Genomic DNA, 46,591 nt, shown 5'->3' with positions numbered 1-46,591 from the left:
ACTTGTATGGTTGCTGCTTTCGTTAGTATTGTATAATTTTTGTCTTGTACTGTTTCATTATCACTATCCAATATAATATAATCTTGTGTTTCCTCTCCTTCGTTATTGTTTGGTGTAATTCCTTCGTCTCCTGATCCTTCATAAGCATCATCTAAACCATCCATATCTGAATCGTTTCCGCTTGGTGCTATGTAACCATCGGTTGTTTGACCTTCTACGTTATCTGGAATACCATCGTTATCTGCATCGATATCTAAATGATTTGGTATACCGTCTCCGTCTGTATCAAGCGGATCTGTTAACGGATCATTATCGCCATCTAAGTTTGGATCCTCTACTGCATCTAAAATACCATCATTATCATCATCTAAATCTACAGCATCTGGAACACCATCGCCATCTGTATCTTTTCTATCATCTGTAGGATCTAAATAATCTGGTGTACCATCACCATCTGTATCATCGTTAGTTGGGTCACCATTACCATCTGCATCTTCATCTGGTGTATTTATGCCGTCTCCGTCGTCATCTAAATCTCTGTAGTTTACATCTTCTGTACCGTCTGTATCTGGTAAATCGTTTGCTGGGTCGTTAATTTCATCATTAACATCAAAACCATCGTTTACATCTGTTCCTTCATAACCATCATCTAAACCATCTCCATCTGTATCTACTCCTGTAAATGTTTGGTCTGGTTCTCCGTCAAAATTAAAGTCGTTACCCTCATTGTTATCTGGTACTGTGTCATTATCACTATCCAAATCAATATAATCTGGTGTATCCTCACCATCGTGATTGTTTGGTGTAATTCCTTCGTCTCCTGATCCTTCATAAGCATCATCTAAACCATCCATATCTGAATCGTTTCCGCTTGGTGCTATGTAACCATCAGTTGTTTGACCTTCTACGTTGTCTGGAATACCATCGTTATCTGCATCGATATCTAAATGATTTGGTATACCGTCTCCGTCTGTATCAAGTGGATCTGTTAACGGATCATTATCGCCATCTAAGTTTGGATCCTCTACTGCATCTAAAATACCATCATTATCATCATCTAAATCTACAGCATCTGGAACACCATCGCCATCTGTGTCTTTTCTATCATCTGTAGGATCTAAATAATCTGGTGTACCATCACCATCTGTATCATCGTTAGTTGGGTCACCATTACCATCTGCATCTTCATCTGGTGTATTTATGCCGTCTCCGTCGTCATCTAAATCTCTGTAGTTTACATCTTCTGTACCGTCTGTATCTGGTAAATCGTTTGCTGGATCGTTAATTTCATCATTAACATCAAAACCATCGTTTACATCTGTTCCTTCATAACCATCATCTAAACCATCTCCATCTGTATCTACTCCTGTAAATGTTTGGTCTGGTTCTCCGTCAAAATTAAAGTCGTTACCCTCATTGTTATCTGGTACTGTGTCATTATCACTATCCAAATCAATATAATCTGGCGTATCCTCACCATCGTGATTGTTTGGTGTAATTCCTTCGTCTCCTGATCCTTCATAAGCATCATCTAAACCATCCATATCTGAATCGTTTCCGCTTGGTGCTATGTAACCATCGGTTGTTTGACCTTCTACGTTATCTGGAATACCATCGTTATCTGCGTCTATGTCTCTAAAGTCTGGATTAGAGTCTGAATCTGAATTTGTTGGTGTTATACCTTCTCCTGATCCAGGTGTAGTTTCATAAGCATCATCTAAACCATTACCATCTGTATCACAAGAACAAGGGCTAATTATTGCATTAGCTCCTTGAGCCTCAGTATTATCTGTAATTCCATCATTATCAGAATCTATATCTCTAAAATCCGGCTTCTTATCTCCGTCTGTATCAACAGGAGTTAACCCCAATCCTGGGCAACTCTGGTACGCATCATCTAAACCATCACAATTTGCATCTTTACCCTTTGGAGCGATGTAACCATCTGTTGTTTGTGCCTCAATATTATCTATAATACCATCATCGTCAGAATCTATGTCTCTAAAGTCTGGGTGAGAATCTCCATCTGTGTCTACAGGAGTAATTCCTTGTCCTGTTCCACAATAATCTTCATAATGGTCGTCTAGTCCATTTTTTGGAGCAGAATCCATACCACAAGGCGGGGTGAATTCTTTTGTAGTTTGAGCTTCAACATTATCTAAAATTCCGTCGTTGTCAGAATCTATATCTAAATAATCTTTTCTAGTATCACCATCTGTATCTATAGGTGTTAAACCACCACAGCTTCCTGGTGTTTCTTCGTAAGCATCATCTAAACCATTACCGTCAGAATCTATACCACTTGGAGCAATATAACCAACTGATAATTGTGCTTCAATGTTATCTAAAATACCATCGTTATCAGAATCAATATCTAATCTATTAGGTATTCCATCCTTATCTACATCTCCATCTCCTTCTATCGTATCAATAATTCCGTCATTATCATCATCAATATCGATGTGATCAAAAACGCCATCACCATCTGTATCTACACCAGGACCAAAGTTGGCGTGTACAGTTAATGTAAAGAATATAAATACAAGTAAAAACGTAAACAGAGGTGCCCTTTTTTTATTAAAAGACCTGCTTAATACTAAAGTAAAGTTTTCCATAAATGATAGTTAGTGTTACTAATCACCATGGCATTGTTTGTTAAGTTTACCTAAAAAGATTTTGGGACTTCTTGCTTAAACTGGATGCTAAGTTAAAGTTATTTTTAAATACTACATTAATTTTGATATTATAAGTTACATCCGTTCTTTGAAGCGCAAATTTAATCGTTTAAATGTTAATTTTTTAACTTTCACCTTTAAAAATTTAACAAAAAAAATATCTTAAAGCAATTTTACAGAAATTAGATTATCTAAAAAAAAGGTACTTTATCGAAAGTAAAAAAAGTTAACTATCTAATAATCTGACCTCTTAATATTTGTTAACAGAGTTATTAGCATTCTATTATTTACCGTACTTTTGCAACAAATTTTTTTAAATGAGTTTTGAAAAAGAAATACAAAAGAGAAGGACTTTTGGTATTATATCACACCCCGATGCTGGTAAAACAACACTAACAGAAAAGTTATTACTTTTTGGTGGCGCAATACAAGAAGCAGGTGCCGTAAAAAACAACAAAATAAAGAAATCTGCCACCAGTGACTTTATGGAAATTGAAAGACAAAGAGGGATTTCCGTGGCTACATCGGTACTTGCCTTTATATATAAGGATAAGAAAATAAATATTTTAGATACACCTGGACACAAAGATTTTGCTGAAGATACATTTAGAACTTTAACAGCTGTAGACAGTGTTATTGTTGTTATTGACGTTGCAAAAGGTGTTGAGGAACAAACTGAAAAATTGGTTGAAGTATGTAGAATGCGAAAAATACCAATTATTGTTTTTATAAATAAATTAGACCGAGAAGGTAAAGATGCTTTTGACTTGCTTGACGAAGTAGAGCAAAAATTAGGCTTATCTGTTACACCATTAAGTTTCCCAATTGGTATGGGTTACGACTTTAAAGGAATTTATAATATATACGAAAAGAATATAAATTTATTTAGTGGTGACAGCAAAAAAAACATTGAAGAAACCATTGCTTTTGATGATGTTCAAAACCCTGAGCTCGAAAATGTAATTGGTGAAAAAGCCGCACAAACTTTAAGGGATGATTTGGAGCTAGTAAACGGGGTTTACCCTGAATTTAGTAAAGAAAAATACTTAGCTAGTGAACAACAACCTGTATTTTTTGGCTCTGCTTTAAATAACTTTGGTGTACGTGAACTATTAGATTGTTTTATTGAAATTGCTCCTTCTCCAAGACCAAAAAAAGCAGAAGAACGAGAGGTTATAGCAAACGAAAAAGAATTTACAGGTTTTGTTTTTAAAATACACGCTAATATGGATCCTAAGCACAGAGACAGACTAGCGTTTATTAAAATTGTGTCTGGAACTTTTGAGCGCAACAAGCCTTATTTACACGTTAGAAACAAAAAGAAACTAAAATTCTCTAGTCCAAATGCTTTTTTTGCTGAGAAAAAAGAAATAGTAGACATATCATACCCAGGAGATATTGTTGGTTTACATGATACAGGGCATTTTAAAATAGGTGACACGTTAACAGAAGGAGAAGAGTTACACTACAAAGGTATACCTAGTTTTAGTCCAGAACACTTTAGATACATTAATAATGCAGATCCTATGAAGGCTAAACCTTTATATAAAGGAATAGATCAGTTAATGGATGAAGGTGTAGCACAATTATTTACTTTAGAAATGAATGGACGTAAAATAATTGGTACTGTAGGTGCTTTACAGTTTGAAGTTATACAATACAGATTAGAACATGAATATGGCGCCAAATGTACTTATGAGAATTTCCCTGTTTTTAAAGCTTGTTGGGTAGAACCTACAGACAAAAATAATGATGAGTTTAAAGAATTTAAGCGTGTTAAACAAAAGTTTTTAGCAAAAGATAAGTCTGGAAAACTAGTATTTTTAGCAGACTCACAGTTCTCTTTACAAATGACACAGCAAAAATACCCAAGTGTAAAACTACACTTTACATCTGAGTTTGAATAACAATTAGTGTTACAAGAAAATAAAAAAAGCCAAACATAAATTGTTTGGCTTTTTTATTACCCATTGTTTATTAAAAAGAAAACCACGCAAATTGCGTGGTTTTTTTATTATGCTTCTCCTGTTGGACCAAAATTAATTGGTACTGAAGGCTGCTCATAATCTTTAATTGCTCCGTGAGCCTTTTCAAAACGTTGAACATTATCATTTAATGCTTTTAAAAGCTTTTTGGCGTGTTGTGGCGTAAGTATTATTCTACTTTTCACTTTTGCCTTTGGCGCTCCTGGCATTAAACTAACAAAGTCTACTACAAATTCTGATACAGAGTGGTTAATTATTGCTAAATTAGAATAAACTCCTTCAGCAGTTTTTTCATCTAACTCTATATTTATTTGTTTCTGATCTTGATTAGAATCACTCATACAACTTAAAATTTAAGTTCCTCTTTACGAGCCATAATCTCATCATATTCTTCTTTAGAACCTACTATGATGCTATCATAATCTCTCATACCTGTACCAGCAGGTATCTTATGTCCAACAATTACATTTTCTTTTAATCCTTCTAAGTTATCAACTTTACCAGCTACTGCTGCCTCGTTTAATACTTTAGTTGTCTCCTGGAACGATGCCGCAGAAATGAACGATTTAGTCTGTAAAGATGCTCTAGTAATACCTTGTAAAATTGGTGTTGCCGTTGCTGCAACAGCATCTCTAGCAGATACTAATGATTTATCAGCACGTCTCAAGATTGAGTTTTCATCTCTTAACTCTCTGGCTGTAATAATTTGTCCAGCTTTTAAGTTATCAGAATCTCCTGCATCTTCTACAACTTTTTTACCATAAATTTCATCATTTTCCTTGATAAAATCTTCTTTGTGCGCCAATTGGTTTTCTAAGAAAATAGTATCACCCGGATCTTGTATACGAACTTTACGCATCATTTGTCTAACAACAACCTCAAAGTGTTTATCATTAATTTTTACACCTTGTAAACGGTATACCTCCTGAACTTCGTTCACTAAGTATTGTTGTACAGCAGAAGGGCCTTTAATTGCTAAGATATCTGCAGGTGTAATAGATCCATCAGATAATGGCATACCAGCTCTAACATAATCATTTTCTTGTACAAGAATTTGATTAGACAATTTCACTAGATATTTTTTAACATCACCTAATTTAGACTCTATAATAATTTCACGGTTACCTCTTTTAATTTTACCAAAAGAAACAACACCATCAATTTCTGAAACAACTGCCGGGTTAGATGGGTTACGTGCTTCAAAAAGTTCAGTAACTCTTGGAAGACCACCCGTAATATCACCAGATTTAGCAGACTTACGAGGAATTTTAACTAATGTCATACCCTCAGTAACCTTATCGTTGTCATCCACCATAATGTGAGATCCAACTGGAAGGTTGTAAGAACGTAATATCTCGTCATTATTATTCTTAACTAATAATGTAGGTATTAACTTTTTATTTCTAGACTCAGAAATTACTTTTTCCTGGAAACCAGTTTGCTCATCAATTTCTACTTGGTATGTAACACCTTGCTCTATATTTTCATAAGAAACTTTACCTGTAAATTCAGATACAATTACACCGTTATATGGATCCCAAGAACAAATTACATCTCCTTTAGCAACTTTAGCACCGTTTTCTATAGCTAGCTGAGAACCGTAAGGAATATTACTTGTACTTAAAGTAATACCTGTTTTAGCATCAACTATTTTTATTTCCGATGTTCTAGAGATAACAATTTTTACTTTGTTCCCCTCATTATCTTCACCATTAACAGTTCTTAAGTCTTCTATTTCTGCAATACCAGCAAATTTAGCTTCTAATTTATTATCCTCAGAAATGTTACCTGCAATACCACCCACGTGGAAGGTACGTAATGTTAACTGTGTACCAGGTTCTCCAATAGACTGTGCAGCAACAACACCTACAGCCTCACCTCTTTGTACCATTTTATTAGTAGAAAGGTTGCGACCATAACATTTACCACAAATACCTTTTTCTGCTTCACAGGTTAATGCAGAGCGTACTTCTACACTCTCTATTGGTGATGCTTCAATTTTCTTAACATCAGACTCTACTATTAACTGCCCTGCAGATAATAATTGCTCTTCTGTTACTGGATCAAATAAATCGTGTAATGATATTCTACCTAGAATACGAGCTCCTAAAGACTCAACTATTTCTTCGTTTTTCTTTAAAGCCGAAACTTCTATACCTCTTAAAGTACCACAATCTTCAGTGTTAATGATAACATCTTGCGAAACATCAACCAAACGACGAGTTAAATAACCTGCATCGGCAGTTTTTAAAGCCGTATCTGCAAGACCTTTACGTGCACCGTGAGTAGAGATAAAGTATTCAAGAATTGATAAACCTTCCTTAAAGTTAGAAAGAATAGGGTTTTCAATAATTTCACCACCACCTGCAGTAGATTTTTTAGGCTTAGCCATTAATCCACGCATACCAGTTAACTGACGAATTTGCTCTTTAGAACCCCTTGCACCAGAATCTAGCATCATATACACAGAGTTAAATCCTTGCTGATCTTCACGAATACGCTTCATTGCTAACTCTGTAAGCATTGCATTAGTAGATGTCCAAACATCAATTACCTGGTTGTAACGCTCGTTGTTAGTAATAAGACCCATGTTGTAGTTAGCCATAATACCGTCTACTTGACCGTTGGCTTCTGCAATCATTTCGTGTTTTTCTTTTGGGATAATAATATCTCCTAAACTAAAAGATAAACCACCTTTAAAGGCAAATTCATATCCTAAAGTTTTTATTTTATCTAAGAATTCTGCAGTAGTTGGCACGTCTGTAACAGCCAAAATACCACCAATAATATCTCTTAAAGATTTTTTATTTAATACATCATTAATATAACCTGCCTGTTCTGGCACCATCATATTAAATAAAACTCTACCTGTTGTAGTAGGTATTATTTGGTATACAAGTTCACCCTCTTCATTAAAGTCTTTTGCTCTAACTTTTATACCTGCATTCAAATCAAGTCTTTCCTCGTTAAAAGCTATAACAACTTCTTCGTCTGAATAGAATGTTAATCCTTCACCTTTAATTGGCACCTCTGGAGTAGATTTACGCTCTTTAGTCATATAATAAAGACCTAAAACCATATCCTGAGAAGGTACTGTTATTGGCGAACCATTAGCTGGATTTAATATGTTGTGTGATGCAAGCATTAACAACTGAGCTTCCAAAATTGCCTCAGGACCTAATGGTAAATGTACAGCCATTTGATCCCCATCAAAATCGGCGTTAAATGCCGTACAAACTAATGGGTGTAAACGTATTGCTTTACCTTCAATAAGTTTTGGCTGAAACGCCTGAATACCTAAACGGTGAAGCGTTGGAGCACGGTTTAGTAATACCGGATGTCCTTTTAGAACATTTTCCAAAATATCCCAAACTACTGGCTCTTTTTTATCTATAATTTTCTTTGCAGATTTAACCGTTTTTACAATACCTCTTTCTATTAACTTACGTATAACAAAAGGCTTGTAAAGCTCGGCAGCCATATCTTTTGGTAAACCACACTCAAATAATTTTAACTCTGGTCCAACAACAATTACCGAACGAGCAGAATAATCTACACGTTTACCAAGTAAGTTTTGACGGAAACGACCCTGCTTACCTTTTAATGAATCTGATAAAGATTTTAAAGGTCTGTTAGATTCTGTTTTTACTGCAGATGACTTACGAGTATTATCAAAAAGAGAATCTACAGATTCCTGAAGCATACGTTTCTCATTTCTAAGAATTACTTCTGGAGCCTTTATCTCTACCAATCTTTTTAAACGATTGTTTCTAATTATTACTCTTCTATATAAATCATTTAAATCTGATGTTGCAAAACGTCCACCATCTAATGGCACTAAAGGTCTAAGTTCTGGTGGAATTACTGGGATTACTTTCATAATCATCCACTCAGGTCTATTTTCTCTATTTTCTTGAGACTCTCTTAATGACTCTACAACCTGTAAACGTTTTAACGCTTCAGTTTTACGTTGTTTAGATGTTTCTGTATTTGCTTTATGTCTTAATTCAAATGATAATTCATCTAAATTAATTCTTGACAATAACTCTATTAAACATTCAGCCCCCATTTTAGCAATAAACTTATTTGGATCTGTATCTTCCAAATATTGGTTTTCTACTGGTATAGACTCTAGTATGTTTAAGTATTCTTCTTCAGTCAAGAAATCCATTTTCTGAATTTCTTCACCTTCTGGTCCTTTAGCAATACCGGGCTGAATAACAACATAACGCTCATAATAGATAATCATGTCTAATTTCTTAGAAGGTAATCCTAATAAGTAACCTATTTTATTTGGTAAAGAACGGAAGTACCAGATGTGAGCTACAGGAACTACTAAGTTAATGTGCCCAACTCTATCTCTACGTACTTTCTTTTCTGTAACCTCTACCCCACAACGGTCACAAACAATACCACGGTAACGGATACGCTTGTATTTTCCACATGCACATTCATAATCCTTTACAGGTCCAAAAATACGCTCACAGAAAAGACCATCCCTTTCTGGTTTGTGGGTTCTATAATTAATTGTTTCAGGTTTTAAAACTTCTCCTCTTGACTCTGCCAAAATAGCTTCTGGTGATGCCAATCCGATTGAAATTTTATCGAACCTTTTTATTGTATTATTATCCTTTGGTCTAGCCATAACAATATGGTGATCTTAAAATTAAATATATCTAACAAATAGTGTTCAAGACAAGGTCTTGTTATTCTTCCAATCTAATATCTAAACCTAATCCCTTAAGTTCATGCATTAATACATTGAAAGATTCTGGTAAACCAGGTTCTGGCATTGTTTCGCCTTTTACAATAGACTCATACGTTTTAGCTCTACCAATAACATCATCAGATTTAACTGTTAATATTTCTCTTAGTGTTGCAGACGCACCATATGCTTCTAATGCCCATACTTCCATTTCTCCAAAACGCTGACCACCAAATTGTGCTTTACCACCTAATGGCTGTTGTGTAATTAAAGAGTAAGGTCCTATAGAACGAGCGTGCATTTTATCATCTACCATATGCCCTAATTTAAGCATGTAAATAACACCTACAGTTGCTGGTTGATCAAAACGTTTACCGGTTCCACCATCATATAAATAAGTATGACCAAAACGTGGTATACCTGCTTCATCTGTGTATCCGTTAATTTGTTCTAATGTAGCACCATCAAAAATAGGAGTTGCATACTTTTTGCCTAATTTTAAACCGGCCCAACCTAATACAGTCTCATATATTTGCCCAATGTTCATACGAGATGGTACACCTAATGGGTTTAATACGATATCTACTGGAGTTCCGTCTTCTAAGAATGGCATATCTTCATGACGTACTATACGAGCAACAATACCTTTGTTACCGTGACGACCGGCCATTTTATCACCTACTTTAAGTTTACGTTTTTTAGCAACATAAACCTTAGCTAATTTCATTATTCCTGGAGGCAACTCATCACCAACAGAAATAGTAAATTTATCTCTTCTTAAGTTTCCTTGAAGATCGTTAAGCTTAATTTTATAGTTGTGAATTAAATCCGCAACCATGGCATTAAGATCCTTATCTACTGTCCAGCTACCACCTACAAGGTGGGCAAAATCATCAACAGAGTTTAACATCTTCATAGAATACTTTTTACCTTTTGGAAGAACTTCTTCTCCTAAATCATTAAGTACACCTTGTGATGTTTTACCATTAACTAATGTAAATAGTTTTTCTACTAATATATCTTTAAGCTGTTGGAATTTAACTTCGTATTCTAGCTCTAACTTATTAATAGCATCTTTATCTTCTACACGAGTACGTTTATCTTTAATAGATCTAGAGAATAATTTCTTACCTATTACAACACCTCTTAATGATGGTGATGCTTTTAAAGATGCATCTTTAACGTCTCCTGCTTTATCTCCAAATATTGCACGAAGTAATTTTTCTTCTGGTGTAGGGTCTGACTCTCCTTTTGGAGTAATCTTACCTATTAAAATATCTCCAGGTTTAACTTCTGCACCAATACGGATCATTCCGTTTTCATCTAAGTCTTTAGTAGCCTCTTCAGAAACGTTTGGAATATCATGTGTTAGTTCTTCTGCACCTAATTTGGTATCTCTAACCTCTAAAGAGTACTCATCAATGTGTATAGATGTAAAGATATCTTCACGTACTACTTTTTCTGAAATTACAATTGCATCCTCAAAGTTATACCCTTTCCAAGGCATAAAGGCTACTTTCATATTTCTACCTAAGGCTAATTCACCCAATTGTGTAGCATAACCTTCACATAATACTTGACCTTTTTTAACCTTATCTCCTTTTTCTACAATAGGCTTAAGGTTAATACTTGTACCTTGGTTAGTTTTTCTAAACTTAACCAAGTTATATGTTTTAGAATCTTCCTCAAAACTAACTAAACGTTCTTCTTCTGTTCTATCATACTTAATAGTGACTTTTTGAGAATCTACATACTCAACAACACCATCTCCTTCTGCATTAATTAAAACTCTAGAGTCTGATGCTACCTGACGTTCTAAACCAGTACCAACAATTGGAGATTCTGGTCTTAATAATGGAACTGCCTGACGCATCATGTTAGATCCCATCAATGCACGGTTGGCATCATCATGTTCTAAGAAAGGAATTAAAGATGCAGATATTGATGCAATTTGATTTGGAGCAACATCTGTATAATTAATTTCTGCAGGATCTACAACTGGGAAATCACCTTCTTCACGAGCAATAACCTTGTCAACATCAATTTCACCATCTTCTTTTAAAGGAATGTTGGCTTGAGATATTTTCATTCCCTCTTCTTCCTCAGCACTTAGGTATGCATACTCTTCAGTATCTACAACACCATTAGTTACTTTACGGTAAGGAGTTTCTAAGAAGCCCATTGGATTAACTTTTGCATAAACTGCAAGAGATGATATAAGTCCAATATTTGGTCCTTCAGGAGTTTCAATAGGGCAAAGTCTTCCGTAGTGTGTATAGTGAACATCACGCACCTCAAAACCTGCTCTCTCTCTAGATAAACCTCCTGGCCCAAGTGCAGATAATCTACGCTTGTGTGTTATTTCTGCTAATGGATTAGTTTGATCCATAAACTGAGATAGCTGGTTAGTACCAAAGAAAGAATTAATAACAGAAGACAATGTCTTTGCATTAATCAAATCTATAGGTGTAAACACCTCATTATCTCTAACATTCATACGTTCACGAATAGTTCTAGCCATACGAGCAAGACCTACACCAAACTGTTGAGATAATTGTTCACCAACTGTACGTACACGACGGTTAGATAAGTGATCAATATCATCAATCTCTGCCTTAGAGTTTATAAGCTCTATTAAATACTTAATTATAGTAATGATATCTTCTTTAGTCAAGACTTGCTTGTCCATTCCAATATCTAACTGTAACTTTTTATTCATTCTATAACGACCTACTTCACCTAAGTTGTAACGTTGATCAGAGAAGAATAATTTATCTATAATACCACGTGCTGTTTCCTCATCTGGCGGTTCAGCATTACGCAATTGTCTATAAATATGCTCAACAGCCTCTTTTTCTGAGTTTGTTGGATCCTTTTGTAATGTATTATGAATAATTGCATAGTCAGACTGTGCATTATTTTCTTTATGTAATAGAATAGTTTTTACATCTGCCTCCATAATTTCGGCAATGTGTTCTTTTTCAAGAACAGTATCTCTATCTAATACAATTTCGTTTCTTTCAATAGAAACAACCTCACCTGTATCCTCATCTACGAAATCTTCATGCCATGTATTTAATACTCTAGCAGCAAGTTTACGTCCTAATACTTTTTTAAGTCCAGCATTTGAAACTTTAATTTCTTCAGATAAATCAAAGATTTCCAAAATATCCTTATCACGTTCAAAGCCAATAGCTCTAAACAAGGTTGTTACTGGTAATTTTTTCTTTCTATCAATATATGCGTACATAACGCCATTGATATCTGTTGCAAATTCAATCCAAGAACCTTTAAAAGGAATTACTCTTGCAGAATACAATTTAGTACCGTTAGCATGGAAAGACTGTCCGAAGAAAACCCCTGGAGAACGGTGTAATTGAGATACAACAACACGCTCAGCACCATTAATAACAAATGTACCACTTGGTGTCATATAAGGAATTGTTCCTAAGTACACATCTTGTACTATAGTTTCAAAATCTTCATGTTCTGGGTCCGTACAATAAAGTTTTAGCCTTGCCTTTAGCGGAACACTATAGGTTAATCCTCTTTCTATACATTCTTGAATAGAATATCTAGGTGGATCAATAAAGTAATCAAGAAACTCTAATACGAATTGATTTCTTGTGTCAGTAATTGGAAAGTTTTCCAAGAAGGTATTATACAAACCTTCGTCGCCTCTTTCATCAGATTTAGTTTCAAGTTGGAAGAAATCCTGAAATGATTTAATCTGAATGTCCAAGAAATCCGGGTAATCTGGAATATTCTTAGCTGATGCAAAATTTATTCTTTGAGTCTGTTTTGTGAACATCAATGGACAAAATTATGTTATGAATAGTATTCTCGTAGTATATTACTTCATATACAATATATATAAAAATGGGATTAGGTCTATACGCATATAGCGTAAAGACCTATCCCAAAAACGTTATGGTTGTTGCTATTATTTAAGCTCAACTTCCGCTCCTGCTTCTTCTAAAGATTTTTTAATACCTTCAGCTTCGTCTTTAGAAACACCTTCTTTAACAGCTTTTGGTGCGCTATCTACGATATCTTTAGCATCTTTTAAACCTAAACCAGTTAATTCCTTAACTAATTTTACAACTGCTAATTTAGAAGCACCAGCTGATTTTAATACAACATCAAATTCAGTTTGCTCATCTGCAGCTTCACCACCAGCAGCAGCACCACCAGCAGCAACAGCTACTGCAGCAGCAGCAGGCTCTATACCGTACTCATCTTTTAATATATTTGCTAACTCGTTTACTTCTTTTACAGTTAAGTTAACTAATTGTTCTGCGAAATCTTTTAAATCTGCCATTTTTCTATCGTTTAATAAATTTTTAAAATATAATTGTTTTTAGTGCGTACTATTTTTCTGATAATGTTTTTAGAATACCAGCGATTTTTCCACCACCAGATTTAAGTCCAGAAATAACGTTTTTAGCTGGTGATTGTAACAATCCAATAATATCGCCAATAACTTCTTCTTTAGACTTAATGCTAACTAAAGCATCTAATTGATCATCTCCTATATATACTTCTTCTTCAATAAAAGCCCCTTTTAATAAAGGTTTGTCAGATTTTTTTCTGAAGTTCTTTATTAATTTTGCTGGCGCATTACTTGTTTCAGAAAACATTAAAGAAGTATTTCCTTTTAACACTCCTGGAAGTTCCCCAAACTCTTTATCTGAAGCCTCCATTGCCTTTGCAAGCAATGTATTCTTAATAACTGAAAGTTTAACACCCGCTTTAAAGCAAGCTCTTCTTAAATCTGAAGTAGCTACAGCATCTAAACCTGAAATATCCGCCAAATAAATGGTTGCATTTTCAGCCAACTGTGAAGTTAAATCTTCTATTACGTTTAATTTTTCTTCTTTTGTCATAATATAAACTTTAAAGCAACAGTTATGCTACTACTTTTGGATCTAATTGAACACTTGGGCTCATTGTACTAGACAGGTAAATACTTTTTACATAAACACCTTTTGCAGCAGTAGGCTTTAATTTCATAAGTGTATCAAACAATTCTTTTGCGTTATCTGCAATTTTATCTTCCGAGAAAGAAACTTTCCCTATAGCAGCATGTACAATACCTGTTTTATCAACTTTAAAATCAATTTTACCAGCTTTTACTTCAGATACAGCTTTAGCTATATCCATAGTAACTGTTCCTGTTTTTGGATTAGGCATTAAACCTCTTGGTCCTAAAACCCTACCTAAAGGCCCTAATTTACCCATTACACTTGGCATAGTGATAATTACATCAACATCTGTCCAACCGCTTTTTATTTTATCCAAATATTCATCTAATCCAACATAATCCGCACCAGCTTCTTTAGCCTCTGCTTCTTTATCTGGAGTTACTAAAGCCAAAACTTTAACATCTTTACCAGTACCGTGTGGCAATGTTACTACCCCACGCACCATTTGATTTGCTTTTCTAGGATCTACACCCAAACGAACAGCAACATCTACAGATGCATCAAATTTTGTATTCGTTATTTCTTTTATTAAAGCAGATGCTTCCTCCAAAGAATAAAGTTTATTCTTATCTATCTTTGCGTGAGCGTCCTTTTGCTTTTTTGTTAATTTCGCCATTTTAAATTGCTTTTAAGATTTTAAAAAGGTCTAGTACCTGAAACTTTTAAACCCATAGATCTTGCAGTACCTGCTATCATACTCATTGCCGACTCTACAGTAAATGCGTTTAAATCTACCATTTTGTCTTCTGCAATTTGCTTAACTTGGTCCCAAGATACACTTGCCACTTTGTTTCTGTTAGGTTCGCCAGATCCTTTCTTTATCTTAGCTGCCTCTAAAAGCTGAACTGCCGCTGGCGGTGTCTTTACGATAAAGTCAAAAGACTTATCTTTAAATACCGTGATAACAACTGGTAAAACCTTACCTTGTTTGTCCTGTGTACGCGCATTAAATTGCTTACAGAACTCCATGATGTTAACTCCGGCAGCACCTAAAGCGGGTCCAACCGGTGGCGATGGATTCGCTGCACCTCCCCTAACTTGTAGCTTAACTACTTTACTTACTTCTTTTGCCATTGTATAAAATTAAATTCGAAAAATATGCATCATTCGGAAGCAACACACATTTTTACTATGTAACAGTTCTTAATTATACTTTTTCAACTTGCATATAACTTAACTCCAATGGTGTTTTTCTTCCAAAAATCTTAACCATTACCTCAAGTTTACGCTTTTCTTCATTGATTTTCTCAACAGTTCCATTAAAACCATTAAAAGGACCATCAACAACTTTTATTGTTTCTCCTAATACAAAAGGAATAGCAACACTATCTGTAGTAACAGCTAGTTCGTCTACTTTTCCTAACATACGATTTACTTCTGATTTTCTTAAAGGGACAGGATCACCACCTTTAACCTCTCCTAAAAAGCCAATTACATTAGTTATAGATCTAATGATATGAACCATTTCACCACCTAAATTAGCTTTAACCATTATGTACCCAGGAAAATAAACCTTCTCTTTGTTTATTTTTTTCCCATTACGAACCTGAACTACTTTTTCTGTAGGAACTAAAACATCCTCTAAATAATCCGAAAAACCAAGCCTAGCTACTTCACTTTCAATGTAACCTTTTATCTTATTTTCCTGACCACTTACTGCCCTAACTACATACCATTTTTTCTCTAATACTTCTGACATAGTACAAGGCTTATTAGTTTATAACTTTATCAAAATAAAACTTAACAGCTTTACTAAAAAGCTCATCTACACCCCAAGTTGCCAAGGCAAACAAAATAGTAAAAACAGCAACAACAACCATAAGGTTAGATGCTTCTGCTCTTGTTGGCCATGTAACATTATTTCTAAGTTCTTCTACTGATTCTTTAATATATGTTAGCATGCGAATGTTTTACTTTATTATTTATAAATAAAAGGAAACGCATTTCCTTTCTATTGCACGGGCGGAGAGACTCGAACTCCCGACACCTGGTTTTGGAGACCAGTGCTCTACCAACTGAGCTACGCCCGTCTATATTTACATCGAAAGGTATCCCACCTTGGCAGGACACCCTCAATGTAATGTAATTATTTTAGATCTATTCTATGATCTTAGTTACCTGACCAGCACCTACTGTTCTACCACCCTCACGGATAGCAAAACGTAAACCTTCACTAAGTGCAATAGGAGATAATAATTCTACTGTAATAGTTAAGTTATCACCTGGCATAACCATCTCAACTCCTGAAGGAAGATTGATTGTTCCTGTAACATCCGTTGTTCTTACGTAAAACTGTGGACGATAGTTATTATGGAATGGTGTATGACGACCACCTTCTTCTTTTTTCAAGATATAAACCTCAGCCTCAAACTTAGAGTGTGGCTTAACAGAACCTGGCTTACAAATTACCATACCTCTACTAATTTGAGACTTTTCAATACCTCTTAACAAGATACCTACGTTATCTCCAGCTTCACCTCTATCTAATATCTTACGGAACATCTCAACACCAGTAATAGTAGAAGCTAATTTTTCAGCCCCCATACCAATGATATCAACAGCATCACCTGTATTAGCGACACCAGTCTCAATACGACCAGTTGCAACAGTTCCACGACCTGTAATTGTAAATACATCTTCAACAGGCATTAAGAAATCCTTATCTACATCACGCTTTGGTAATTCAATCCAGTTATCAACAGCCTCCATTAATTCCATTACTGTATCTACCCATTTTTGCTCACCATTAAGTGCACCTAAAGCAGAACCAGAAACAACAGGACCATTATCACCATCATACTCGTAGAAAGAAAGCAATTCTCTAACTTCCATCTCAACAAGCTCTAAAAGCTCCTCATCATCAACCATATCAACCTTGTTTAAGAAAACAACGATTCTTGGTATACCTACCTGACGACCTAATAAGATGTGCTCACGAGTTTGAGGCATTGGACCATCAGTTGCAGCAACTACTAAAATAGCACCATCCATCTGAGCAGCACCAGTTACCATGTTCTTTACATAATCTGCGTGACCTGGACAATCTACGTGTGCATAGTGACGGTTTGCAGTTGAATACTCTACGTGAGAAGTATTAATTGTTATACCCCTTTCTTTTTCTTCTGGAGCGTTATCGATAGAATCGAAACTTCTTAATTCAGAAAGACCTGCATTTGCTAATACTGTAGTAATAGCAGCAGTTAAAGTAGTTTTACCGTGATCTACGTGTCCAATAGTACCTATATTTAAGTGCGGTTTGGAACGATCAAAAGTTTCCTTTGCCATGTTTAATGAGTTTTAATCTTAGTTATATATTAGTGTACAAATTATACTTCTTGAGCCAATGACGAGATTTGAACTCGTGACCTCTTCCTTACCAAGGAAACGCTCTACCCCTGAGCTACACCGGCGTAAAACGTTGTTTAATTTAATCGTTATTATTTAAAAATAACTTAAAAACCAATGCCTATAATCAGGAACGACATCGCTGTCTATAAAAACATATTTTCTCTTTCCAAAAAAATCAACTTCAAAATATGTTTTCACACAACTCTTTTTTAGATACTTTAATCTAAAAAAAACTTAGAGCGAGAGACCGGGTTCGAACCGGCGACATTCAGCTTGGAAGGCTGACGCTCTACCAACTGAGCTACTCTCGCATTCTTTTTTTTGTGCAAATTTCTAAAAAAAATTTAAAAACTCACAACTTTCATTATTTCAAACAAAACAACCTAATTTTATTTTGCTTTAACTAATTTGTGGGGAGAGCAGGATTCGAACCTGCGAAGACGTAGTCAGCAGATTTACAGTCTGCCCTCGTTGGCCGCTTGAGTATCTCCCCAAAACTTTTTTTTCAGTACAAAATGAACTTTCAAAAATACTTGATTTAAAACTTAAAACCAAGACTTAATTTTCAAAATTTAGAGCCGATGGAGGGACTCGAACCCACGACCTGCTGATTACAAATCAGCTGCTCTAGCCAGCTGAGCTACATCGGCTTTTAACCTTGCTTTTTTGCTTTAAAAAAGCCCGCTATTTCTAACGGACTGCAAATGTATAACTAGTTTTCAGTTATTCAAAACTTTTTTTAAAAAAAATTTAAAAAAAATTACACCCTCAATTTCTCTTTTCGTTTAACAAGCTGTCTTTCAATAGAATTACACGCAGAGTCAATAGCCTCCTCAAAAGACTTACATTGTTTTTTTACCATAATATTTTCTTTAGGCACCCTAATTTTGATCTCAACAATCTTATTTTCCTTTAAACTTGTATTCTCTACTTTTAGATAAACATCAGAACTTATGACCTTATCATAAAAGGTTTCTAACTTATCTAATCTGGTTTGCACAAAAGACATTAAATCTCCGTTTGCATTAAAATTAACTGATTGCGTGTTTACTTTCATAAGAGAAGGTTTTTTTAAATTAAACAATATCAGTAAAACAAAAAATTGTCACTTTTTATTTCTAGGATGAGCTGCTAAATGTACTTTTTTAAGTTCTGCTATACTATTGTGCGTATAGACTTGAGTAGACGCTAAGCTTGAATGCCCTAACAATTCTTTTACTGAATTTAGATCTGCCCCTTCATTTAACAAATGTGTCGCAAACGTATGTCTTATTATATGCGGACTATTTTTTTGTTTAGAAGAGACCTTACTAAAATAGCGATTTATAATTCTATACACAAGACTTTCATACACTTTATCCCCAGACTTTAACAGAAAAAAGTACTCCTCATCATTAACCACCTTCAAAGCATCTCTACTTTTTAAATACATTAACACCCAAGGACACACAAACGGAGCCAAAGGCACAACACGCTCTTTATTTCTTTTACCCAAGACTTTTATTGTTTTAGCTTTTACATCTACATCCTTAAGTTTTAAATTAACCAACTCTATTCTTCTAATACCAGTAGCATACAAAAGCCCTATAATTAGCCTATCTCTCTCTCCTTCAAACCCCGCTTCAAAATCTACCTCATTTAAAGCTGCCTCTACCTCTTCAAAAGAAAATGGGATTTCTATTTTCTTGGATATTTTTAAAGCTTTATGTTTTGCTAAAGGGTTAACCGCTACACGCCCTATCTTTTGCAAAAATTTGTAATACGCTTTTAATGATGCTATTTTTCTATTTATAGATCTATTTAAAATTCCTTTTGAAACCAAAACCACTATCCAATTACGCACAAAAGCATACGGAACATCATCTATAGATGACAATTGGTAATTTACCCCACAAAACTCCGTAAACTCACTTATATCTTTCTTATAAGCAGTCACTGTATGTGTTGAGTATTTTTTTTCTAATGACAGGTATGATACAAAAGCTTCTAACGACATAACAACTAAAGATACAATTTATGTTATTAAACAGAAAAAATCCTATTTAGATTGAAAGACATCAACCTAAATAGGATTTATACGAAAATACTAAGAATTAAATCTTAAAAGAACTATACTTCTTCTTGATCTCTTAATCCTTGTACGTATTGTGCTTTTTGAATTTGAGCTCTACGAACAACCGATGGCTTTGAAAACTGTTGACGCTTTCTTAACTGACGCATTCCACCTGTTCTATCAAACTTACGCTTAAAACGCTTAAGTGCTCTATCTATATTTTCTCCTTCTTTTACTGGTATAATTAACATGGGCAATAACCTCCTCTCTTTTGTGATTTTTAAGATTGCAAATATATAAACTAATTTTCAATTAACAACTACTTATTTTTTTATTCTCTATTTTCTTTAAAGTCTACAGCTAAAAATTAGACGTACAGTTCCTTTTAGCAATAATCTCTTGGAAATTATTTTTACCAAAATGACAACCTTACTTAGTGGCTGGCTTATATTCTTTTTTATCTATTACCATTTTGGCAATAATCTCTCTCAAGATTTCACTAGTGCCACCACCAATTGGTCCAAGTCTACTATCTCTTAACATTCTAGCCATAGGATAATCTTCCATATACCCATAACCTCCTAAAAATTGTAAACAACCATAGATTACCTCATCTGCCATTTTAGTAGATTTAAGTTTAGATATTGTAGCTTCTTTTACAACATACTCTCCTTTATTCAACCTATATGCAACAGAATAATTATACTCTCTACAAATTTCCATATCAGCATACAAATCTGAATAAGTATGACGTAAGGCCTGGTACTTATCTATTGTTTGTCCAAATGTAGTACGCTCAGACATATATTGTCGCGCATAATCTAAAGCAAACTCTGCCCTAGCGTGCGCATTTACCCCCATAATTAATCTTTCTAAAGCAAAGTGTTGCATAATGTAAGAGAATCCTTTCCCTTCATCTCCCATTAAATTAGCTGCAGGTATAGTTACATTATCAAAAGCAATTTCTGCAGTGTCTGATGCCCTCCAACCAAGTTTATTTAACTTAGAAGCAGACACCCCTGCCGTCTCTTTATCTACCATAAAAATACTAATACCTTTATTTCCTAATTCAGGACTTGTCTTAGCCGCCACAACCATATAGTCTGCGTAAACTCCGTTAGTAATAAATGTTTTAGAACCATTTAAGACATATGTATCTCCTTTTTTTTCTGCGGTAGTTCTCATACCCGCCACGTCACTACCTCCAAAAGGCTCAGTAACGCAAAGGCAACCAATTTTTTCACCAGCTACACTAGGAGTCAAATAATTTTCTTTAATACTCTTATCCCCTTCTTTATTTACATGAGTCATTGCCAAGTATGCATGCGCCCACATTGCAGCAGCAAATCCACCAGAATTAATTTTCTGCAATTCCTCTAGAAAAATAATTGTGTAAAAAAGATCTAAGTCCAATCCGCCATATTCTTCGGGAGTAGCCAATCCAAAATAGCCCATATCTCCAAACTTTTTCCAAATAGAACGGTCTATTGCACCAGCTTCTTCCCACTTATCTATGTTAGGAACAACTTCTTTTTTTAAAAATTCTTTTAAACTATCTCTAAATAATTGATGCTCTTCTGTGAAGTACATACCTGCCATACCTGTTGTTTTTTAATCAATGCTCAAATATAACTTAATTCTATCAATCTTATTCACAGTAAAACCCTCAATATTTACTAAATCGTTAAAAGAAGTGAAACTTCCGTTTTCTTCTCTGTAAGTTACAATAGCCTTAGCAACATCATATTTTATGTAAACCAACTTTGCTATTTCATAGGAACTTGCCTTGTTAATATTAATTTTAGTAACATTAGGTTTAGTAATCACTTTAAATTGTTTTAACAAACGCTCCAACACCTCTTTTTCTAATCCGTAAACATCTTGCAACTGGTCATTAATTAAAAACCCACCAAGTTTATCCCTAAACTTAATTATTCTAGCAGATAATATTTTTCCTATACCATTTACTTTCTGCAATTCTAACGCTGTAGCCGTATTAATATCTTTTGCAACATAAACGGATTTACTATAATTTTTAAGTACTACAGACTGTTGCTTATTATTATTTGTATTCCACTTTGGAAATTTAAAATAAGGCGATATAGCACTTAACAAAGAATCTGAAACACCTGTAACATTTTGAAACTCCGTTGCAGAATTAACATATTTGCCGGTTTTTCTAAAAGTATGTAACCTATCTATTTCTGCCACAGACATCCCTAACAAATACCCCTTGTGGTCGGTTAAATAATTAGGATTAAAAGGATAAGTTTTAAAAGTATTGTTTTTTACAGATTGATTTTTTAATGAATCCACTAAAGCCTGAAGCTCTTCATTATGCGATAAATTATTACCTGACGATGAAAATTTACCGTTAGAAACTAAAAAATAAACTACCTGAAAAATAACAATAAGTAACAATAAAAAGAAAATCCCACTTTTCTGTTCTTTATCAAACTGAAAGTGGGATTTAAAATTCTTCATTATAAACTTTTTATTCTTTTTCTACCATTTGCTTTTTAAACAACTGGTTAGACTTTAATTTTCTAAAGTATTCTGATAAGTCTTTTTTAACCTCTCCAGACATAATATACAATCCAATTATATTAGGAAATGACATTGCCAAAATCATCATATCTGAAAAATCTAACACCGCTCCTAAACTAACTGAAGCACCTATTACAACAAATACTAAGAAAAACATTTTATAGATAAATTCTGTTCTTTTACTTTTTCCAAATAAGTAAGTCCAAGCACGCATACCGTAGTAAGACCAAGATATCATTGTAGAAAAGGCAAATAAAAATACCGCTAAAGCTAATACATATGGGAACCAAGAAATTTGACTACCAAAAGCATCTGACGTTAATTGCGCACCAGCCATACCTTCTACCTCATGCATACCAGTAAAAATTAAAACTAATGCAGTTAAAGTACAAACAACAACTGTATCTATAAATGGCTCTAAAAGCGCCACAAAACCTTCTGATGGAGGATTATTTGTTTTTGCCGTACTATGCGCAATTGCAGCGGAACCCACACCAGCCTCATTTGAGAAAGCTGCCCTTTGGAAACCTACAACCAAGACACCAATTATACCACCCTTTAATGCAGACGGACTAAAAGCACCCTCTACAATTGCTGAAAAAGCTGGCCCAATATTTTGTATGTTCATTATAATTACAGCTAAAGCAGCTACAACATAAATAGATGCCATAACAGGCACAATTTTACCAGTTACTTTAGCAATACTATTAATACCACCAATAATAACAACACCAACTAAAATTGCTGTTACCACACCAAACCAGAACCCATTACCAGCTAGAGCTGGAAACTGACCTGCTAATTGCTCAAAAGATTGGTTTGCCTGAAACATGTTACCACCTCCAAAAGATGCACCCACGGCTAATACTGCAAATAACCCAGCAAGCACTTTACCTAATCCTTTCATATTTCTTTTCTCCAATCCGTAACGTAAATAGTTCATTGGACCTCCAAATACTCTACCATCTGGTAAAATATCTCTGTATTTTACTCCCAAAGTACATTCTACAAATTTTGAAGACATACCAAGTAAACCACAAACAATCATCCAAAAAGTTGCTCCCGCACCACCTAAAGATACTGCCACTGCTACACCTGCAATATTACCCAAACCTACAGTACCAGATACCGCAGTAGCTAATGCTTGAAAGTGAGTAACCTGCCCTGGAGCATCAGGGTCATCATATTTACCTTTTGCTAGCTCTAACGCATGACCAAAGCCTCTAATATTTATAAAGCCCATTCTAATTGTAAAGAATGTTGCTCCTAAAACCAACCAAATTACAATAAATGAAATTGGTTTAGTTAAAGGATCTCCATTAGGGTGTGTTAAAACAACTGGCTCATCATACTTAATTTCTGCAAAATAATGAGCTCCTTGTTCTATTATATGCTCTTTATTATCTGAGTTATATACAACCTTACCTGCAGCTGTTAAATGATTTAATGTTCCGTTTGCTAATGAATTGATATTTATATCGTCTCCTGCAGCATTAGACAAAACTGCTATAGCCTCTCCTTGCTTTACTTTTTCTCCGTTAGATTTTAGCCATTTTTTTAGCGTAAACTTATCTTCTAACTCTGGAGACCAATTAGGAATACCAACTCTTTTAGAGTCTGCATACACAACAGGATCATAAATACCTATAGCAGCAAAAGGGTCCCAAAACAAAACAGACCCCAAAGCGCTTACGGCTGGAGTCATTGTACCATTAAAAATTTCGGCAATTGCTTCTGATTCTACAGTAAAAACTTTTGTAACACTTTTACCGTTAGAATCTGTAACTACACAGGTATATGGTATACCTTCTACTAAACCTGTTGCTTTGTTTGAGGTTAAAGGAGTATTTTCATTACTCCACTTATAGGTATAAGGGGCTTCACCTCCATTTACCTCTAACTTAATCACCCCATCATTAATAGATTTTGAGGGATTAAAAACTTTTCCTTCTACGCTAAAGTCTTGAGCAAAAACAGACATAGACATAATAAAAGAAAGAAAATATAGGTATTTCTTCATCGTTGATTGAATTTTTTGAGTTAGTTAGGATGGCAATATCCAAAAAATAATCAACTCAATCAAGAATTTTCAACTAAATTATCAGCCAATCTGGAAGATTTCATTTAATTTCATAATTTGCTCTGGTCTACCTAAAACAATAACCTTACTTTTAGATTCTAATTGTAAATCTGCTTCAGGATTTATAATATATTCTCCATCTGGAGCAATATATCCTATTATAGTGCAACCGGTTCTTTTTCTTAAATCTAAATCTCTTAAAGAATTTCCTGTAATATTATCTGTAAGATCTTCTATTGCAATTTCCTCTAAAGTAGTAGTATGTTTACCCTCTGTAGAGAGTTTATCCATAAAACTAATTAAATCTGGCATTACTACTAATGATGCCATATGGTCCCCACCAATTTTATCGGGCATAATAACTTTATCTGCACCAGCAAGTATTAATTTTCGTTGAGAATTTATTAAAGATGCCCTACTAATTATAAATAACTCCCTGTTTAATTGCCTACTAGATAAAACAACAAATAAGTTTGATGCATCATCTGGCATTGCCGTTATTAAATATTTAGCTTTAGAAACTCCTGCTTCTACTAAAGATTCATCATCTGTGGCATCTCCTTCAATAAATAAAACATCATCTTCATACTTTTCTATAACTTCTTTATTTTTTTCAATAACAACAAATGGCCTATTATAACTGCTTAAACGCTCTGCAGCTTGAGCACCATTTCTGCCGTAACCACAAATAATAATATGACCAGAAAAATCTTTTATTTTATTTTTCACACGTTTCTTTTTTAATAATTGCACAGAATTTTTACCTAATACGTATTCTGTAACTACAGATATTGCGTAAGCTACTATAAACACGCTAGATATTATTAAAAATATAGTAAATATTTTAGATGGTGTATCTAATGGTTTAACTTCAGAAAAGCCAACTGTTGCCATAGTAATAACAGTCATATAAACGGCTTCCATCCAACTATAATTAGAGATATACCTGTACCCTAAAACCCCAACAACTAGTATAGATACTATTAATAGCTGAGCTATGTATATTTTAGACCTAAATAGTTTTAAAAGCTTCACTTATGTAATGTATTTATTAAAAAAATAAACAGTATAAACTGTATACTTGTTTTTGGTATCGTTGTTTACTATAAATCAAAAACAGAAGATCTTTTAGTGTACACTAAATCTTTTATTTTTAACCAAAAAGCCAAAAATAAATACAAAGCAAAACCAAAACCCAAAGTTGCAAATGTTAAGTATATAAAAGATGTACGCACAATTCTTGCACGTATACCAAAACGCTCTGCAATACGTCTACAAACTTCAAAACCTCGCTTTTGGAAATAATACAATATGTTATAAAAAAAATTCATACTATAAAATTAACTATTTCTGCTTAATAAATTATTACCAACTGCACATTGTAAACATTTATTTTTTACACAATAATGTTTGTATAATTGCAATATAGACTGACTATCTTTTGCATTTTTAATACTTACTTTTTGGGACTTAAACTTATCTACAATGGTATTTTTTTCATAAGATAAGTTGGTTATGATTTCTAAAATAATTTCGTTATTATCTTTTCCTATGTATTTAGAATAGGAAAATTTAAGAGGTAAAATTGTATTTATTATTAATAAATTTATAAATGGTTTGGTAAGCCTTTTTTTGCTTTGTTTAGATTCCTTACCAAAGTTATAGTGGTTATCCCAATAATCGCTAGCCACTATTTCACATAAATTGTATATTTCTTCTACGCTTTTAGCCAGGACTAATTTAGAAAACAGAGCTTGGTGTTTTGCATACAATGCACATAGTTGAGCCAATCTTATAGTAGGAAAATTATTTGGTCTTAATTTAAAGAAAGCTACTGAAACCTCATCATTGGTTGTAAAGCTATATTTATTTTGTAAAAAAGCGTATTCTTTTTTTAACTGTCTATAATAAGTATCTAAAACATCATCTATATTAAGCAACCCAGCCATACCAAATAAAAGACTTTCGGCTTGTATTGGCTTTACACATACCTTTTTAAAAATACTAAAATCAATATTCTTAGCTATTTGAAAAAAAGAATCTCCATTTATAGTAGACCCAAAACTCTTCATAAGCAACACAAAAAGCACATGTTCCCAATTGTTGTTAGATTCTTTTAAAAGCTGGGTTATAATTACAGATTTTTGCTCTAATCTTTCAAAATAGAGTCTATCTAACCAATTATGAAACAAAAAAGAATCCACAAACGCAATATCTTTTTCACAGTTTATAAACTTTTTACTCTCACTAGAAAACAACTTCTGGTAGTTTTTTAATACTGCGCTAGAAATAAAATCTTTTAAAACTAGTGTTGGAATTTCAGAATTGTCTGGCCTAAAAACCGTTGCGTCATCTTGCCAAACAATATGTAAAATTACATTTTCGTAATTATTATCTTTTTCGTGGTTATGTGCATACCAGTCCGATGCATTTATGTGAATTTCTACATTACCTGCCCAAAGTTGGTTTCCTATTTTTAACTGTGCATTAAAAAAATCTGGGCCCTCATTATAGTTATGCGTACCAACAGAGACTACATTAATTGCGTCTCCTTTTGTGGTTTGTAAACCTTTTAGTTGTAATTTTTTATATTTCCATATAAAATGTAAAAGGTCTTCTCGCATAACTATAACTAAGGTTTTTGTTTACTAATGTAAACAAAAGAAAATACATACACTTATTTATCAGTTACTTCTCCTTCCCAGTTCATAAAGCCACCTTCTAAATTGTAAGCGTTTTCAAAACCAAGGCTATTCATAATTGCACAAGCTTGGCCACTACGGTTACCAGATCTACAATACACGTAATACGTCTTAGATTTGTCTAATTTTTCTAGTTCATCTATAAAACCTTGTCCCTTATAAATATCTACATTTACAGCATTTGGTATTATACCTTCAGCTACTTCATCTTCTGTTCTTACATCTAATATAAAAGCGTTAGCATCCTCAGCTAATTTTGCGCTCCATTCTTCCTGTGTTAAATCCATCTTAAATATTTTTTTTCAAAAGTAATTAAAATAAAATTACATACATTTGTATATACAATTGTTGTAACAACATGGATGTAGAAAGAATTTTAAAAACAAATAAGCCTATACCTTTAAAAGGTAGGACTATTATTCATCTATTGTTAATACACCAAAGTATAACTGAAAAAACAGCTGAAGCCCTAAAACCTTTTGATGTATCTGCACAACAATTTAATGTATTGCGCATATTAAAAGGACAAAATGGCAAACCTGCAAACCTTAGTACTTTAAATGACAGAATGGTGTCTAAAATGAGTAACACCACGAGGTTAGTAGACAAATTAATTTTAAAAGATTTTGTAAAACGTACTGTTTGCAAAGAAAATAGAAGAAAAATAGAAATTTACATTACTAAAAAAGGCGAAGAAGAACTCATTAAAATGAGTAATGCAATGCTTAGTATGGAAAAAAGCCTTCTAAAAAACATAAACGATGAAGATTTACAAACTTTAAACAAAGTATTAGATAAATTTAACACAGACAATTAACACAAATAAAAACAACAATTATGAAAAAATTATCAATTAGCATTTTAGCATTAGTATTTTCTGTAGCATCAATAACTGCTCAAGAAAAAAAGATTAACACTGAGGCTAGTAATATTACCTGGAAAGGATATAAAGTAACTGGTTCTCACGAAGGTACATTACAATTTAAAGACGGTTCATTAGTATTTAAAAACGATAAACTTTCTGCTGGTGAATTTGTTGTAGATATGACAACACTAACTGTTACTGACTTAGAAGCTGGTATGAAAGAAAAATTAGAAGGTCACTTAAAGTCTGATGATTTCTTTAGCACTGAAAAAAATACAACTTCTAAATTGGTTTTTACAGTGAATAAAGCAACAGGTAAAAATGCTTATACTGCCAAAGGAAAACTAACTATTAAAGGTATTACTAAACCGGTAGACTTTACAATATCTGTTTATGGTAGTAAAGCAACTGCTAGTTTAAAAATAGACAGAACCGATTTTGACATTAAATACAAGTCTGGTAGCTTTATAGAAAACTTAGGAGACAAGGCTATTTATGACGATTTTGACCTTGTTGTAGATTTGCAGTTCTAAAACTTACAAAACCAATAAATGTTTTAAACCTCACTTTTGTGAGGTTTTTTATTTTTTATGCAACTCTTGTTGGGTATTATAAAATTCCTTTATATATTTGACCTAATGAAAATAACAACTAACATATGGTGGTGGAACAACTTACGTCAAACGTCGTGAGCAAAGCACCATTGTAACAATATACATAAAAGGCTTGTCTATCACGACAAGCCTTTTTTTTATTTAAAAATTTAAAGTTAAAATGAAATACAATCTAACATCGCACTACAAAAAAATACTGGCAGACACCATTACTCCTGTTAGTATGTACTTAAAAATTAGAGACAGGTTTCCTAATAGTATTTTATTAGAAAGTAGCGATTACCACGCAAATAATAATAGTTTTTCTTATATCTGCTGTAACCCAATAGCATCTATAAAAATAGAAAACGAAACCATTTTTGAAAACTATCCAGATGGGACTAGCAATACTACAACTATAGACAACACTGTAGACGTAGCTACTGTTTTACACAATTTTAGCACAAAGTTTAGCTCTAACAATAATAACTTTAAATTTATAAATAACGGCCTTTTTGGCTATATGGCTTATGACTCTGTTCGTTATTTTGAAGATGTAAATATTGCTAAAAAAGATAACTCGGTTACCATACCAGATATGTATTATGCAGTTTACAAAAATGTAATTGCTATTAATCATTTTAAAAATGAAGCCTACATATTTGCACATACCTTTAACACAGAAAGTAATATCTCAGAAATAGAACAACTATTAAACGTAAGAAACTTTGCTACCTATAATTTCTCTAAAAAAGGAGAAGCAACTTCTAACTTAACAGATGAAGATTTTTTAGAGCACGTAGATTTAGCAAAAAAACACTGTCAGCGCGGAGATGTTTTTCAATTAGTGTTATCTAGAAGATTTTCTCAAGAATTTAAAGGAGACGAATTTAATGTATACCGAGCTCTACGTTCTGTAAACCCATCTCCTTACCTGTTTTATTTTGATTATGGCGATTTTAAAATATTTGGTAGCTCGCCAGAGGCACAAATTATTGTAAAAGATGGTAAAGCAGAAATTCACCCAATTGCAGGTACTTTTAAACGTACCGGTAATGATGAAAAAGATGCTATTATTGCCAAAGAATTAACAGAAGACGATAAGGAAAATAGCGAACACGTTATGCTGGTAGATTTGGCCAGAAATGATTTAAGTAGAAACGGAAACACAGTTACCGTAGAAAATTATAGAGAGGTACAGTTTTTCTCTCACGTAATACATTTGGTCTCTAAAGTTACAGGCATTAAAAAAGACAACATACCTACAATGAAGGTTGTTGCAGACACTTTTCCTGCTGGTACTTTAAGCGGTGCGCCTAAGCATATGGCTATGCAACTTATAGAAAAATACGAAAAAACTAGTCGTGGTTACTATGGTGGCGCCATCGGTTTTATGGATTTTAACGGGAATTTTAATCACGCTATAATGATTAGAACTTTTTTAAGTAAAAATCACCAATTACATTACCAAGCTGGCGCTGGTTTAGTTGCCGCATCTAACCCAAAAGACGAACTACAAGAAACATACAATAAATTAGGAGCACTAACCAAAGCTTTAGAAATAGCTGAGAATATTTAAGAAGATGAAAAAGATATTAGTTATAGATAATTACGACAGTTTTACATACAATTTAGTGCACTACCTAGAAGATTTAGATTGTGATGTTACTGTAAAAAGAAACGACCAACTTACACTTGAAGAAGTAGATGCTTTTGAAAAAATAGTACTTTCTCCAGGTCCTGGTATTCCAGATGAAGCTGGTTTACTAAAACAAATTATTGCTACATACGCTCCTACCAAAACAATTTTAGGAGTTTGTTTAGGTCAGCAAGCTATTGGCGAGGTTTTTGGAGGTTCATTAGTTAACCTAGAGCAAGTTTACCACGGTATTGCTACCACTATTACAGTTATTAAAGAAGATGTTTTATTTGCAGGCTTAGGTAACGAGCTAAAAGTTGGCCGATACCACTCGTGGGTTGTAAACTCAGACCTACCAGATGTTTTAGAAGCTACTTCTGTAGATGAAAACGGACAAATAATGTCTTTACGCCATAAGGTGTATGATGTTAACGCTGTACAATTTCATCCAGAGTCTGTACTAACACCAAAAGGAAAACAAATGCTGAAAAATTGGGTAAATAAGTAAAACAAACTATTTGTAAAAATTTACTTATTCAACTAAAAATATAAAAATGAAAACAATATTAAATAGATTAATTAATCACGAAATTCTTTCTAAAGAAGACGCAAAAAATGTTTTGGTTAATATTGCAAAAGGTGATTATAACACAAGTCAAATTGCAGCTTTTTTAACCGTTTATATGATGCGTAGCGTTACTATTGAAGAGTTAGAAGGTTTTAGAGATGCATTACTAGACCTTTGTTTAGCTGTAGATTTATCTGCCTACAATCCAATAGATTTATGTGGCACGGGTGGTGACGGTAAAGATACATTTAATATTTCTACGCTTGCCTCTTTTGTTACTGCTGGTGCTGGTATTAAAGTAACAAAACACGGTAACTACGGTGTATCTAGCAAATGCGGAAGTAGTAATGTTATGGAGTCTTTAGGTATAAAATTTAGCAATGATGTTGGCTTTTTAGAAAAAACTATTGATGAGGCTGGTATATGCGTATTACACGCACCACTTTTTCACCCTGCTATGAAAAATGTTGCACCAATACGTAAAGAGTTGGCAGTAAAAACATTCTTTAATATGTTAGGCCCAATGGTAAACCCTGCTTTTCCAAAAAACCAAATGGTAGGTGTTTTCAATTTAGAACTGGCAAGAATGTACGGTTATCTTTATCAAAATACAGATAAAAACTTTACTGTTTTACACGCATTAGATGGTTATGATGAAATTAGTTTAACTGGTAATACAAAAACAATATCACGCTTATCAGAAAATATGCTTAAACCAGAGGATTTTGGAGTACAGCAAATTAAACAGTCAGACATTGTTGGTGGTGACACCGTAGAGGCTTCTGCAAAAATATTTGTAGATATTTTAAGTGGTAAAGGTACAGATCCGCAGAACAATGTTGTTTGTGCCAATGCAGGTATCGCAATTGCTACAGTACAAAATATCACCCCTAAAGAAGGCTTTTTAATGGCGCAAGAATCTTTGCGCAGTGGTAAAGGTTTAGAAGCATTAAAAAAATTACAAAAGCTAAGTGCATAAATGGATATATTAGAAAAAATAGTACTAGACAAACGTAAAGAAGTTGCTTTAAGAAAAACTCTTATTCCTGTATCTCAATTAGAGGCTTCAGTTTTATTTAATAGACCTTGTAACTCTTTAGCTGTTGCATTAAAAAATAGTAGTTCTGGTATTATTGCAGAACACAAAAGAAGATCGCCATCAAAAGCAGTAATAAACAATAGCTTATCAGTACAAGATGTTGCTACTGGTTACCAAAATGCTGGTGTATGCGGTATGTCTGTTTTAACAGATGGCAAATATTTTGGTGGTTCTTTAGACGATTTGTTAACCGCTAGAGCAGCCGTGCAAATGCCGCTATTACGTAAAGAGTTTATTATAGATGAATACCAAATACTAGAAGCTAAAGCTTATGGTGCAGATGTTATTTTGTTAATAGCAGCTATACTTACTAGAGAAGAAATAAAACGATTTTCTGAGTTTGCTAAAAGTTTAAACTTAGATGTTTTATTAGAAGTTCATAATGATGAAGAATTACACAAATCTATTATGCCTAGTTTAGATATGCTAGGCGTAAACAACCGTAATTTAAAAACTTTTACAGTAAGTTTAGACACAAGTAAATCTTTATCTGAGTTAATACCTAATGATTTTGTAAAAGTATCTGAAAGTGGCATTAGCAATATAGATGCTATTAAAGAATTGCAACCGTACGGCTACAAAGGTTTTTTAATAGGTGAAAATTTTATGAAGACTGATAACCCTGGCGATAGTGCCACCAATTTTATTAAATCTTTAGCCTAATGAAACTAAAAGTTTGTGGTATGAAGTACCTAGAAAATATGGAGGCTGTTGCAGCATTGCAACCAGATTATCTAGGTTTTATCTTTTGGGAACCTTCTTCTCGGTTTTTTAATGGAAAAATGGGTAATATTTCAAAAAACATTAAAAAAGTTGGCGTTTTTGTTGATGCAGATTTAGATTATGTGGTAGAAAAAATTAACCAATACAGTCTAGATGTTGTACAACTACACGGCAAAGAATCTCCCGAGTTTTGTAAAGGGTTACGAAATTCTAATTTAGGATTAAAAGGTAAACAACCACAAATAATAAAAGTTTTTTCTATTAAAGACAGTTTTAACTTTAGCGTTATTACTCCTTTTGAAAAAGTATGCGATTATTTTTTATTTGATACCAAAGGCAAACTACCTGGCGGTAACGGCTACACTTTTAACTGGTCTGTTTTAGAAAACTATCCGTCTACTAAACCTTACTTTTTAAGTGGCGGCATTGGTGTAGATGATGTACATAAAATTAAAGAATTTTTAAAAACTACGGCTGCAAAATATTGCATTGCTTTAGATGTAAATAGTAGTTTTGAAATAGAACCAGGAGTAAAGAATATTGAAAAATTAAACGAATTTAAAACAGCATTAAGTATCTAAATAAAGTACTTAAAACTTAATACTAATTCAGATGAATTATAATGTAACAAAAAAAGGATATTACGGAACATTTGGCGGTGCCTATATTCCAGAAATGTTATATCCTAACGTAGAAAATCTACGCCAAAATTACCTTAAAGTGATGGCAGAGCCCGACTTTAAGGCGGAGTTTGATCAGCTTTTAAAAGATTACGTAGGTAGGCCGTCTCCCTTGTACTTTGCAAAAAGATTGTCTGAGAAGTACAATACAAAAGTCTATTTAAAAAGAGAAGACCTAAACCATACTGGCGCTCATAAGGTTAACAATACTATTGGCCAAATTTTAATGGCAAAAAAACTAGGTAAAAAACGAATTATTGCTGAGACCGGCGCTGGCCAACACGGTGTTGCTACGGCTACTGTTTGTGCATTAATGGGTATGGACTGTGTAGTGTATATGGGTGAGATTGATATTGCCCGCCAAGCACCAAACGTAGCACGTATGAAAATGTTAGGTGCAGAAGTAAGACCTGCACTGTCTGGCAGTAAAACACTAAAAGATGCTACTAACGAAGCTATTCGTGACTGGATTAACAACCCTGTAGACACACATTATATTATTGGTTCTGCAATTGGGCCACATCCCTACCCAGATATGGTTACCAGATTCCAATCTGTAATATCTGAAGAAATAAAATGGCAACTAAAAGAAAAAGAAGGACGAGAAAATCCTGATTATGTAGTAGCGTGTATTGGTGGTGGTAGTAATGCTGCTGGTACATATTATCACTTTTTGCACGAAGAAGAAGTTGGTATTATTGCTGTAGAAGCTGCAGGTAAAGGAATAAATTCTGGCGAAAGCGCTGCTACATCTGCGCTTGGTAAAGAAGGTGTTATACACGGTTGTAAAACACTATTAATGCAAACCAATGACGGACAAATTACAGAGCCCTACTCTATTTCTGCTGGTTTAGATTATCCTGGCGTTGGACCATTACACGCACATTTATACAAAACAGGAAGAGGTGAGTTTTACTCTGCTACAGATGATGAGGCTATGCAGTCTGGTTTAGAGCTAACAAAACTAGAAGGCATTATACCTGCTATAGAAAGTAGCCACGCTTTAGCTATTTTTAAACATAAAACTTTTAAACCAGACGATGTAGTTGTATTAAGTTTATCTGGTCGTGGTGATAAAGATTTAGATAATTACATTAAATATTTTAACTTATAAAATTGTATAATGAACAGAATTAATAAAAAAATGCAAGAAGACAAAAAACTTCTTTCATTGTACTTTACAGCAGGTTACCCAGAGCTTAACAATACAGTTAAAATTATTGAAGATTTAGAAGCTAATGGTGTTGATATGATAGAAATTGGATTGCCTTTTAGTGATCCACTAGCAGACGGTCCAACCATACAAAACAGCTCTACTATAGCCCTTAAAAATGGTATGACTACCAACTTACTTTTTAAGCAGTTAAAAGATATACGTAAAACTGTTTCTATTCCTTTAATTGTTATGGGATATTTTAACCCAATGCTACAATACGGTGTAGAAGACTTTTGTAAAAAATGCTCAGAAATTGGTATAGATGGTTTAATTATGCCAGATTTACCTTTGGCTGTTTACCAGGATGAATACGAAGCTATTTTTAAAAAGTACAACTTAAAAAACATCTTTTTAATTACACCACAAACTAGCAACGAGCGTATTAAACAAATTGACGAAGCCTCTGATGCCTTTATTTATATGGTAAGTTCTGCTAGTGTAACAGGTTCTAAATCTGGCTTTGGAGATGAGCAAACTGCTTATTTTAAACGCATAGCTAGTATGCAACTTAAAAACCCACAAATTGTTGGTTTTGGTATTAATAATAACGAAACGTTTACACAAGCTACAGAAGATGCAAAAGGTGCTATTATTGGCTCCGCATTTATAAAACATCTTACAGAAAATGGTGTAGATACCATTAAAGAGTTTGTACAAGAAATAAGATAAGTTTTAACTTATTTATCATAAAAAAAGCTGTTTCGATTATGAAACAGCTTTTTTGGTTGTGGTTGTTTGCGTTATTATTTTCTGTATTGTAGAGCCTTGTTAGGGTAATCTGTAATTAAACCATCTACTCCCATTGCAAGTAAATTTTCCATATCAGCCTCATTATTAACTGTCCAAGGAATAACTTTCATATTTTTAGAGTGTAGTTCTGCTATGACCTCTTTAGATAACATACTATGTAGCGGACTATAAATTTGTGGCACAAACCCTAATGTATCTAAATTAGTTTTTACATCATTTTTATATACTAAAGCAGCCAATGTATACTCTGGATAATTTTGATGTAAATATTGCAACACTCTAAAATCAAAACTTTGTAGCACCACATTTTCAACAGCAATTTTATCTTTAATAGTCGCTATGACTAAATCAGAAAAATCTTTTGGGTTAGGATGATAAATACCATCTCCCTCTGGTAAACTCTTAATTTCGATATTATATTTTATTGGCGTAGCATTACCTGCTGTTAATGAATCTGCAAGAGCTATAACATCTAACAATAAAGGTTTAGTTACAAACTGTTTTTCTTGCTCTGGAAACTTAACATTACCTATACTACCACAATCGTATTTTTGAGTTTGCTTATACGTATGCTCATAAATATTTAATGCAATAGAATCTTTTTTAGCAATAGTTTTCCCAAGAGAATCTAAACAAAAAAGCGGATTAAAATAAGGCTCATGAGAAACCAAAACTTGTTTATCCTTAGTTACAGCCAAATCTAGCTCAATAGTATTTACACCCAATTCTATTGCTTTTTTAAAGGCAGGCAAACTATTTTCTGGCATTAAACCTCTAGCACCACGGTGACCTTCTAAATCAAAATTATAAGTTACCACTGTTTCTTCAACCGGAGTTGCGTCTTCTTTTTTTTCTTTCTTTTTATCGCTCTGCTTACAAGCCATAAAACCAAGGCCAATAAGGCCACAAATAGCTATTTTTAGTTTCATTTTATAATTTTATTTAAAAAGTCAACTGTATTTAAATACACACCTTCCCAATCTTTGGATCTAATATCACTTGCTATAACGTGATTTCCACTTCTTGGAAAAGCCATTTTAGTTTTATCTTCTTCTGGTGTTCCTAGAGCATTAAACATTACTTGCATTGCTGGCACAGAAACAACTTTATCTTGCTCTTCTTCATTTTTATAATAGTATCCTAAAAATACAGGACAAGTGACTTTTGAAAAAGTTTCTGTTGTCATTGTATTTGTAAGCATAGTAATTAATGAAATATAGCCATTTATGTGGTAGTTGGTAGACCAATATTTTGCTTCTAATTCTGGACGTTCTTGCACTTGCATTGTACCTCCTAAAGCCTTAATAAATTGCTCTTTACCTCCTGGTTGTATTACTGCTTTCATTGCTGGGTTAAGCAAATCTATAAACGGAGAATACAAAACCAACGCTTTTATATCTTTATCTTCTGCTGCTATTGCCAAACTTAATGTACCACCTGTAGATGTACTAATTACTATAACCTCATCTCCTATAAGTTTGCCATAAGCAATTGCTTGTTTTGCAGAAGCAATATAATTTTCTGGTGTTAAGTTTTCAAAAGTATTATCTCTGTAAATTCCGTGTTCTTCTAAACGGGCCATATAGGTATTTGCTTTAAAGTGAGCAGATAACTGAGACATTACTGGCTCACCTTCTGCAGAACTAGCACCAAAGCCGTGTAAATACACAAACGCAATAGGAGATTTTTTATACTTATAATCGTCTGACCATATAATATGTGCTTCATTATCTGCCTTTATACCTACTACATTACTCTCCTCTATTTGTATATTTTTCTCTAACTCTTTTAGTTCTTGCATTTTTGCGCCTTTTTGTGCGGTCGCAAAAAACGCAAATACTAGAAATAAAGAAAGAATATATGTGTTTTTATTTTTCATTATATTGTTTTTAAATTATTTAGTTTAAAAATTTACTGACAATTGAAGTCCGTAAAATGCTGGAGGACCTGCAATAAATGTTGGAATACCAAAAGCACCACCTGTATTACCAGCATCTATAATAAACTCCTCGTCTAAAACATTGGTTGCGTATAAACTAATTTCATACTTATCTTGTATGGTTATACCTGTTCTAATGTTTAATAAACCATAACCATCCTGAGATATGTTTGGTAAATTAGTTTCCTCAAAGAAAACTTTAGACTTATAAGTATATGTTGGTCTTAAAAATACAGCTACTTTTTCACTTAAAGTAGGGTTGATATTAAATCCTGCTGAGAAAGAGTGTTCTGGTGTTAACCTAAACGTATTTCCTGCCAATTGCTGTGGGTTACCGTCTGAATCTTCATCATCAAAAGATGCATCTATATACCCATAATTAGCAAAAAAAGAACTGCTTTTTGCAAATTGGTACTGCATAGCCGCCTCAAAACCTAAAGCAGTAGCACTACCACTATCGTTAGGAAGTATTACTAACCCATCTGTTTCATCTAAACGTGCAATTGTAGTTTGAAAATTACTATAGTCATAATAATACCCATTTACATCAAACTGTAGTTTATTATCTAACATTAATGATTTTAATCCTAGCTCGTAAGACCATACCGTTTCGTCTGACAATACATTTACATCAGTTGCTGTTACATTAATTACGTTTGGTCTTCTACCGCGCGCAACATTACCAAAAAAAGTTACCGCATCACTTAAATCATAATTAACAGCAAACCTACCTACTGCAGATGTAAAAGTTTCACTTGCCGAAATCCTACCATTTGTTGGCGTAAATAAGTTGTTAGGGAAAGCTCCTAAAAAGTTACCTAACAATCCTGGATTTTCTGCATTTATAACCTCTAAACCAGCATTACTATTTTCTAAAGTTGCTCTTAATCCTAATGTAAATGTTAGTTTATCTGTAACATCATAAGAAGCATCTGCAAAAATATCACCAGAATAATTTTCTCCATAATTAATAGAGTTTTCACTATTAAAAGGTAATAACGGAGCACCTGCTAATGGCCCAAAACTACCCGGATCGTTAGGAATATTAGGAAATAAAGTTGGCACACCGTTTACAACCAAAGCATCTGTTGCTACTAAAAGTGCTAGGTAACTTTGTTCATTAACCTCAAAAGGTACTGCTTGTGACCCGTTTTCATAAAAGAAATTAGCTCCAAAGAAACCAGATAATTTATCATCATTATCAAAATTAAAACGTACTTCTTGACTAAATTGTTCTCCTTCTGCAACCTCTCTAAAAAATAAAACTGGTGCTGCAGTACCATCTGCATCAAAAGCCTCATCTGAATTAAATTTTCTATAAGCAGTAGTAGAAGTTATATCCCAATTATCATTTAACGACGACTTTAAAATTCCTGTAAAACCATATACTGTACGGTCTAAGCCTAGTTCCTTACCACGCTCTAAATCCGCAAAAGAGTTAGGGTTTAAGTCGCCTCCTAAAGGAGCAAAAGTTCCACTTTTAAAAGAAGTTCCTGGAGGTGTATCTTGTTGCCAATTTGCAATAAAATCAAACGTAGTGTTATCACTAATTATATATTTTAAAGAGCCTCTAAGCGCCAAAGTTTCTTTACCATTTAGGTCTCCTCCAGAAAGGTTTTCTATATAACCATCTCTTCTATTGTAAATTGCAGCTACACGAGCAAACAACTTGTCTTTTACTAAAGGTGTGTTTACATAACCGTTTACTAAAAACTGATTGTAATTACCAATACCTGTTTTTAAAGAAGCAGAAGTCTCATTTTTAGCTTTATTTTGAATAATATGCATTGCTCCAATCTGCGCTCCTCTACCAAAAAGAGTCCCTTGTGGGCCTTTTAAAACTTCTACTCGCTCTATGTCAAACAACTCTACTACAGAACCGCGAGATTTACTAATAGAAACCCCGTCTTGAAAAACAGATACTCTTGGCTCTACTCTAGAGTCTCCGCTATCACTAGTAATTCCCCTAACAACTATACCAGGATTGTTTACACTTTGTATTTGTATTTGTAAACCTGGTACATAATCTGAAAAAGTATCATACTCAAACGTACCTTGGTTATTTATAAAGTCACTCCCATAAGAAGTTATTGCAATTGGTACATCTTTATTTAATTGCTCTCTTTTTTGTGCTGTAACCACTAAACCATCTAACTGAAAAGATGGTTCTTTTAAATTAAAATTTAAAGTTGTTTTTGGAGCTGCAATATTTATTGATTTTTTTATGCTTTTATACCCTAAGTAAGATACTGTAATGGTATAAGTATTATAAGACAAATCATCTAATTTGTATGTCCCGTTTTCATCTGTAACTGCTCCTATTGATATACTTTGTATAACCACGTTAGCTCCAATTACAGGAGTTCCTGTTTCATCTAAAACCTGACCAGTTATACTTCCTTTGTTTTGTGCTGTTACCGTAAATGCGGTAAGTAATAGTAAAATTAAATAGTAATTCTTTTTCATTGTGTGTTTTTAAGTTGCCCAAAACTATATAGCTACTGTTAAGCTAAAAGTGAGGCTACTTTATAATAATGTTACACAAACATTAATACGCATTAAGTAAGTATTAATAAAGAGCTGCCATTGTTAAGGAAAGTTTAAACAAAACATATAACCAACTACAAACAAGTTGTTTAAAACTAAAAACACTATTCAACTTATAAATTGTTCAACTGTTCAATTTATACAATAAAAAAAGCCCTAAACAATATAATTAAATATAATGTTTGGGCTTATATCAAAAATAAAATACAATCGCTACTTTTTTAAATCGATGTCTTTTATGTTTTTAATCTTATTTCGCTCTAAAAAAGCATCAATAGTTTCAAAATGTTCTATTACACGTTGGTCTTTAAATTCAAATACTTTTTCTGCAAGGCCTTGTAGAAAATCACGATCGTGAGATACAAGTATTAATGTACCATCAAAATCTAACAATGCTTCTTTTAAAACATCTTTAGATTTTAAATCTAAGTGATTTGTAGGTTCATCTAATATTAAGAGGTTTACCGGTTCTAGCAATAATTTTACCATTGCTAACCTTGTTTTTTCGCCTCCAGATAGTACACTTACTTTTTTATCTACATCATCTCCTTTAAACATAAACCTACCCAAAATATTTTTTATTTGAGTACGCACATCTCCTTTAGCAACCTCATCTACAGTTTGAAAAATAGTTAAATCTGGATCTAGTAATGACGCTTGGTTTTGAGCAAAATAACCTACTTGTACATTATGCCCTAAACTACATTTGCCCTCATACTCTATTTCGCCTAAAATAGATTTTATCATTGTAGATTTACCTTCCCCGTTTCTACCAACAAAAGATACTTTTTCTCCTCTAGAGATAGACATGTTAGCGTTTTTAAACACTGTATGATCTCCGTATGTTTTTGTTAAGTCTTCTACAGTAACTGGGTAATCTCCTGAACGCTGTGCAGACGGAAAAGATAATTTTAAAGCAGAGTTATCTACTTCATCAATCTCTATAATCTCCAATTTCTCTAACATACGTTCTCTTGATGAAACTTGGTTTGTTTTAGAGTATGTTCCTTTAAAACGCTCTATAAAACGCATATTGTCTTCTATAAACTTTTGCTGTTCTTCATAGGCTTTTATTTGGTGCGCTCTACGGTCTTCTCTTAATTGCAAGTAATGAGTATAATTTGCTTTGTAATCGTAAATTTTACCCATAGTAACCTCTATAGTTCTATTGGTAATATTGTCTATAAAAGCTCTGTCATGTGATATTACCATTACAGCTTTTGCTTTGTTTACCAAAAAGTCCTCTAACCAAATTACAGATTCTATATCTATGTGGTTTGTTGGCTCATCTAACAAAATTAAATCTGGCTTTTGCAGTAGTATTTTTGCCAGTTCTATACGCATACGCCAACCACCACTAAACTCACTTGTTTGTCTTGTAAAGTCTTCGGGTTTAAACCCTAATCCTTTTAATGCTTTTTCTACCTCAGCATCATAATTTACATCTTCTAAGGCATAATATTGCTCACCAAGCTCAGACACCTCTTCTATAATTTTCATATAGGCATCACTCTCATAATCTGTTCTTGTCTCTAGCTCTTTATTTAAATAAGCCATACGGTCTCTCATTTCAAAAACGTGACTAAAAGCCTTAGAAGCCTCTTCTACTACCGTACTGTTATCTTCTGTTAATAAATGCTGTGGCAAATAAGCAATTACAGTATCTTTAGGGCAACTAACTTTACCCTTTGTTGCCTTTTGCTTGCCAGCAACAATTTTCATCATTGTAGATTTTCCAGCTCCGTTTTTACCCATTAATGCAATTTTATCATTTTCATTTATAACAAAATTTACACCACTAAATAAGGTTGATCCGCTAAATTCTACTGCAATATTATCTACTGTAATCATTTTTATAATTTAAGATTGCAAAACTAACAAAAAGTAAAGAATTTAATAGATAGTTTACATAGTTTATCTAAAAGCAATAAAGCCCCCGTTTAACATTCATTAACAAAGACTTACAAGTCTATTAACTACTTTTTTTGATTATTAATTGTACATTGTAGATGAACATAAAAAACAAATGATATGGGAATTATAGATGATAAGAGATTAAAAAGAAAAGTAAAACAAACAAATCCTACAAACCCAACAGGTAATACGGATATAGACACAAATAAGTTTGATATTGATTCTGAAACCATTAAGGATCAACAAAATAAGAAATAACCTTACAAGCTTTATATGCAAAAGCCCTAGAATCATAATGATTCTAGGGCTTTTATTTTTTTATAAAAAAATACATTAGTAGTAATTTAAAGTAAAATTTTTAAAAATAAAGTTATATAACCGTAGTAATTTCCTACATAAATAGTTTTATTTAATCAATTTAAAAACAAACAATGAAAAAACAAATCTTATTACTAACTACGTTTTTATCTGTAACGTGTTTTACGTACGCACAAGAACTAGAACCTACTGACCAAACCAACAATGAAGAACAGTCTATTTTAGAGTATCAAGACAAAAAAAACATTGCAAAACTGAGTTTAACAAGTTTAGTTTTTAGAAACTTTCAATTTCAATATGAAAGAGTTTTAAACAAAACTTTTTCTGTGGCGTTATCTTATGGAACAATACCAGAAGGCGGCATTCCGTTTGGGAGTTCTTTTGTTGATGAAGACGAAGATGATGATTTATCTAATATTGTAAATGACGGTAAAATGAGCTACTCTAGTTTTACACCAGAAGTACGTATTTACACAGGAAAAAAAGGATACGGAAAAGGATTTTATTTAGCTCCGTTTTTTAGAGCGTCTAAATACACTTTTAAAAATGTAAATTTTAGCTTTGATGCAGATGGTGGAGGTACAGAAACTTTAACTACTAGCGGTACTATTAAAGGTAATACTTTTGGTTTGTTATTTGGATCTCAGTTTAACCAAGGAAGCAACCTTGTTTTAGATTGGTGGATTGCTGGTCCGCATATTGGGTCTAGTAATGGAAACTTAAAAGGTGTATCTTCTAGAGTCTTATCTCAAAACGAACAAGATGCTTTACTAGAAACTTTACAAGACACAGATATTCCTTTAGTAGATACTAAGTATAAAGTAGACGCTAATGGCGCAGAAATAGACTTAGATGGTCCTTGGGCTGGTGTACGTGCTGGTTTAAGTATTGGATATAGATTTTAAGCTGTAAGTGCATAAAATAAAAGAGCTATTCTTTATTATAGAAGAATAGCTCTTTTTTATTGATTATTAAATTGCGACTATTTAAGCACAAGAACTAAGTCATCAGAATTTACAAGTGCACCACCTGTTAATTGTATTTTATCTACAATGCCTTCGGCTGTAGCAGTTACAGTTGTTTCCATTTTCATAGCCTCAATTACAAACAAAGGCTGGTTCTTTTTAATCTCCTGTCCTTTTTTAACTAAAACGTTAGACAGCAACCCTTGTAAAGGAGCTCCTATTTCTTTAGGATTATCTTTATCAATTTTTACGTTTTGAGCCTTAATTACTTTTACGGCTTTATCTTTAACCATTACATTACGTAATTGCCCATTAATTTTAAAGAAAATACTAACGTAACCGTTTTCATCTGGCTCTCCTTTTAACATTAAAGATACTAACACGTTTTTACCACGATCTAATTCTACCAAAATTTCTTCTCCTACTTCCATACCATAAAAGAAATTTTTAGTTGGTATGTTCATAACATTACCATATTTAACGTGGTTATTGTAAGCATCTGTAAATACCTTTGGATATAATTTATAGGATAAGAAATCTGTAATTTCTAAATCCCTTCCCATACCTTTTCTAAACTTGCGTTTAAAAGATTTAAACTCTTTATCAAAATCTATAGGGTCTAAATGTGCATTTGGTCTTTCTGTATAGGCTTCTTGATCTTTTAAAATAATTTTTTGTAGTTCTTTTGGGAATCCACCTACGGGCTGACCTAAATCTCCTTTAAAGAAACTAATAACAGACTGCGGAAAAGAAATAGAATCTCCTCTTTCAAGCACATCTTTTACAGTTAAATTATTACTTATCATGTACTGAGCCATATCACCCACTACTTTAGAACTCGGTGTTACTTTAACTATATCTCCAAATAATTGGTTTACCTCTCCGTACATTTTTGTAACTTCTGGGAACTTATCTTCTAAACCTAAAGCTATAGCCTGACCCTTTAAGTTAGAATATTGCCCTCCTGGTATTTCATGTTTGTAAACTTCACCTGTTCCAGATTTTAATCCAGATTCAAACGTGTAGTAGTAATTACGAACCGTTTCCCAGTAGTTAGAGTATTCTGCAAGCTTATCTGTATCTAACTTATTTTCTCGTTCATGAAAACGCAACATCTCTACAAGAGAGTTAAAATTTGGCTGTGATGTTAAACCAGACAATCCGCCTAGTGCTACATCTACAACATCTACACCTGCTTCTATTGCTTTTAAATACATTGCCGCCTGTATAGAAGATGTATCATGAGTATGTAAGTGTATTGGTATATTAATTTCAGATTTTAAGGCTGATATTAACTCAAATGCAGCATTTGGTTTTAATAAGCCTGCCATATCCTTAACTCCTAAAATATGCGCACCAGCATTTTCTATATCCTTTGCTAATTGAATATAATATTTAAGATTATACTTTGTTTTTTTAGGATCTAAAATGTCTCCTGTGTAACAAAGCGATCCTTCTGCTAAACCACCGGTTCTATTACGTACATGTTCTATAGTTGGTGCAATAGATTTCATCCAGTTAAGAGAGTCAAAAATACGGAACACATCTACCCCAGTTTCCCAAGATTGTTCAACAAATTTTTCAATTAAATTATCTGGATAAGCTGTATATCCTACACCATTAGAACCACGTAAAAGCATTTGTAATAATACATTTGGCATAGATTTACGTAATAACGCCAGACGCTCCCAAGGGTTTTCTTGTAAAAAACGTAAACAAACATCAAATGTAGCACCACCCCAAACTTCCATACTAAATATCTCTGGAAAGTTTTTAGCGTAGCCTTCTGCAACTTTTAACATATCTATAGTACGCATACGGGTTGCCAATAAACTTTGGTGACCATCACGCATTGTGGTATCTGTAAAATGAACTTTTTTCTCATTTTTTAACCAGGTAGCAAAACCTTCAGGCCCTAGTTCTGTTAACAAATCTTTAGTTCCTTTTGGGTAAGAACTCATTTTTTCAAAAGAAGGTACTTTAGGCTTAGAAAAAACGTGGTTAGGATCTTTCTTTTTAACATCTGGATTTCCGTTAACAATGGTTTCCCCTAGGTATTCTATAAGTTTGTTAGCTCGGTTTCTTGGTTCTACAAACTCAAATAACGAAGGCTCATTTTTAATAAAATTAACCGTAACCTTACCATCTCTAAAGGTTTGGTGCTTTAAAATATTATCTAAAAACGCCATATTGCTTTCTACACCTCTAATACGAAACTCCGCTAATGCCCTACGCATTTTACGGCAAGATCCATCTAAGGTTCTACTAATTGCAGAAACTTTTACAAGCATAGAGTCAAAAAACGGAGAAATACGTACGCCTTGGTAAATACTACCAGCATCTAATCTAATACCAAAACCAGAAGCACTTCTGTACGTTGTAACCACACCATAGTCTGGCTTAAAATCGTTTGCAGGGTCTTCTGTAGTAATTCTACACTGCAGTGCGTAACCATTAATTTTTACAGATTCTTGATCTTGTATTTTTATTTGCTGGTCTGATAATTTGTAACCACCTGCAATAAATAGCTGAGCCTTTACCAAATCTATATTGGTAATCATTTCGGTTACTGTATGCTCTACTTGTATTCTTGGGTTTACTTCTATAAAGTATATACTACCATCTTCATCTACCAAGAACTCTACGGTACCTATGTTATTATAATTTACCGCTTTACATATATCAATAGCGTACTTATACAAACTATCTCTGGTTTCTTGTGGCAAACCAATAGACGGAGCAAACTCTATTACTTTTTGGTAACGTCTTTGCACAGAACAATCTCGCTCATACAAGTGTACCATATTGCCGTGTGTATCTGCTACTATTTGTACCTCTATATGTTTTGGGTTTTCTACAAATTTCTCAAGAAAAACAGTATCATCACCAAAAGCATTTAAAGACTCTCTACGTGCTTCAGGAAAAGCTTTTTCTAACTCTTCTTGTGTACGTATAACACGCATACCGCGGCCACCACCACCCGATGCAGCTTTTAGCATAACTGGGTAGCCAATACGGTTTGCCTCCTCTATAGCTATACCAACCTCAGTTAAATCTTTATCACTACTTTGTATTACAGGTACATTATTAGCCACAGCAACTTCTTTTGCTGTTATTTTATCTCCTAAAGATTTAAGAACAGAAACTTTAGGCCCAACAAAAATTATGTCATTATCTGCACACTTTTGTGCAAACTCAGCATTCTCAGATAAAAATCCGTAACCAGGGTGTATGGCATCTACTCCATTATCCTTTGCTACCTGTATTATAGCATCAATATTTAAATATGGTTTTAAAGGTTCATGATCTTCACCAATCTGGTAACATTCATCTGCTTTATACCTGTGTAACGAATACCGATCTTCATAGGTGTATACACCTACCGTTTTAATGCCTATTTCTACACAAGCTCTAAATATACGGATAGCAATTTCTCCCCTATTAGCTACTAAAACCTTGTTAATCTTCATTTATTAATGTATTTATTAGTGTTTACTTACGAGTTCTAATAATTTTATTAAATTAATTATAGATAACCAAAATAATTTAACATAATTATTACCTGATTGGCTGTTTTCAAAGGTACTTCATTTAAGCGTTTTTAACAATATTAAAATTTTACAAAACGGAGGTATTTCGTATCATATTATCACTATTTTATATATATTACAATTATTTAACAAGCAACTAAGATA

The 46,591-nt window shown here is 33.4% G+C and carries 38 protein-coding genes and 5 tRNA genes; 12 read left to right on the top strand and 31 right to left on the bottom strand.

Translation table 11 applies throughout. The annotated features are described in order from the left end of the window. The coding region (locus BFJ87_RS04555) for a thrombospondin (protein ID WP_077400585.1) at positions 1-2,615 on the bottom strand (2,615 nt) is incomplete at its 3' end. Between the two features lie 377 nt (positions 2,616-2,992). Between BFJ87_RS04555 and BFJ87_RS04550 the strand changes: the two genes are divergently transcribed. Beyond that, positions 2,993-4,582, top strand: coding sequence for a peptide chain release factor 3 (locus tag BFJ87_RS04550; RefSeq protein ID WP_077400582.1), 1,590 nt, complete (start codon positions 2,993-2,995; stop codon positions 4,580-4,582). 107 nt (positions 4,583-4,689) lie between these two features. Here BFJ87_RS04550 and BFJ87_RS04545 read toward each other — a convergent pair whose 3' ends face one another. From BFJ87_RS04545 to BFJ87_RS04425, 25 genes are all read right to left on the bottom strand, one after another. Further along, positions 4,690-5,001, bottom strand: coding sequence for a DUF3467 domain-containing protein (locus tag BFJ87_RS04545; RefSeq protein ID WP_034646236.1), 312 nt, complete (start codon positions 4,999-5,001; stop codon positions 4,690-4,692). A gap of 5 nt (positions 5,002-5,006) precedes the next feature. Next, complete coding sequence (gene rpoC / locus BFJ87_RS04540) at positions 5,007-9,305, bottom strand: DNA-directed RNA polymerase subunit beta' (protein WP_077400579.1); 4,299 nt, start codon at positions 9,303-9,305, stop codon at positions 5,007-5,009. 61 nt (positions 9,306-9,366) lie between these two features. Then, positions 9,367-13,176: a DNA-directed RNA polymerase subunit beta gene (gene rpoB / locus BFJ87_RS04535; protein ID WP_077400576.1), complete on the bottom strand. Its 3,810-nt coding sequence runs from the start codon at positions 13,174-13,176 to the stop codon at positions 9,367-9,369. 132 nt (positions 13,177-13,308) lie between these two features. After that, a complete protein-coding gene (gene rplL / locus BFJ87_RS04530; protein WP_077400573.1) occupies positions 13,309-13,686 on the bottom strand; it encodes a 50S ribosomal protein L7/L12 in 378 nt (125 codons plus the stop codon). A 49-nt stretch (positions 13,687-13,735) separates the two neighbouring features. After that, positions 13,736-14,251 carry a 50S ribosomal protein L10 gene (rplJ, locus tag BFJ87_RS04525; RefSeq protein ID WP_013620109.1) on the bottom strand — a complete coding sequence of 172 codons (516 nt, stop codon included), beginning with the start codon at positions 14,249-14,251 and terminating at the stop codon, positions 13,736-13,738. A 22-nt stretch (positions 14,252-14,273) separates the two neighbouring features. Continuing rightward, positions 14,274-14,966 carry a 50S ribosomal protein L1 gene (gene rplA, locus BFJ87_RS04520; protein WP_077400570.1) on the bottom strand — a complete coding sequence of 231 codons (693 nt, stop codon included), beginning with the start codon at positions 14,964-14,966 and terminating at the stop codon, positions 14,274-14,276. A gap of 20 nt (positions 14,967-14,986) precedes the next feature. Further along, positions 14,987-15,424, bottom strand: coding sequence for a 50S ribosomal protein L11 (rplK, locus tag BFJ87_RS04515; RefSeq protein WP_013620111.1), 438 nt, complete (start codon positions 15,422-15,424; stop codon positions 14,987-14,989). 73 nt (positions 15,425-15,497) lie between these two features. Beyond that, positions 15,498-16,049: a transcription termination/antitermination protein NusG gene (nusG, locus tag BFJ87_RS04510; RefSeq protein WP_013620112.1), complete on the bottom strand. Its 552-nt coding sequence runs from the start codon at positions 16,047-16,049 to the stop codon at positions 15,498-15,500. A gap of 13 nt (positions 16,050-16,062) precedes the next feature. Then, positions 16,063-16,251, bottom strand: coding sequence for a preprotein translocase subunit SecE (gene secE, locus BFJ87_RS04505; RefSeq protein ID WP_013620113.1), 189 nt, complete (start codon positions 16,249-16,251; stop codon positions 16,063-16,065). Between the two features lie 56 nt (positions 16,252-16,307). Beyond that, positions 16,308-16,380: transfer RNA gene (locus tag BFJ87_RS04500), tRNA-Trp, on the bottom strand. A 67-nt stretch (positions 16,381-16,447) separates the two neighbouring features. Further along, a complete protein-coding gene (gene tuf / locus BFJ87_RS04495; protein WP_077400567.1) occupies positions 16,448-17,635 on the bottom strand; it encodes an elongation factor Tu in 1,188 nt (395 codons plus the stop codon). Between the two features lie 53 nt (positions 17,636-17,688). Continuing rightward, a tRNA-Thr gene (locus tag BFJ87_RS04490) sits at positions 17,689-17,760 on the bottom strand. A gap of 176 nt (positions 17,761-17,936) precedes the next feature. After that, a tRNA-Gly gene (locus BFJ87_RS04485) sits at positions 17,937-18,009 on the bottom strand. A gap of 100 nt (positions 18,010-18,109) precedes the next feature. Continuing rightward, positions 18,110-18,191: transfer RNA gene (locus BFJ87_RS04480), tRNA-Tyr, on the bottom strand. 83 nt (positions 18,192-18,274) lie between these two features. Continuing rightward, a tRNA-Thr gene (locus BFJ87_RS04475) sits at positions 18,275-18,348 on the bottom strand. 110 nt (positions 18,349-18,458) lie between these two features. After that, positions 18,459-18,755, bottom strand: coding sequence for a ribosome hibernation-promoting factor, HPF/YfiA family (gene hpf / locus BFJ87_RS04470; protein ID WP_077400564.1), 297 nt, complete (start codon positions 18,753-18,755; stop codon positions 18,459-18,461). A gap of 48 nt (positions 18,756-18,803) precedes the next feature. Further along, positions 18,804-19,694: a tyrosine-type recombinase/integrase gene (locus BFJ87_RS04465; protein ID WP_077400561.1), complete on the bottom strand. Its 891-nt coding sequence runs from the start codon at positions 19,692-19,694 to the stop codon at positions 18,804-18,806. Positions 19,695-19,807: 113 nt separating this feature from the next. Beyond that, positions 19,808-20,002, bottom strand: a complete 195-nt coding sequence (gene rpsU / locus BFJ87_RS04460; RefSeq protein WP_013620117.1) for a 30S ribosomal protein S21 — start codon at positions 20,000-20,002, stop codon at positions 19,808-19,810. A gap of 178 nt (positions 20,003-20,180) precedes the next feature. Beyond that, on the bottom strand, positions 20,181-21,350 hold the full coding sequence (locus BFJ87_RS04455) for an acyl-CoA dehydrogenase family protein (protein ID WP_077400558.1): 1,170 nt from the start codon (positions 21,348-21,350) through the stop codon (positions 20,181-20,183). 12 nt (positions 21,351-21,362) lie between these two features. Further along, the gene (locus BFJ87_RS04450) at positions 21,363-22,235 is read right to left on the bottom strand and encodes a ComEA family DNA-binding protein (RefSeq protein WP_077400555.1); all 873 of its coding nucleotides are present in this window, start codon (positions 22,233-22,235) and stop codon (positions 21,363-21,365) included. Positions 22,236-22,245: 10 nt separating this feature from the next. Continuing rightward, positions 22,246-24,318 (bottom strand): amino acid carrier protein, encoded by a 2,073-nt coding sequence (locus tag BFJ87_RS04445; protein ID WP_077400553.1) that lies wholly within the window; start codon positions 24,316-24,318, stop codon positions 22,246-22,248. Positions 24,319-24,399: 81 nt separating this feature from the next. Beyond that, positions 24,400-25,413: a potassium channel family protein gene (locus BFJ87_RS04440; RefSeq protein ID WP_077400550.1), complete on the bottom strand. Its 1,014-nt coding sequence runs from the start codon at positions 25,411-25,413 to the stop codon at positions 24,400-24,402. 68 nt (positions 25,414-25,481) lie between these two features. After that, positions 25,482-25,709 carry a PspC domain-containing protein gene (locus BFJ87_RS04435; protein ID WP_077400546.1) on the bottom strand — a complete coding sequence of 76 codons (228 nt, stop codon included), beginning with the start codon at positions 25,707-25,709 and terminating at the stop codon, positions 25,482-25,484. A 9-nt stretch (positions 25,710-25,718) separates the two neighbouring features. Further along, a complete protein-coding gene (locus BFJ87_RS04430; RefSeq protein WP_077400543.1) occupies positions 25,719-27,002 on the bottom strand; it encodes a DUF2851 family protein in 1,284 nt (427 codons plus the stop codon). 53 nt (positions 27,003-27,055) lie between these two features. Further along, positions 27,056-27,367, bottom strand: a complete 312-nt coding sequence (locus BFJ87_RS04425; RefSeq protein ID WP_077400540.1) for a rhodanese-like domain-containing protein — start codon at positions 27,365-27,367, stop codon at positions 27,056-27,058. A gap of 71 nt (positions 27,368-27,438) precedes the next feature. Here BFJ87_RS04425 and BFJ87_RS04420 point away from each other — a divergent pair, with 71 nt between their 5' ends. The 9 genes from BFJ87_RS04420 (at position 27,439) to trpA (ending at position 35,132) form a co-directional block, all read left to right on the top strand. After that, entirely contained in the window at positions 27,439-27,897 is a 459-nt protein-coding gene (locus BFJ87_RS04420) for a MarR family winged helix-turn-helix transcriptional regulator (protein WP_077400537.1), read from the top strand. Positions 27,898-27,917: 20 nt separating this feature from the next. Then, positions 27,918-28,478, top strand: coding sequence for a YceI family protein (locus BFJ87_RS04415; RefSeq protein ID WP_077400534.1), 561 nt, complete (start codon positions 27,918-27,920; stop codon positions 28,476-28,478). A gap of 241 nt (positions 28,479-28,719) precedes the next feature. Continuing rightward, on the top strand, positions 28,720-30,117 hold the full coding sequence (locus tag BFJ87_RS04410; RefSeq protein ID WP_077400531.1) for an anthranilate synthase component I family protein: 1,398 nt from the start codon (positions 28,720-28,722) through the stop codon (positions 30,115-30,117). A 4-nt stretch (positions 30,118-30,121) separates the two neighbouring features. Then, positions 30,122-30,685 (top strand): anthranilate synthase component II, encoded by a 564-nt coding sequence (locus BFJ87_RS04405; protein WP_077400528.1) that lies wholly within the window; start codon positions 30,122-30,124, stop codon positions 30,683-30,685. A 46-nt stretch (positions 30,686-30,731) separates the two neighbouring features. Continuing rightward, positions 30,732-31,724: an anthranilate phosphoribosyltransferase gene (gene trpD, locus BFJ87_RS04400; RefSeq protein WP_077400525.1), complete on the top strand. Its 993-nt coding sequence runs from the start codon at positions 30,732-30,734 to the stop codon at positions 31,722-31,724. Next, on the top strand, positions 31,725-32,507 hold the full coding sequence (gene trpC, locus BFJ87_RS04395) for an indole-3-glycerol phosphate synthase TrpC (RefSeq protein WP_077400522.1): 783 nt from the start codon (positions 31,725-31,727) through the stop codon (positions 32,505-32,507). Then, positions 32,507-33,148: a phosphoribosylanthranilate isomerase gene (locus tag BFJ87_RS04390; RefSeq protein ID WP_077400519.1), complete on the top strand. Its 642-nt coding sequence runs from the start codon at positions 32,507-32,509 to the stop codon at positions 33,146-33,148. The genes trpC and BFJ87_RS04390 overlap by 1 nt, the downstream gene beginning before the upstream one ends. A 31-nt stretch (positions 33,149-33,179) precedes the next feature. Beyond that, positions 33,180-34,361 carry a tryptophan synthase subunit beta gene (gene trpB / locus BFJ87_RS04385; RefSeq protein ID WP_077400516.1) on the top strand — a complete coding sequence of 394 codons (1,182 nt, stop codon included), beginning with the start codon at positions 33,180-33,182 and terminating at the stop codon, positions 34,359-34,361. A gap of 9 nt (positions 34,362-34,370) precedes the next feature. Further along, on the top strand, positions 34,371-35,132 hold the full coding sequence (gene trpA / locus BFJ87_RS04380; protein ID WP_077400513.1) for a tryptophan synthase subunit alpha: 762 nt from the start codon (positions 34,371-34,373) through the stop codon (positions 35,130-35,132). A 74-nt stretch (positions 35,133-35,206) separates the two neighbouring features. On the opposite strand, the gene BFJ87_RS04375 is transcribed toward trpA, so the two are convergent. The 4 genes from BFJ87_RS04375 to BFJ87_RS04360 all read right to left on the bottom strand — a co-directional run bounded on the left by BFJ87_RS04375 (position 35,207) and on the right by BFJ87_RS04360 (position 41,550). Next, a complete protein-coding gene (locus BFJ87_RS04375) occupies positions 35,207-36,142 on the bottom strand; it encodes a glycerophosphodiester phosphodiesterase family protein (RefSeq protein ID WP_077400510.1) in 936 nt (311 codons plus the stop codon). Continuing rightward, a complete protein-coding gene (locus tag BFJ87_RS04370; protein ID WP_077400507.1) occupies positions 36,139-37,092 on the bottom strand; it encodes an alpha/beta hydrolase in 954 nt (317 codons plus the stop codon). Before BFJ87_RS04370 ends, BFJ87_RS04375 begins: the two co-directional genes overlap by 4 nt. 24 nt (positions 37,093-37,116) lie before the next feature. Next, positions 37,117-39,618, bottom strand: coding sequence for a TonB-dependent receptor (locus BFJ87_RS04365; RefSeq protein WP_077400504.1), 2,502 nt, complete (start codon positions 39,616-39,618; stop codon positions 37,117-37,119). 294 nt (positions 39,619-39,912) lie between these two features. Then, positions 39,913-41,550 carry an ABC-F family ATP-binding cassette domain-containing protein gene (locus BFJ87_RS04360; RefSeq protein WP_077400501.1) on the bottom strand — a complete coding sequence of 546 codons (1,638 nt, stop codon included), beginning with the start codon at positions 41,548-41,550 and terminating at the stop codon, positions 39,913-39,915. A gap of 180 nt (positions 41,551-41,730) precedes the next feature. Between BFJ87_RS04360 and BFJ87_RS16860 the strand changes: the two genes are divergently transcribed. Both BFJ87_RS16860 and BFJ87_RS04355 read left to right on the top strand, forming a co-directional pair. Beyond that, positions 41,731-41,871, top strand: a complete 141-nt coding sequence (locus BFJ87_RS16860; protein ID WP_171974465.1) for a hypothetical protein — start codon at positions 41,731-41,733, stop codon at positions 41,869-41,871. Positions 41,872-42,044: 173 nt separating this feature from the next. Continuing rightward, complete coding sequence (locus tag BFJ87_RS04355) at positions 42,045-42,836, top strand: hypothetical protein (RefSeq protein ID WP_077400498.1); 792 nt, start codon at positions 42,045-42,047, stop codon at positions 42,834-42,836. 77 nt (positions 42,837-42,913) lie between these two features. Here BFJ87_RS04355 and BFJ87_RS04350 read toward each other — a convergent pair whose 3' ends face one another. After that, a complete protein-coding gene (locus tag BFJ87_RS04350) occupies positions 42,914-46,366 on the bottom strand; it encodes a pyruvate carboxylase (RefSeq protein ID WP_077400495.1) in 3,453 nt (1,150 codons plus the stop codon). Between the last annotated feature and the right edge of the window lie 225 nt (positions 46,367-46,591).

The sequence above is a fragment of the Cellulophaga omnivescoria genome, assembly GCF_001999725.1.
Lineage (GTDB): Bacteria > Bacteroidota > Bacteroidia > Flavobacteriales > Flavobacteriaceae > Cellulophaga > Cellulophaga omnivescoria.
The sequence above is the reverse complement of the archived record's forward strand: the minus strand, read 5'-3'. Positions and strand labels throughout refer to the sequence as shown.

Coding starts and splice junctions, on each gene's coding strand:
- BFJ87_RS04350 (WP_077400495.1), bottom strand. CDS start 46,366: ATGAAGATTAACAAGGTTTTAGTAGCTAATAGGGGAGAAATTGCTATC.
- rpsU (WP_013620117.1), bottom strand. CDS start 20,002: ATGTTAATTATACCAGTAAAAGAAGGAGAAAATATAGATAGAGCACTT.
- BFJ87_RS04405 (WP_077400528.1), top strand. CDS start 30,122: ATGAAAAAGATATTAGTTATAGATAATTACGACAGTTTTACATACAAT.
- BFJ87_RS16860 (WP_171974465.1), top strand. CDS start 41,731: ATGGGAATTATAGATGATAAGAGATTAAAAAGAAAAGTAAAACAAACA.
- rplL (WP_077400573.1), bottom strand. CDS start 13,686: ATGGCAGATTTAAAAGATTTCGCAGAACAATTAGTTAACTTAACTGTA.
- tuf (WP_077400567.1), bottom strand. CDS start 17,635: ATGGCAAAGGAAACTTTTGATCGTTCCAAACCGCACTTAAATATAGGT.
- rpoC (WP_077400579.1), bottom strand. CDS start 9,305: ATGGCTAGACCAAAGGATAATAATACAATAAAAAGGTTCGATAAAATT.
- rplJ (WP_013620109.1), bottom strand. CDS start 14,251: ATGACAAAAGAAGAAAAATTAAACGTAATAGAAGATTTAACTTCACAG.
- BFJ87_RS04435 (WP_077400546.1), bottom strand. CDS start 25,709: ATGAATTTTTTTTATAACATATTGTATTATTTCCAAAAGCGAGGTTTT.
- hpf (WP_077400564.1), bottom strand. CDS start 18,755: ATGAAAGTAAACACGCAATCAGTTAATTTTAATGCAAACGGAGATTTA.
- BFJ87_RS04430 (WP_077400543.1), bottom strand. CDS start 27,002: ATGCGAGAAGACCTTTTACATTTTATATGGAAATATAAAAAATTACAA.
- BFJ87_RS04410 (WP_077400531.1), top strand. CDS start 28,720: ATGAAATACAATCTAACATCGCACTACAAAAAAATACTGGCAGACACC.
- rplA (WP_077400570.1), bottom strand. CDS start 14,966: ATGGCGAAATTAACAAAAAAGCAAAAGGACGCTCACGCAAAGATAGAT.
- BFJ87_RS04390 (WP_077400519.1), top strand. CDS start 32,507: ATGAAACTAAAAGTTTGTGGTATGAAGTACCTAGAAAATATGGAGGCT.
- BFJ87_RS04450 (WP_077400555.1), bottom strand. CDS start 22,235: ATGAAGAATTTTAAATCCCACTTTCAGTTTGATAAAGAACAGAAAAGT.
- BFJ87_RS04355 (WP_077400498.1), top strand. CDS start 42,045: ATGAAAAAACAAATCTTATTACTAACTACGTTTTTATCTGTAACGTGT.
- BFJ87_RS04465 (WP_077400561.1), bottom strand. CDS start 19,694: ATGTCGTTAGAAGCTTTTGTATCATACCTGTCATTAGAAAAAAAATAC.
- BFJ87_RS04550 (WP_077400582.1), top strand. CDS start 2,993: ATGAGTTTTGAAAAAGAAATACAAAAGAGAAGGACTTTTGGTATTATA.
- trpD (WP_077400525.1), top strand. CDS start 30,732: ATGAAAACAATATTAAATAGATTAATTAATCACGAAATTCTTTCTAAA.
- secE (WP_013620113.1), bottom strand. CDS start 16,251: ATGCTAACATATATTAAAGAATCAGTAGAAGAACTTAGAAATAATGTT.
- BFJ87_RS04360 (WP_077400501.1), bottom strand. CDS start 41,550: ATGATTACAGTAGATAATATTGCAGTAGAATTTAGCGGATCAACCTTA.
- rplK (WP_013620111.1), bottom strand. CDS start 15,424: ATGGCAAAAGAAGTAAGTAAAGTAGTTAAGCTACAAGTTAGGGGAGGT.
- BFJ87_RS04415 (WP_077400534.1), top strand. CDS start 27,918: ATGAAAAAATTATCAATTAGCATTTTAGCATTAGTATTTTCTGTAGCA.
- BFJ87_RS04425 (WP_077400540.1), bottom strand. CDS start 27,367: ATGGATTTAACACAGGAAGAATGGAGCGCAAAATTAGCTGAGGATGCT.
- BFJ87_RS04445 (WP_077400553.1), bottom strand. CDS start 24,318: ATGAAGAAATACCTATATTTTCTTTCTTTTATTATGTCTATGTCTGTT.
- trpC (WP_077400522.1), top strand. CDS start 31,725: ATGGATATATTAGAAAAAATAGTACTAGACAAACGTAAAGAAGTTGCT.
- BFJ87_RS04545 (WP_034646236.1), bottom strand. CDS start 5,001: ATGAGTGATTCTAATCAAGATCAGAAACAAATAAATATAGAGTTAGAT.
- BFJ87_RS04365 (WP_077400504.1), bottom strand. CDS start 39,618: ATGAAAAAGAATTACTATTTAATTTTACTATTACTTACCGCATTTACG.
- BFJ87_RS04370 (WP_077400507.1), bottom strand. CDS start 37,092: ATGAAAAATAAAAACACATATATTCTTTCTTTATTTCTAGTATTTGCG.
- nusG (WP_013620112.1), bottom strand. CDS start 16,049: ATGTCAGAAGTATTAGAGAAAAAATGGTATGTAGTTAGGGCAGTAAGT.
- BFJ87_RS04420 (WP_077400537.1), top strand. CDS start 27,439: ATGGATGTAGAAAGAATTTTAAAAACAAATAAGCCTATACCTTTAAAA.
- rpoB (WP_077400576.1), bottom strand. CDS start 13,176: ATGTTCACAAAACAGACTCAAAGAATAAATTTTGCATCAGCTAAGAAT.
- trpB (WP_077400516.1), top strand. CDS start 33,180: ATGAATTATAATGTAACAAAAAAAGGATATTACGGAACATTTGGCGGT.
- BFJ87_RS04455 (WP_077400558.1), bottom strand. CDS start 21,350: ATGGCAGGTATGTACTTCACAGAAGAGCATCAATTATTTAGAGATAGT.
- BFJ87_RS04375 (WP_077400510.1), bottom strand. CDS start 36,142: ATGAAACTAAAAATAGCTATTTGTGGCCTTATTGGCCTTGGTTTTATG.
- trpA (WP_077400513.1), top strand. CDS start 34,371: ATGAACAGAATTAATAAAAAAATGCAAGAAGACAAAAAACTTCTTTCA.